This window comes from Pseudoduganella sp. GW821-FHT11H04 (genome assembly GCF_058807935.1).
Window position 1 is genome coordinate 1 of the sequence record NZ_JBXARE010000004.1, and the last position, 55,340, is coordinate 55,340.

Here is a 55,340-nt window from a genome sequence, read left to right on the forward strand (position 1 = left end):
GTGTAGAAGAGACAGGACACGGGCTCTGCCGCAAGCGGCAGAGCCCGTGTCCGTTTGCTCGACCTGACCCCGACTTTCAAAAAACTGGTTGACTCGGTTGTATATACAACTTAAGCTGTGAATATGCGCGGGCCTGTGCAGGCCCGTTCTCACCAACTTGAGGAGATGACATGAGCACCCAGCACCTGGATAACGATCCCCGCTACGACGCTTCCCGCGATATCCGCGCCCCGCGCGGTCCGGAAATGGTCTGCAAGACCTGGGGCGCCGAAGCCGCCTACCGCATGATCCAGAACAACCTGGATAAGGAAGTGGCGGAGAATCCGAAACACTTGGTGGTGTACGGTGGCATCGGCCGTGCGGCCCGCAACTGGGAGTGCTTCGACCAGATCCTCGCTTCCCTGAAAAAGCTGGAAGCCAATGAAACACTGCTGATCCAGTCCGGCAAGCCGGTCGGCGTGTTCCAGACCCATGAAGATGCTCCGCGCGTGCTGCTGGCGAACTCGAACCTGGTGCCGAAATGGGCGAACTGGGAGCATTTCAATGAACTGGACCGCCAGGGCCTGTTCATGTACGGCCAGATGACGGCCGGTTCCTGGATCTACATAGGTACCCAGGGCATCGTGCAGGGCACTTACGAGACCTTCGCCGAAGCGGGCCGCCAGCATTTCGGCGGCGACCTGAAAGGCCGCTGGGTGCTGACCGCGGGCTTGGGCGGCATGGGCGGCGCGCAGCCGCTGGCCGCTACCTTCGCCGGCGCCGTGTCGCTGAACATCGAGTGCCAGCAATCGTCGATCGACTTCCGCCTGCGCACCCGCTACCTGGATAAGCAAGCCGCTTCCATCGACGAGGCGTTGGAAATGATCAAGCTGCATACGGCTAATGGCGACGCGATCTCCATCGGCCTGCTGGGCAACGCTGCCGACATCTTGCCGGAGCTGGTCAAGCGCGCCAAGGCCGGCGGCATTGTGCCGGACGTGGTGACCGACCAGACTTCGGCGCACGACCTGGTTAACGGCTACCTGCCGCAGGGCTGGACCGTGCAGCAGTGGAAGGCGGCGCAGGCCGACGCTGCGCAACACGCCAAGCTGACCGACGCCGCCGCGGCATCCTGCGCGGTGCACGTGCAAGCCATGCTGGATTTCCAGGCGCTGGGCGCCAAGGTGGTCGACTACGGCAACAACATCCGCCAGGTGGCGTTCGACAAGGGCGTGAAGAACGCCTTCGATTTCCCTGGCTTCGTGCCGGCTTATATCCGTCCGCAGTTCTGCGAAGGCCGTGGTCCGTTCCGCTGGGTGGCGCTGTCCGGCGATCCGGAAGATATCTACAAGACCGACGCCAAGATCAAGGAATTGTTCCCGCACCACGCCAACGTGCACCGCTGGCTGGACATGGCGCGCGAGCGCATTGCCTTCCAGGGCCTGCCGGCGCGTATATGCTGGCTGGGCCTGGGCGAGCGTCATATCGCTGGCCTGGCCTTCAACGAGATGGTGAAGAATGGTGAGCTGAAGGCGCCGATCGTGATTGGCCGTGACCACCTGGATACTGGCTCGGTTGCTTCGCCTAACCGCGAAACCGAAGGCATGCGCGATGGTACCGATGCGGTGTCGGACTGGCCGCTGCTGAACGCGATGCTGAATACTGCCGGCGGCGCGACCTGGGTGTCGCTGCACCATGGCGGCGGCGTGGGCATGGGTTATTCGCAGCACTCCGGTGTGGTGATTGTGGCTGATGGTACCGAGGCTGCTGCCAAGCGCTTGGGCCGAGTGCTGGTCAACGACTGCGGCTCGGGCGTGATGCGCCATGCCGACGCGGGCTACGAGTCCGCCATCGAATGCGCCAAGCGTAATAAACTGAACCTGCCGATGATCAAGTAAAACCCGATAAACCAGGGTCAGACCCAAGGGTCAGACCCTGTCAGCTCCGCAGTCTGCGGCTCCGGCATGCCTGGGGTCCGACCCTTGGGTCGTACCCCGCCGTACCGGGTTGAAAGCAAACGAACACGAGACACAAAACATGACCCAACTGACCCTCACCCCCGGCAAACTGACCCTGTCCGACCTGCGCGCCGTTTGGTCCGCCCACACCCCGATCGTTCTGGCCAAGGAAGCCTACTCCGCCATCGAAGCCTCCTGCAAAGCCGTGCAGGACATCGTCGCAAAAGGCGACGCCGCCTACGGCATCAACACCGGTTTCGGCCTGCTTGCCAAGACCCGCATCCCGGACGACAAGCTGGAACAGCTGCAGCGCAACCTGATCCTGTCGCACTCGGTCGGCACCGGCGACCTGATGTCCGACGAAGTCGTGCGCCTGCTGATGCTGACCAAAATCAGCAGCCTGTCGCGCGGTTTCTCCGGCATCCGCCCAGTGGTGATCGACACCCTGATCGCCCTGTACAACAAAGGCATCATGCCTGCCATCCCGGCCAAGGGTTCGGTCGGCGCTTCCGGCGACCTGGCCCCGCTGTCGCACATGACCCTTGCCATCCTGGGCGTTGGCGAAGTGCGCGTGAAGGGCGAGCTGGTACAAGCTGCCGATGCGCTGAAAGCCGCCGGCATCACCCCGGTGGTACTGGCCGCGAAAGAAGGCCTGGCCCTGATCAACGGCACCCAGGCTTCCACCGCCCTGTGCCTGCACGGCCTGTTCATGGCTGAACGCCTGCTGGAAGCGGGTATGGTGACGGGCTCCATGTCGCTGGACGCGGCCAAGGGTTCCGATTCGCCGTTCGACGCGCGTATCCACGAAGTGCGCGGCCAGCCTGGCCAGATCGCAGCCGCCGGCATTTACCGTGAACTGGTGACCGGCAGCGCGATTCGCGCTTCCCACCTGGTCGGCGACGAGCGCGTACAGGACCCGTACTGCCTGCGCTGCCAGCCCCAAGTCATGGGCGCCTGCTGGGACATCATCGCCAACGCCGGCCGCACCTTGCTGATCGAAGCCAATGCTGTTACCGACAACCCGCTGATCTTCCAGAACGATGACGGTCCGGTCGTGGTCTCGGGCGGTAACTTCCACGCCGAGCCGGTGGCCTTCGCCGCCGATACCCTGGCGCTGGCAATCGCGGAAATCGGCTCGATCTCCGAGCGCCGCGTGTCGCTGCTGATCGACGCTACCCTGTCCGGCCTGCCGCCATTCCTGGTGCGCGACCCGGGCGTGAACTCCGGCTTCATGATCGCCCACGTTACCGCCGCCGCCCTGGCGTCGGAGAACAAATCGATCGCGCATCCGGCTTCCGTGGACACCATCCCGACTTCCGCCAACCAGGAAGACCACGTGTCGATGGCCACCTACGGCGCGCGCCGCCTGCATGATATGGCGCAAAATACCGCCGTGATCCTTGGCATCGAGCTGCTGGCCGCGGCGCAGGGCATTGACTTCCACCGTCCGCTGAAAACCTCGGCGCAACTGGAACATGTGCACGCCCAGCTGCGTTCCAAGGTACCATTCTTTGATACCGACCGTTTCTTCGCGCCGGACATCGAGGCAGCCAAGCAGATGGTGGTCAATGGTGACCTGAGCGCGACTTGCAAGAACCTGTTCAGCGCCCTGCATCCGTAAGGAGAGGTTTATGGATTACCGCTTCCACGCAGGCAGTATTCCCTTGCTGGTGTCGATGCCCCACGTGGGCACCGACATCCCGGACGATGTCGCCGCCAGCATGACGTCGGCGGCGACCGAGAAGGCTGATACCGACTGGCACCTGGTCAAGCTATACGACTTCCTGGGCGCGCTCGGCGCGTCCACGTTGTCGGCACGCTGGTCGCGCTATGTGATCGACTTGAATCGCCCGCAGGAAAACACCAACCTGTATCCCGGCCAGGACACCACGGGCCTGTGCCCTGTCGACACTTTCCACCGCGAGCCGCTGTACCTGGAAGGCCAGCAGCCTTCGCAAGCGGAAGTGGAACGCCGCCTGGCCGCCTACTGGCAGCCCTACCACACCCAGTTGCGGGAAGAACTCGATCGCTTGCTGTCCATCCACGGCAAAGTGGTGCTGTGGGACGCCCACTCCATCGCTTCCGTGGTGCCGCGCTTCTTCGAAGGCAAACTGCCCGACCTGAACTTCGGCACCGCCGACGGCGCCAGTTGCGACCAGGCCATGACGGACGCCATCGCAGGCGTGGCGCGCGCCGACGAGCGCTTCACGGTGGCCGTCAATGGCCGCTTCAAAGGCGGTCACATCACCCGTTTCTACGGCCAGCCGGCGCAAGGCGTGCACGCCATCCAGCTGGAAATGTGCCAGTCCACTTATATGGACGAAACGGCGCCCTTCGGCTACCGCGAAGACCGCGCCGCCGAAGTCCAGCCTTTGCTGCGCCAGCTGGTGCAGGCAGCCTCCGACTGGGTGCGCAAATGAAGGCCCTGTTCGCGCAACACGCGTTGCTGGCTGACGGCTGGCACAAGAACGTCCTGCTGCAATGGGACGACCGCGGCAACTTCACCGCCGTCCAGCCCGGCGCCGTGGCGGCATCGGGCATCCCGAGCGCACGCCTGGTCATGCCGGGCATGGTCAACCTGCATTCTCACGCCTTCCAGCGAGCGCTTGGCGGCCTGACCGAGGTCGCCGGCGATTCGAAGGACAGTTTCTGGACCTGGCGCGACCTGATGTACCGCTTTGCGCGCAATATCACGCCGGAGCAGATGGAAGCCATCGCGGCCCAGCTGTACTCCGAGTGCCTGCGTCATGGCTACACCTCGATGTGTGAATTCCATTACGTGCAGCGCGCAGCCGATGGCGCCATGTATCCGCAAGCGTCGGAAACGGCGCAGCGCGTGATCGCCGCCGCACTCCATACCGGCATCGGCATCACCATGCTGCCGGTGCTGTATTCCTATGCCGGTTTCGGCGAACAGCCTTTGAAGCCGGAGCAGGCGCGCTTCCGCACCGACGCACGCGACGTGCTGAAAATTATCGGCGAGCTGGAACCTTTGCGCGACGCGCAGGTGGAAATCGGCGTGGCGCCGCATTCGCTGCGCGCCGCCTCGGTGGCCCAGATTCGCGAAGTGCTGGAGCACCTGCCGAAGGCCCGTCCGGTGCACATCCACATCGCCGAGCAGCAGGGCGAGGTGCAGCAGTCGCTTGATTACAGCGGCAAGCGCCCGGTGCAGTACCTGTATGAACAACTTCCGGTTGACTCACGCTGGTGCCTGGTGCACGCCACCCACCTGACCGAGGACGAAGTCACTGCCATCGCGAAAAGCGGCGCCGTCGCGGGCCTGTGCCCGACGACGGAAGCCAACCTGGGCGACGGCCTGTTCCCGCTCGAAAGCTTCCTGGAGCAGGGTGGCCGTATCGGCGTGGGCAGCGACAGCCACGTTTCGCAAAGTGCGGTGGAAGAATTGCGTTGGCTGGAATACGGCCAGCGCCTGCAGCAGCAGCGCCGCAATATCGCCATCTCCGGCAAAGAGCGCCGCGTGGGCGACTTCCTGTGGCAAGCCGCCTTGCAGGGCGGGGCGCAGGCGGCGGGCCGTCCGGTGGGCGCACTGGCCGTCGGCAAGCGCGCCGACCTGATAGTGTTGGATGAGGACCACCCGAATCTGGACGGAATCGACGCCGCCGACGTATTGGGATGCTTCGTTTTCAGCGGAAATGATAATCTAGTCAGGGATGTCATGGTTGGCGGCCACTGGGTGGTGCGCAACCAGAAGCACGTGGCGCAACCGGCCATCACCGCGCGCTTCAAAAAGACGCTGGCCGAATTGCGCGAGCTACGAGCATGACTACCATCATTCAGTATGCAAGCCTTCATTCCACGCCCTGGAAAAACGGCGGCGGCAGCACCACGGAATTGTGCGTGATGCCGCCGGGCGCCGGCTTCGACGAATTCGAATGGCGCCTGTCCCTGGCGACCATCGCGCAGAGCGGGCCGTTTTCCGTCTTCCCCGGCATCGACCGTACCCTCACCTTGGTGGAGGGCGGCGGCGTGGTGCTGGACGTGGGCAACGAGCGGCGCGTGGCCTTGTCCGAGCGCGAGCCGGTGATCGCCTTCCCGGGCGAGAACGCGGTGAGCGCCACGGTGGAAGGCGCGCCGACCACCGATTTCAACGTCATGACGCGCCGCGCCCTCTGCAACCACCAGCTGGAACGCCGCACCATCCGCGACTTTTCCACACTCGAGCGGCGCAGCCCGACCACGGTGGTGTTCCTGGCCGAAGGCGAAAGCCTGAACCTGGCCAGCGCGAGCGAGCGCATTTCACTGGTGCGCTATGATGCGGCGGTGCTGGACAAGGATGATGAGTGGACTCTGGAGGCGGGCCACGCCACCGTGTTCATTGTCGATATTTTCCCCAACGAAGAATAAAAGAGTCAGACATGGCAGTAGAGTGGGACCTGTTGATCACCAATGTGCACCTGGCCACGATGGCAGGCGAGGGCTATGGCGAAATCCGCGACGCGGCAATCGCTGTCGATAACGGCCGCATTGCCTGGATCGGCCGCCGCGAAGATGCTGCAGCGGCGGGCAGCGCGGAGCTGGAGCACGATGGCGGCGGCTGCTGGCTGACGCCGGGCCTGATCGACTGCCACACCCACATCGTCCACGCCGGCAACCGCAGCGATGAATTCGAGGCGCGCCTGAATGGCGCTAGCTACGAAGATATCGCCCGCGCCGGCGGCGGCATTATGTCGACTGTGCGGGCTACCCGCGCCGCTTCCGACGAAGAACTGCTGCGCCAGTCGCTGCCGCGCATCGCCGCACTGCTGGCCGAAGGCGTCACGACGCTGGAAATCAAGTCCGGCTATGGCTTGTCGCTCGAAGCCGAGACCAAAATGCTGCGTGTTGCTCGCCGCGTGGCCGACGTCATGCCGGTCTCCGTCGCCACCACCTTCCTCGGCGCCCACGCATTGCCGCCTGAGTTCAAGGATCGCGCCGACGATTACGTTGACGCCGTCATCGCGATGTTGCCCGCACTGAAAGCCGCCGGCCTGGCCGATGCGGTGGATGCCTTCTGCGAGCGCATCGGTTTCTCCGCTGCCCAAACGGAACGAATTTTTGCCGCCGCCCGCGAGCATGGCTTGCCGGTCAAGCTGCACGCCGAGCAGCTGTCGGACCAGGGCGGCGCTGCTTTGGTGGCGCGCTTCGGCGGGCTGTCGGCCGACCACTTGGAGCACTTGTCCGCCGAGGGCATCGCCGCCATGGAGAAAGCCGGCACAGTGGCCGTGCTGCTGCCTGGCGCCTACTACTTCCTGCGCGATACCACGCCGCCGCCGGTCGCCGCACTGCGCGCAGCTGGCGTGCCGATGGCTGTCGCCACCGACAATAATCCCGGCACTTCGCCGATGACGTCCCTGCTGCTGGCGATGAATATGGTGTGTACGTTGTGGCGCCTGACTCCGCTGGAAGCGCTGGCCGGATGCACCATCAACGCCGCCCGCGCACTCGGCCTGGACGGCGAGGTTGGCACGCTGGAAGTGGGCAAGCGAGCCGACTTCGCGCTGTGGCAGATTGCCCGCCCGGCGGACCTGTCCTACGCCTTCGGTTTCAATCCTTGCGTCGCCGTGGTCAACCGCGGCGTCTGGCGCGACCCGATCGTCGGCATTCCTGCTCTGTCGGCAGGCGCCTGAGTTGCTGCGCCGCGCCGCCACCGTCCTTTTGGTCCTGGCGGCCGGCCTCGTGCAGGCCGCAGCGCCGGACGGCGTGCTGCGCATCGGCTCCAAGCGCTTCACCGAGTCTTACATCCTGGGCGAGGTACTGTCACAAATCGCCACCCCGCATGCCCGCGTGGAGCACAAGCAAGGCCTCGGCAACACCGCCATCGTACTGGCCGCGCTGAAGTCGGGCAGCATCGACGTCTATCCCGAATACACCGGCACCATCAGCCAGGAAATCCTCAAACACGCGCAGCCGGCCACGCTGGAAGAAATGCAGCGCGAGCTGGCTTCGCAAGGCCTGGGCATTGCGATTCCGCTAGGCTTCAACAACACCTACGCGCTCGCTGTGCGTGGAGACGCCGGTGGCCCGCGCAAGCTGGGCGAACTGGCTGCCCAGGGCGAGCTGCGTTACGGCTTGTCGCATGAATTCATCGGCCGCGCGGATGGCTGGCCGGGCCTCACGCAGCGCTACGGCATCCACGCCACGCCGCGCGGCCTTGACCACGGCATCGCCTACGAAGCTCTCGCGCAAAAGCAGGTCGACGTGATCGACATTTACTCCACCGACGCCAAAATCGGCCAGTACGGCTTGCGCGTGCTGGAAGACGACCAGGCCTACTTCCCCCGTTACGATGCCGTGCTGCTATACCGCCTCGACGCCGCACAACGCTTCCCCGCAGCATGGCAGGCCTTGCGCGGGCTGGAAGGCCGCATCAGCGCCGCCGACATGATTGCCATGAACGCCGCCGCCGAATTGCACGGCCAAGCCTTCGCCGCTATCGCCCGCGACTGGCTGACGCGCCATCCCGCCACCGCCACCCTCGTAGCCGCCGTGCCTCGCGCGGCTTCCTCCCCCGGCAGCCCCACGCTCTGGCAGCGTCTTTTTGCAGACGACTTCTGGCAGCTAAGCCGCCAACACATCCTCCTGGTCGCGCTCTCGGTGGCGATGGCGAGCGCCCTTGGCATCCCCCTCGGCATCATCGCCGCCTACCGCCCGAGATTACGTGAACCAGTGATGGCCGCCGCCGGCATCCTGCAAACCATTCCCTCGCTCGCGCTGCTCGCCATGCTGATCCCCTTGCTAGGTACGATCGGCACCATGCCGGCCTTGTGTGCGCTCTTCGTCTACGCGCTGCTGCCGATCATCCGCAACACCTGCACCGGCATCAGCGGCATCCCGCAGGGATTGAAACAGGCCGCGCAAGCGCTCGGCCTGCGTCCCATGCAACGTCTGAAAGAAATTGAATTGCCGCTGGCCGCTCCAGTCATCCTGGCAGGTGTGAAAACGGCAGCCGTGATGAGCGTCGGCACCGCCACGATTGCAGCCTTCATCGGCGCCGGCGGCTATGGCGAACGCATCACCACCGGCCTGGCCCTGAACGACAACACGCTGATGCTGGCCGGCGCACTGCCGGCAGCTGTCCTCGCCCTGCTCACGCAAGGCCTGTTCGAGTGGATGGAAAGGGGATTCAAAGCATCAGCAGCCGCTCGCGCACCCGCTCAGCCTCGCGCGTAAGGACTTCCTCAACCAGGGCGTCATGCGCCCGCTGCACGACCAGCGCCTGCAAATCCCGCATGCAACGGTTGAGCTGGACGCGCAAGTAGACCCGATAGATGGCTTTGAACATTTTCAGTCTCCAGCGGAGGGTGGGACTATCCATTCTGCGAATTTCCGTGAGGAATGTATTGCGCAAAATCAAATGTAAGCAAGGATCACAGTCAGGTAAAAATTTGTAAGTGACCCGGCAAGGCCAGGGGAGGGCGACTATATTGAAACCGTCGATTCATCTCCCCTCCCAACTGACACCTGGGTTTACCATCCCTCGCCCGACCACACACGAGCCGCGAGGGATTTTTTTTGCTCAAGCGGGAACTTCCCTATCTGCGCCAGGTCAAAGTGTTCACAGCCAAAAGGCGAACAATGGCAAGACACATCGGGAGCCTTCCATGGACGCGACTAAACAAGAATCTCAGGACGAGCGCTTGAGGAAACTGGAATTAAGAGTAGAAGCAATGGCAAAGGAACCAGAAAACTTGAGAGCAGAGTTTCGCGCGGCAATCCTCGAATCCGAAATGCGACTGAAGGAATACGTTGACCAACATTTCGATCGATTCACCGAATATGTTGATCAACGATTTTCCAGGCTTGAGTCGCGAGTAGACTTTCAGTTCAAGATTGTTATGAGTACTCTTGCAGCCGTTATCGCCGGACTCATTGGTATCGCTGTTCGGCTCTTTATGGTCTAGGCACTTGCCAGCGACAGCAGCGCCGGACCAGTCACGCGGCATACGCGCCAGTCTGGCAGTACGTCGGCGCCCATCTGTTCGTAGAATTTGATCGCATTGACGTTCCAGTCCAGCACCGACCACTCGAAGCGGCCGCACTGGCGCTCCACGGCAATCTTCGCCAGCGCCGCCAGCATCTGCTTGCCGTAGCCGCCGCCGCGGCGGTCCTGCTTCACATACAGGTCTTCCAGGTACAGGCCCTTCTTGCACAGGAAGGTGGAGAAGTTGTGGAAGAACAGCGCATACGAAACAACTTCGCCGGCAGCTTCGCCGACGATGCCTTCAACACCTGGCTTCACACCGAACAGCTCCTCACGCAGCATGGCTTCATCTGCCACCACCAGGTGTTCCAGTTTCTCGAATACAGCCAGTTCACGGATCATGGCCATGATGGCGGCCACGTCGTCCGGACAGGCAGGGCGGATAGTCAGGTTGCTCATACTGCTTTCTTCAAAGGTTTAAGGTCAACAGGGGTACGGCTGGCCGGCATCGACGGCGCCTTGAGCGCCCAGGCCACGCTGGCGATACTCACCACCATGCCCACGATTTCCATCCAGCCCGGCCGATAATTTTCAAGGCGAATACTGAGCAGCACGGAGATCACCGGCGTCACCACGCCGATATACACCGCCTTTTGCGTACCGATACGGTCGATCAGCGTGAAATAGCAGGCAAACGCAATCAGCGAACCCGCCAGCGACAGATAGAGCAGACCGCCCCAATAGGAAGCGGTGGTCGGCATCACGAAGGAATCGCCGCGCGCCAGCGCGCACAGCGCCACCAGCACAGTGCCCCACAACATGCCCCAGGCCATGGTGAGCAGCACGTTAGATTCATGCTGGCGCACCTTGACCACCAGGGTATTGCCCACCGAGCTGGCGATGGTCGCACCCAGCGCCAGGCCCAGGCCAAGGATGAAATGCCCTTGGCCGCCCGCCATCACATCACGCAGCGAGTCAGCAATCGAGTGATAGAACAGCAGCACAACGCCGCCCACCGCCACGCAACCGCCGGCCCAGGTACGCCAGGTGATCGGCGTGCCGAAAGCGATCCGGTTCAAAATCGGGTTCCAGAACACCATCAGTGCAAACAGCACGGCCACCAGGGCCGAAACCACATACTGCTCCGCGTTATAGGTGCCGATATAACTCAGGCCAAAAGTGCAGCATCCCTGCAGGATAGTCCAGCGCTGCGCCTTCCACGATAGCTTGAGCTTATCCCCACGCAGCAGGCACCAGGCAAACAGCACGGCGGAAGCCAGCGCAAAGCGGTAGACGATGGAAACGGCCGGCGCAATTTCACCCAGTTGCAGGGTGATGGCGAAGAAGGTGGAACCCCAGATAAGGCAGGCGGCAATGAAGAGAATCGAAGAAGGCATCCCGCCAGTATAAGTGTTTCTGCAACATGGCGCAGAGCGACAAAGCGTGACAATTCACGCTGTAAAAATCGGTATGATTCAACTAGTTAAAGTCAGGAGGCAGGCATGAACATGGAAACGCGCATTTGGGTCGCGTCGGTGCTCGGCTACGTAGCCGCGACCGTGGTGATCTTGCTGGCCGGGGAAGCATTGGCCCCCGACCCGCTCAACGTTTTGTTGTTCTAGTAGGCCAGGTTCAGGCGGCGATACAGCACGCCCAGCACGAACAAAGGCCCGATCAGCAGGAAGCGCAGGTCGTCGAAGAAGGACGGCTTTTTGCCCTCGATCTTGTGGCCGATGAACTGGCCAATCCAGGCCAGCACAAAAATCACCACACTAAGCGGCAGCACCGCCGCCGGCGGCAGGGCAGCCAGCACGGCCAGGAAGAAGGCCGCCATCACCATCATCCCCAGCGCGAAATTGCGCGACAGTTTGAAATAATAGATCAACGACGCGATCACGCCGGCGATCGCCAGCAGCGGGTGGATGGCCCAGATCAGGCCCAGGAGGCTGAAAACGATCAGCGGCACGCACACGCAATGGATCGCTTCATTGGTAGGGTTCAGGTGACTCTCACTGTACTTCAACAGCAGGGAAACGATGGCACGCTGCTCTGACATGGTTGCGGTCTCCGTTGTGATGTTTTGTTTAGCACTACCGTTCGATTCTACACCTGAACTACCGCTAAAATGCACGAATGGAATTGAAACGATGCTTTGACCCCGTGGTCGATCAAAACACCCGCCTGCTGGTGCTGGGCAGCCTGCCGGGCGACAAATCGCTGGCGGTGCAGGAGTATTACGGCAACCGCCAGAACAAGTTCTGGCTCCTGATGTCAGAAGTGATTGGCGTGGAGCTCGTGCCACTTGATTATTCTTCCAGGCTGAAGGCGTTGCTGGAGCACGGAGTAGGACTTTGGGATGTGGTGGCTGAAGCTCATCGCCCCGGAAGCCTGGATAGCAGGATCAGGTCGCGCAATGACAATGACTTGTGCGCTTTGCTTGCGCGCCATCCCAACATCAAGGCAATCGCCTTTAATGGCGGAACCGCAGCGAAGTTAGGGATCAAGGTGCTCGGAGCGTATGTCGCCGACTACCAGATCGAGGAACTGCCTTCGAGCAGCCCAGCATATACATTGGGCTATGCGGAAAAGGCAGTGCGGTGGCGGGCTTTGCGCGTTTTCTTGCCGGCGACATGGCGGCCCGTTGCGTTGCATCGGAGCGATATGTGAATGAGGCTAGAAGTCGGCGCCGAAGTGACCGCGTACAATCGGCCAAATGCAGTCCCAGAGCCGAGCTCCGGGGCCCTTCGTCTTGCAGTGTGAAAATGCGGTACTTGCGTAATGGGAGGGGCGGTTTTGACAAGAGGCTGGAAAAATTTTGTTCTCTTAATTGGGTTGGGCTGCCTAATAGGGGCTGTTCACGGCGCTGACTCGTTGTGTGCAGCTAAAGAAAAGATCTACTTCAGTTGCAAGGTTCAACGCAGCGAAAAGATCATTTCGGTCTGTGGTAATGACCAATATGTGCAATACCGGTTTGGTAAGCCAGGCCATATGGAACTTGAATATCCGCAGTCGCGCGAAGACTCGCGCGCTCAATTCAAGGCCGGGCAAGACATTCGCAATTCCGCCGGTACCAGCGAATACTACGTTCGATTCCGGTCGGGAAATTTTGATTACCGTATCTATAGCTTTGATTTCCCCCTTAGCCAAGGGAGAAGCGTGGACATGGCTAATGAAGCTGGGGTGGAGGTAAGCAGCAACGGCAAGCAAAAGGTTAACGTCTTGTGCGGTGCAAAGCCAAACATGCATCTGCAAGAGCTGGGCTTGGACATCTACTGATGAGCTGGCTCGTTGTCGCTGGAGTATGAAATTTCGAGATGGGGCGACGGCAGCGTACGGTCGACTCTAGGACTTAGCTCGCCTTGAGGTGCTGCCCGCCTGTGGCATCGAGCTGCTCGTGCGTTCAGCTCCGATTGTTCATCGCGCGACTTTATAAAACTGCACATCACTGGCGCGGCTTTCGGTCACGGTGAAACCGGTGCATCCTTTGGGCGCCGCGCAGGTAAATTTGACTAGCCCGAATGGCCATGGGCCGACAAAGCTATCCTGTTCGAATGGGGCGAGTTCCACGTCGCCGCGCGAATAACTGAGGACCGCCTTACCGTCCTTTACGCTGACTGCGTAAAGCACATGCAGCTCGTCGCTGTAATACTCTCCTTCGAGGGCCTTCATGTTTGCGTCCTGCAGTGGCGCGATACGCTTGCCGTGCGTTGAACGCGTGTTACGCGACCATGTGCCGCCTTCGATGATTCCATCTGCATTTGGCGGATCGAAGCGGAAGCTGGCGTTGACCAATTTGGCGAAGTACTCGCGTTCACCCATGGGATAGAACAGCATCTTGTCATCGCCCGCGGTCCAGCCGACCAGGCGCCCTTGTTCTTTCGTGAAGGTGACGGCCGAACCGTTATCCAGTTTGAATGTGCCGGTCAGGAGATCAAGCTGTTTGGCATCGCTGCCGACTTCAGCGCTTCCGGAATAGTAGGGCACGGGTTTCTGCAATGGTTCCAGCTGGCCATTGAGGTAGATGTCCGCAATACGGAACCCCAAGCGCGGGGCTTGCACGTCCGCGCCATTGCCGATGACGATGATCGTCAGGTTCTGGTCTGGGAAACGCCCCAGATAGCTCCTGAAGCCCGCATCCGACCCACTATGATCGATCTTGCGCAGTCCGCGGTAGCGGCTTATGCCAAGGCCGGCGCCATATTCGATCGCGCTTCCGTCATTGAGCGTTCCTGCGGTCTGCATCTGGGCGAGAACCTGCTTGCCGCCGACGCGGGCATCGTCGAAATTCCTGGCCCACAGGACAAGGTCGTCGAGCGTCGTGGCCAGGCTGGTCGCGCCAACGGTCGAATAGGACAGGGCGACGCCCTCGTAGGCGCCGCCCGCCGCGGGCTGGTAAGACTGGGCGCGCCCGGTGACCAATTGGCTGTAGTTCTCGCGGAAGGACGTGTGCTTCATGCCGAGCGGTTCGAAAATGCGTTCCTTCGAAAATTGGGCCAGTGACTTTCCGGATACCTTTTGAACGATGGCGCCCAGGAGCGTGTAGCCGGTATTGCAGTAGGAGTGGTCGCTGCCTGGCGTGAAGTTCAGGGCCCGCTGGCGGCGGACCAGGCGCATGACGTCATCGTCAGTGATGACATCCTCCATGCGCCATCCAGCCATGGACAGCAAATTCCACTGGTCGCGCAGCCCGCTTGTATGGGCAAGCAAGTGGCGGATGCGGATGGTCTGGCCGAAGTCCGGCAGGTCCGGCATGTATTGGCGCACATCGTCATCCAAAGAAAGCTTGCCTTCTTGCGCAAGCAAGAGGATCGCGAATGCCGTGAACTGTTTTGAGAGCGAGGCGACATGGAAGCTTGTGGACGGCGTGATCGCGCGTCCTTGTTCGATGTCGGCCATACCGAAGCTGCGGCGATAGACAACCTTGCCGTCCTTGATTACCTCCACCGCAGCGCCAGGTGTATCCGGCCGGTTCCATTGGGCGAACAGTGCATCGACCTGCGCCTGTTGGCTTGGGGCGGCCCAAGCGGAAGCCGAGGCAAGTATCAGGGCGGAGACCAGCGCGAGGTGAGGTGCAGGCATGTGTTGTCATCTTTCTAAGGGTCGATCGGAAGTCGAATATTAATATACTAATGATATAAAAATGGAAATTTTCGTGGCATGATGGTTTCCCAGCCAATCCTCAGGAAGATGAACATGTCCCGAAACCTGCTTACCCGTTGCAGCATCGTTGGCATTGCTTGGTTGCTTCCGCTGGCAGTTTGGGCCGCACCAGTCGAACAGGGCAAATTCATCCTGCACAAATTTGCCCAGCCGATTGGACTGGAGAACTGGGAAATCACTCGGCGGCCGGCCGGCTTCCAGCTGAACTCCAAGTTTGAGTTCAAGGACCGCGGATCACCGGTGCCGCTAACCATGCAGTTCGCCTACGATAAGTCAGGCGCACCGCAGTCATTCAGCATCAAGGGGAAGAATTCCCGTCTGTCGGAGATCAACCAGTCGGTGGTCGTTGGCGACAAGGCCATCCGCATGCAGGTGGATGGTGCGGACAAATCGATTGAGAAGCCTAAGGCATTCTTCCCGATTGCCGGGTATGCGCCGACCGCGCAGCAGCTGATGCTCATGAGGTATTGGCTGAAGCACGGAATGCCGGCGTCGCTGCGCACTTTGCCGTCGGGGACTGTGCAGATTTCCAAACGCGGTCAGGACCGCTTCACGCTGGATGGCAAGCCGGTCGTGCTGGATCGCTACCTGGTGAATGGATTGATATGGGGACGAGAGACCATCTGGCTGGACCAGGCACATAACCTGGTCGCCTTGGTTTCCATCGACGCCGAATTCGATCACTTCGAATCGATCCGCGATGGCTATCAGTCGCTGCTTCCTTCGTTCCTGACCAAGGCGGGTGAGGACGAGATGGCCAGCATGAAGGAGTTTGCCGGCAAGGCCTACAGCGACCCGTCCAAAACGCTGGCGCTGGTCGGTGGCACCCTGATCGATGCTACCGGCAAGCCCGCCATTCCAGACGCGGTGGTGGTCATCGCCAACCATCGCATCGTCGCGGCCGGACCGCGCGCGCAAGTCGTCATTCCCGAGGGCGCCACCCGTGTCGACACTTCGGGAAAAACCATCATGCCGGGCCTGTGGGATATGCACGCCCACTTCGAACAGGTTGAATGGGGGCCGATTTACCTGGCTGCCGGCGTGACCACGGTGCGCGACTGTGGCAACGAATTCGAATTCATCACCGCGGTGCGCGACGGCTTGGCGCGCGGGCAGGGCATTGGACCGCAGTTGCTTCCAGCCGGCCTGGTGGACGGCACCAGCGAGCGCGCGCTCGGCGTGCAACGCGTGGACAGCGACGCGGATGCGCAAAAATGGGTGAAGACTTATCACGACGCTGGATTCAAGCAAATGAAAGTCTACAGCTCGATGACCCGCGACAATGTCGCATCAGTCGCCCGTTATGCCCACCAGTTGGGCATGAGCGTCACCGGCCATATTCCAAGCACCATGGGCCTGGTGGAGGGAGTGGAGGCAGGCATGGACCAGGTGAACCACATCGTCTATCTCTACGACGCGATGCAAGCCGCAGACAAGAGCCCTATGTCCAAAGGCATGCGGAAGATGAAGCTGGAAGACCTGAAGTCGTTCTCCGTCACCAGCGTCGAAGCACAAAAGCTGATCGAATTTATGAAAGCCCGCCATATCGTCGTTGATCCAACCTTGGCGCTTTGGGAAGTCGTCACGCGAAACCGGCCATCCACACCGATCGCCAGTTTCGAGCCGGGCGTCAGCAAACTACCGCAGGAGCTGGCCGTGTCACTCGGCACGCCATCTGAAGAAAACGCCGAGGAAAAAGAAAAACTGGAGCTGGCATTCAAGCGCATGATGGAAATCGTTGGAGCCCTGCACAAGGCTGGAATAGATATTGTCGCCGGCACCGACCAGGCGGTTCCTGGCCACTCAATCTATCGTGAACTGGAACTGTATGTGCAGGCCGGCTTCACTCCGCTGGAGGCGTTGCAGTCAGCCACCCTGGTTCCCGCACGTGTGATGGGGATGGACAAAGAGGCTGGCACCATCGAGGCAGGCAAACGTGCCGACATCATCATCCTGAATGCTAATCCGTTGGACGGCATCCGCAACATCCGCAGCGTGGAAAAGGTCATCGCCAACGGCGCGCTGTATGATGCGGCCCCGCTTTGGAAGAGCGTAGGATTCAAACCATGATGAAACAACTCCACGAACTGATTAACCTGCACGAACCGGCCTGGCCGCTCGTCCAACAATGGCTCGCCGAAGCCGCAAACCACGTAGAAGTGCTGCCGCCGATTGACGACGCCACCCGCGAACGCGCTTTGCTCGACACCCAGGTCACGACTCGCTCGCCGATGGGAGCCGTGATCTATGAAAGTGGCGGCATCCTCGTGGACCATGGATGGCTCCGTATTTTGGGCTCAGGCCATCCCCGCCTGCCTCGATCGCTGCCAGAATGGAATATGACGCGCTCCATATCTGAGGCAGGCCAGATGCCGCCATTTCTCCTGATCGCAGACGACGCGATTGGCGGCTTCTTTGCCATTGACGGCGGTGGCCTTGGGCTGGACTCTGGCCAAGTGTGCTATTTCGCACCCGACACGCTCGAGTGGGAATCCTTGGATGTAGGCTATTCGGAATTCCTGGAGTGGTGCTTTACCCGCGACTTGGAGCAATTCTATGAGAACGTTCGATGGCTTGGTTGGCAAGAAGAGGTGCGCGAAGTTCGCGGCGACCAGGCGATCAGTGTTTATCCCTACCTCTCTGCCGAAGGACCATCTATCGGCGAACGGTCACGGCGTCCAATCAGTGTCGCCGAAATCTACGCACTCTATGTGGGAGAACTGCGGTAATGGTGGCACTCGACCTGTGAGATCTATCGAAAATTGGAGCGCCTCGGAGATTGCTGATGGCGTCAAAGGGCGTCGGGATACGGATGAATTAATTCCGGTAAGTCTCAAAGCTGCGCTGCGCGTCGCTCGTAACATTCATCACTCCTGGTACCGGTGCCAAGCTATCAGTGCGGTTGCTGAGTTTGAATCGAGGTTGGACGTACGTAATGCCTTGCTCGACGAATCGCTGTCCGCAGCTTACGAACTATCTGAGCCGAACCGAGTTGTGACTGTCGCCATATGGCCTTTGGCACATCTTATTCATTCCGATCCTGCGAAGGCATCAGGAGTTGTTCTGCGCCTGCTCGAAATCATCTCTCAAGAACCTCACGGATTGCGAAGGCTGGACGGACTTGCCTGCATATTGCGTAGGGTAAGCAGCAAATCAGACTTGCGCGAACAAGTGCTACCACCATTTCTTGCAGCAGCCTCCACCAGCGCAGGGTGGCGTACCGAAAGAATTGTTGCATTATGCACTGAGTCGCTCGCAGATTTCGATCCTGAATCGGCAGTTTCCCTCCTTAACTCGCGGTCCCCAAATCGCTTTAGTCGAAACGCGTTGTTCAAATTGACCCAGAGGCAGGGCGCTGGCCGCTAAGAACGGGTCTCGACCGGCGCAGGCAACCATTCATCCATCCTGTGGCGCAGTTCGTCGGCTGGTGCTCGCCGGGGTGGGCAAGGCATTCTAGAGTCCTGGAATGGCTACTCCACTCAATTTCCAGTCCGGCGAGTTCTATGGCGATGTCGACCAGGGCAGACGCGGGAGCGTATTCGATATCCGTCGGCTGCGCGCCACGCGGTCTGAGGATGAAGTTGAGACACATCGCCATGACGATGCCCACTTCGTTCTAGTTCTCTCTGGCGTATATATCTCAAGCGCCCTGCACGCGCCGCTGCGTGCGCCTTCGCCAGCGCTCGTCTTCAATCCCGCCGGGACCATTCACCGCGACCGCTTTGTTGATGGCAAGGGGAGCTTCATGACAGTTTCGCTTGATCCGAGCTTGCTTTCGGGGGCGGAGGAACTGCTTGCGGCCCAGGAATGCGCTGCAATGTTGAGCAACTCGGCAAGCGTGGCGGCTGCGTTCAGGATCGCGCGCGAGATCGGTCGCGGTGGTGACGGCGCATTGCTGGAAGCCGGCGCCTGGGAAATGCTCGCCGGTTTGCACCAGTCAGCCCCTAAACCACGGCCTATGCTGCCCGCCTGGGCCTATCAAGCCTATGAGGCGGTGATGGACATGGCTACCGACACGCATCTGCGCATTGCCGACGTAGCGGCAGCATTGGACGTGCACCCCGTGCACTTGGCCCGCGTCTTCCGCCAAGCCTGGGGATGGTCGCCGGGCGACCTTCTGCGCTGGCGCCGTGTTGAACAGGCCGGCGGCCTCCTGCGCCGCGAACAACTGAGCATGGCCGAAGTGGCGTTGACCGTGGGCTTTGCCGATCAAAGTCATATGAACCGCGCTTTCCAGGCCCAATACGGCATGACCCCAAGTAGCTACCGGCGCCAAATGTTTCAAACGTCCAAGACGAGAACAATTTTGCAGGACTAGACTGACCTTTCCCAATTTCGGAGATCAACATGTTGCGATGCATACCTTTTCTTTTGGCCTTCTGCAGCGCGGTCCACGCAGGAGAGCTGGATGCCGTCACCACCGCTATCGAAGCTGGTGAATTCAAGCAGATCACCAGTGTCGTAGTGGCCCAGCATGGAAAGCCAGTCTATGAGCACTACTTCGACAAGGCCGGTCCAGAAGGCCTGCGCAATACACGTTCGGTGACGAAAACGGTAGCGGGCATGCTGGTTGGCCTGGCTGTAGACCGCAAGCTCCTGCGTACCGATACACCCGTGCTGCCGTACTTCAAGGAGCTGCGCCCGGTGGCTTACGCCGACCCGCGCAAGGACCAAATCACGGTCGAGGATTTCCTCACCATGAGCTCCGTGCTCGAATGCGACGACGACAACCAGAATTCGCGTGGCAATGAAGAACGCATGTATCTGATTGAGGATTGGAGCCGCTTTGCAGCCGACTTGCCGATCCGGGGCTTTCCCGAATGGCAGCCGCGCCCGGAGCAATCGCCCTATGGCCGGGCCTGGAGTTACTGCACCGCGGGAGTGACGCTGCTCGGACCACTGCTGGAAAAAGTGAGCGGCCAAAGCGTGCAGGACTTCGCCGCTGCCAATCTCTTTAAGCCGCTGGGCATCGATAAGGTGAAGTGGCAGTTCCAGCCTAAGGGAACTGCCATGACGGGCGGCGGGCTGCAATTGCGCAGTATGGACTTGATGAAGCTTGGCCAGCTCTATCTGGACGGCGGACGCTGGGATGGCAAGCAGGTGATTCCGGCGGATTGGGTCAAACGTTCTATTGCGCCCCATGCCAATGCGCGGGAGGGGATCGACTATGGCTACCTGTGGTGGTTGCAGCAGTTCAAAGCCAATGGCCGTACCGTGCAGTCCTACGGAATGGCGGGATCGGGCGGCAACAAGGTCTTCGTGCTGCCCGAGTTGGACGCTGTGGTCGTGATCACCACAAACAACTTCCAGGTTCGCGACGCTCACCCGCTGAGTGAGAAGCTGCTGACAAACCTGATCATGCCCGCACTTATGCGGTAGCCGGTTTCACGTAGCCGTTGAATACGGGACGCACCTGCGAGCTGTTCATCACGCTGGCAGGCGTCACCGTTTCGCGCTTCCAGGGGATGCTGCCGAAATACCAGACGCGCCAGAAGCCTAGTTTGGTGTCGGGGTTACGTGCCAGCACGGCGCTGAAGGTTTCGACCTCTCCGACCTGGATCCCGGTCGCCTCCCTCACGACTTCGTGGACGAAGCGGGAGCAGAACTGGCGGCTCGAGTGCAGGTCAAATCCGGTGTCGTAGAAGATGCCCAGGCGTTTTTGGGCGGCGTGCGCCATGGCTTGCTGCTGGGCGGTGGTCAGCGGTGCGTTGAGACGGCTGATCTCTACGCGGCCATTCTCGGACCGATCAAGAAATTTCGACAGTCCCCCGCGCTTCGAGAGCGGGAAAGTACTTTCGGCGATCACCGGTTCGTCGCCGCCTGTCGCGACGATGATGCCCACGTGGTTGGTCCAGCTCTGCGTAGTTTCGGAAACCTTGCGGAAGGGTAGGGCCGTCACCCGTATGAATACGAGGTCCCCGACCTGAAGCTGGCTGGCCAGGGCAGCCTTGGATATCTCCGGCAGGGACTCCTCAGCAAATGCGCTCTGCGCGAGCAGGGCGCTAAAAAGCGTGAATAGGGCCGGTAACAGGCGCAATCTGAACCACATGGTCTTTTCCTTTGGTGGGGGTGTCTGCATTTCAGATTGACCAGGGCGTGCTGACAGGTGAAGCAATATGGCGGAGAGGTCTGAATTTATATTCGGAAAGTATTGGCATGCGATACCCGATTTGCCGTGCTATGGCATCATGCTGGCTTACGGAGGAATTCATGCAAGAGTATGTCCGCATCAAGAATGTGCAATTGCTTTCAGACGATTGGTACGTCCTCAAGAAAACCACGTTTGATTTGAAGCGCCGCGATGGCCGCTGGCAAACGATGTCGCGCGAAACCTATGACCGAGGCAACGGCGCCGTGGCCCTGCTGTACAACCGCGCGCAGCGCACGGTGCTGCTGACGCGCCAGTTCCGTTTTCCCGCCTACGTCAACAAGCACGATGGCTACCTGATCGAGGCGCCTGCCGGCATGCTGGACGAGGCCCATCCCGAAGAGCGCATGCACGCCGAGCTGGAAGAGGAGACGGGGCACAAGGTGGCCGAGCTGCACCAGGTGTTCGACGTCTTTATGAGCCCAGGCTCGGTGACCGAGCGCCTGCATTTCTTCGTCGGCGAGTACGACTCGGAGTCGCAGGTAGGGAGCGGTGGCGGGTTGGAGCATGAGGGCGAAGACATCGAGGTGATCGAGCTCGATGCGGACAATGCGATGGCCATGGTGGAGAGCGGCGAGATCATGGATGGCAAGACCATCATGCTGCTGCAATACCTGCACCTTCACCTGCTGCCTCCGCGCAGCATGATGATCCTGGTCGCGGGACCTTACCGCTCCGGTACCGGCGACGATCCGGCGCGCATGGTCGCCAATGTGGCGGCGATGGAGGCCTTTGTGCTGCCTTTGTATGAACGCGGGCATACCCCGGTGCTGGGCGAGTGGCTTGCATTGCCCGTGCTGCACGCCGCCGGTTCGAAAGCCGTGGGCGACGCCGTGTACGAGGAGATTTTCCACCCGCATTGCGAGCGGCTTCTGGGACATTGCGATGCGGTGCTGCGGGTGGGTGGTCCGTCCGCTGGGGCAGACGCCATGGTGGCGGCGGCCCGCAAGCGCGGCCTGCTGGTCTATCGCGACCTCTCCGAGATTCCTGCAGCATGAGCGGCCCGATCTTGCCTCCTATCGCCGCCTGGCTGGCGGCGCGTTCGATTGCGCGCGACTTGCCGGCGCCGGTCATGGACTGCGGCGGTTACCGCGTGGACGTCAATTCTGCGGCCGAAATGCAGCGCTGGGTTTATCCCACGGTGACCGAAGAACTGGCTGCGCTGGCGCGTAGCATCAGCCGTCCTGCCTACTTCGTGAAGGCTTGCGTGGAGCCCGAGGAGCTGCGCGCCGCCTTGCCGGCGGGATGGCAGATTCACGATCCCGGTTACTTTATGGGCGGCCCCGATCAGCAGAAGGCGAGGCCCGCCTGCCCGCCGTCATACACGGTCGACACCATACGTCTTGGCGCAGTCACCGAGGTGCGGATCTTGTCCGCATCGGGCGAGCTGGCTGCCAGCGGCTACGCGGCGGAAACGGAACAGATTTTCATCTACGACCGCATCGTCACCGCTCCCGAGCACCAGCGGCGCGGGCTTGGCCGGCTGGTCATGGCGACGCTGCGCGAGGCCAAGCAGGTCGCCTCCACGCCGGAACGCCTGATCGCTACGGAAGAGGGGCGTGCGCTCTACGAATCCTTGGGATGGTGCACGCTCTCGCCTTTTTCGACGGGATCGTTCGCCGGATGAAGATCGGAATGCTGACCTGGGGGAGTCACGGAGACATCCGCCCCTTCCTCGCCCTTGCCGATGGGCTGCAAAGCGCTGGCCATGAGGTTCACCTGGTCGTTTTCAGCCTGGAGGCGGGCACCTACGACAATGTGCAATCGGCGGCAGGCGCAAAGATCACTGTCCTCACGCCATACACCTTCAGCGCCGAGCAGGCGAGGGCCGTGGGGCAGACCGCCTACAAGATCCGCGATCCGATGAAGCAGATGGCGGCAATCCTGCGCCTGGCTTTCGAGCCGGTCGAAGACGCGATGTTCGAGGCGGCGCAGCGACTGTGCGCCGAGTCGGACCTGCTGGTCGGCCATTACTTTGTGCACCCGCTACAGGTGGCGGCGGAATATGCTGGCAAGCCCTATGCAAGCGTGCTGTTGTCGCATGCGGGGGTGCCGAGCGATTACGTCAATCCTACCGGGCTGTCGGTGTTCGGCAAGACTGGCAACAGGCTCCTTTGGTGGCTGACGCGCACCTTGCTGAACCGCACCTTGCGGCATTACCCCGACCGGCTGCGCCGCCAGCTCGGCATGCCGCCCATGCGCGATATCGTCTCCGAGGTATGGGTGTCGCCTTACCTTGCGCTGGTGGCGGTCAGTCCGCAGATCTGCGCGCGCCAGCCCGATTGGCCGGAAACGATCCAGGTCTGCGGGTTCCTGGATCGGCCAAACTGCAAATTGGAGGGCGTGCTGCCGCCTGCGTTGTCGGACTTCCTGGCGGCAGGCGAGGCGCCGGTCTATATGACGTTCGGCAGCTGGATGCCGAAGGATGTGGAGGGCCAGACGGCCGCGCTGCGCCTGCTGGTCGATACCGCGCGCAAGGCGGACTGCCGCGTGATCATTCAGTGCTCCGATTGGGAGGCTTGCGGTTTCAGCCCGGATGATCGGATCTTGTTCGTATCGGCGGCGCCGCATCACCTGATTTTCCCGCATTGCCTGGCGATCCTGCATCACGGCGGCGCGGGGACGACGCAATCGGCCACGCTGGCAGGCAAGCCTTCCATCGTGGTCGCCAACTTGAGCGAGCAGGAACATTGGGGGCGCGAGCTGCAGCGGCTCGGTATCGCCGGCAAGCCGGCCAAGCGGCGCAACGCCACGGCGGCCAGCCTGGCGGCGCAAATCCGCCGCGTACGCGAAAAGCCGGCCATGATTGACCGGGCGCGCAGCATTGGGGAATCCATGCGGCGGGAAGATGGTGTCGCCGAGGCGGTGCGGCAGATCGGGCTGCGAAGCGCCCAGACATGAAAAAGGCCAGCGAAAGCTGGCCCCTGTAGCGATTAGCAGCGCTTTGCAGCGATTAACGGTAGAAGGCGTCTACCTTGCCTTTCAGCTTGATCAGCATCGGCGTGCCGCGGCGGTCTTTGGCCGTCGCGTGCTGGACCTTGATCCAGCCTTCGCTGATGCAGTATTCCTCAACGTCAAAGCGCTCTTTGTCGTTGAATTTAATGCCAATGTCGTGCTCGAACACGGCAGCCACGTGGTGTGGGCTGCGCGGATCGATCGACAGATGGTCCGGGAGTTCTGGGCGGGTAGTATCGTTCATGGGGCGAGATTATACCGGAACCTGCGAGGGCCCTGACGTGGCGTATGGTGTTGTTCAATTAACAATAATGGAGATGGGTATGGCGAGCAGGAGGCAGGTATTGGGTTTTGCGGCGGCGGCGATGGCGGCTGCGGTGGCGCGAGCGGGGGAGTCGGCGGCGAGTGCACCGGCAGTGATCGGAGCATCGGCGGCGGCGCCGCTGGCGATCGGCGAGACCTTCACCATGGAATCGAAGATCATGGGCGAGACGCGCCGCATCAACGTCTACACTGCGCGCGCTTGGGATGTGAAGCCGGACGCGCCGTTGCCTGTGCTGTTCATGCTGGACGGCGGGGTTGCGGAAGACTTCGTGCATACCGCCGGCCTGCTGCAAATCTCGGTGGCCAGCCTGACTATGCGCTCCTTCATGCTGGTGGGGATCGAAAACACCCAGCGCCGCCGCGACATGACGCCGCCGACTGAAAATCCGGAAGACAAGAAGATCGCGCCCATCGTCGGCGAGTCGGCCACCTTCCGCCGCTTTATCCGCGAAGAACTGATGCCGCTGGTGAAAGCACGTTACAACACCACCGGCGAGACAGCCCTGATCGGCGAATCGCTGGCGGGTTTGTTCGTGCTGGAGACCTTCCTGCAAGCGCCCGAAATGTTCGACACCTTCATCTCCATCGACCCTTCAGTGTGGTGGAACAACCGCCAACTCCTCAAGACAGCAGGCGACACGTTGCGCACCCGCAAGCGCCTGGAAAAGACGCTGTTCATCGCCACCAGCGGCGAGAAGGGCCAGCCGGAGTTGGCGAAGCAGCTGGAAGGCGCTTTATCAAGCGTCAAGGTCGAAGGCCTGCGCTGGCAGATGGTGCCGATGCTCGATGAGTCGCATATGACGATCGGCCACCCCGCCGCCATGCGCGCCTTCCGTACGGTGTTCAAGCCAGCGGTGTGAACTGCGCCTGAAGGAAGCTGGCGATTTTCTGTTGCGTCGCCGGCAGGTAGGGAATATTCAGGTGGTCGGAATCAGGAATGATTTCGTCGTGGTGCAGGCAAGTCAGTTTGCTCACCAGTTCATTGGTGTGCGAATGCGGCACGATATCGTCGCTGGCGGCGCGCAGCACATAGGTCGGCGACGACAGCTGCGTGGCGTGTTTGACCGACTCAAAGCGGTGCTGTAGCAGCATGGCCACCGGCAGCGCAGGGAATTTGCGCTGCGCCAGCGCCAGGATGGAGTCGTAAGGAGTGATCAGCACCGTGGCCATCACCCGGCGCAGCATGGCCGCCTGCACCGCCACGCCGGAACCCAGGCTGCGGCCCACCACGGCGATGCGGGTTGGGTCGACCTTCTGGTGCTTGCATAGCCAATCGAGCTGCATGCAGGCGTCGGCCACCATCATTTCCTCGCCCGGCTCGCCGTGCGAATCCCCGTAGCCGCGGTAATTCAGGGTCAGCACCGTCATGCCGGGGAACAGGTTGCCGGCATCGCGCACCAGCCAGGACACTTCTTCCGAGCGCCCGCCGAAATACACCACCGCAGGACGCACGCCCGGCTCGCGGGGCGTCATCAGCCAACCCGCCAGCCTTGTGCCGTCGGCGCCGCGCAGCACGATGGCGCGCGTGCGGTGGCCGCTGCTGCGCGGGTTCTCCACCTCGCGCTTGACGTTTGGGTTGAACAGCAGCTTGCGCTGGCCGGCCATGAGGAGGGCCGTCATCCCAGCCCAGGCCAATCCCATGACGCCGGCCGCGGCGGCCATTTTGCGTGAATTGCTCATGAGGTTTAGTATGCTCCTAATGCTGAGCAAACAGCGTTAAGCAACGCACCAATGTCAGATTGCGGCAACACAGTTCAAAGGAAAACCATGCCAACCATAGATCCGCGCGTCGACGAGTACATCGCCAAATCGGCAGAATTCGCCCGGCCCATCCTGACGCACCTGCGTGAAGTGATCCACGCGGCTTGTCCGGAAGTAAAGGAAACCATCAAGTGGAGCATGCCCAACTTTGACTACCACGGCATCATATGCAATTTCGCCGCCTTCAAGCAGCATTGCGCCTTCGGCTTCTGGAAAGCGGAATTGCTGCTGGCCGATGAGGATGACAAGGGCAAGGAAGCGATGGGCCAGTTCGGCCGCATTACATCGGTGAAGGAATTGCCTTCAAAGAAAGTGCTGACGGCTTATGTGAAAAAGGCGATGAAGCTGAACGAGGCCGGGGTAAAGGTGGCGAAGCCCAAGGCGGCGCCGCGCGAACTGGTGGTGCCTGACTATTTCATCGCGGCGCTGGAAGAGAATCCGGCCGCGTATGAGGTGTTCAATAAATTCTCCACCAGCGCCAAGCGCGAATACTGCGACTGGCTGACCGAGGCCAAGACCGAGGCCACGCGCGACAAGCGCATGGCCCAGGCGGTCGAGTGGATTGCCGAGGGCAAGAAGCGGAACTGGAAGTACGAGAACTGCTGAACCTTCCGCTTAAGGCATCACCATCAGCTGCAGGCCGGAGGCGGTGCCCGGTGCGTGGTAGACGCGCTGGGTGGCCTTCACAAAGTCTTCCGGCTTGGCCTGCGGGATGTTGGTGAAGGTCTGCGGGTTCAGGTCAACGAGCGGGAACCAGCTGCTCTGTACCTGCACCATGATGCGGTGGCCGCGGCGGAAGGTATGCTGCACGTCGCCCAGCTGGTAGCTTAAGGGCTCCACTTTTCCAGGTACGAAAGGCTCCGGCTTCTCGAAGCTGTTGCGGAACTTGCCGCGCAGCGGATTACCGCGCACCAGCTGCTGGTAGCCGCCCATTTTCACGGTCGGCACGTCCGCGTCCTTGTGTTCCTCCTTATCCTGCGGGAAGTCGGCCGGGTAGACGTCGATCAGCTTGACCACGAAGTCGCTGTCGGTGCCGCTGGTGGAGACGAACAGCTTGGGCGTCACCGGGCCGGCAATCGTTACGTCATCCTCCAGCACCTCGCTCTGGTACACCAGCACGTCCGGGCGGGACGAGGCAAAGCGCTGGTCGGACACCATATATTCACGCGGCACGCCGGTGGCCGGGTAGCCGATGTAGGGCACCGGCTTGCGCGGGTCGCTCACGTATTCGTCAAAGGCGTTGCCGGCGGCTGGCTGGCTCCAGACCAGGGTGCCGTTTGGTCCCAGGTAAAGCATCCTGGCCCTGGCCTGTACCGGCGGCCATGCCGTGTACTGGCGCCAGACATTGGTGCCGGTTTCGAACGTGTTGACGGCGGCAATCGCCTGCGCCGGTTTCACACCCTTCAGCTGTTCCTCGAAGAAGGGGAACAGCAGCTTCTTGTTGAAATGCTCGCTGGTCTTGCTGTCGAATTTCACATGGCCGAGGCGCTTGCCTTCGCCGCCAGCCCAGCCGCCGTGCGACCATGGGCCGATCACCAGGCCGTTGAAATTGCCCTGGTTGTTCTTGCCGATGGAGTGGTAGATGGAAAACGGCCCGGCAGGGTCTTCCGCATCGAACCATCCGCCCACGGTGAGCACCGCGGCCTTCACGTTCTTCATATGCGGCGCCAGGTTGCGCGTTTTCCAGAACTCGTCGTAGGTGTCGTGCACGATGGTCGGCTTGAGGTAGGCCTGCTGCTTGGGCTCCAGTTCGGCCATCATGTTCGACAGCGTCAGGCGCTTGAGGAAGTAGTCGTAGCCGCTGGTGGTGCCGTAGTCGAATTCGCCCCAGGTTTTCGGCAGCGGGGTCGGGTTCTTTTCTTCCGTGAAGGAGGAGTAGAAGTCGAAGTTCGCCGCGAGCATGAAGGCGCCGCCATGGTAGGAATCGTCGCCCATGAACAGGTCGGTGACCGGCGCCTGCGGCGAGGCGGCCTTGATCGCCGGGTGCGAGTCGATGATGCTGGCTGCGGTGTAGAAGCCGGGGTAGCTGATGCCGTAGATGCCGACCTTGCCGTTGTTGTTGGCCACGTGCTTGAGCAGCCAGTCGACGGTGTCGTGCATGTCGCGGCTTTCGTTGCCTTCGCCCGGCTCCAGCGCGGTCTTGGCGTGCGGGGTCATCTCCTGCCATTTGCCTTCGGACATATAGCGGCCGCGCACGTCCTGCTTGACGAAGATGTAGCCGGCTTCGCTGAATTCCGCCGATGGGCCGAGGCGGCGCGGGAAGAAGTCGACGCCGTATTGCAGCTTGCCGTCGGTGGTCACGCCGGCGCTGTAGGGTGTGCGTTCGATCAGGAAGGGGTAGGCCTTGTTGCCATCCTTGGGCACATAGACGGCCGTGAACAGGCGCACGCCATCGCGCATGGGGATGCGGAATTCGTACTTGGTGTAGGAGGAGCGCAGGTCCGGTTTCTCATCAGGCGCCGCGTGGGCGGCGCCTGCAAAGGCCAGTGCGAGGGAAAGGGTGAGTGGGGTCAGTCGCTTAATCATTTTTCCTTACTTTTTAGATCTTTCCTGGTCGAAGGCGTGCTTTCGCTTCGTACAGCCGCAGGTTGGCCAGCTTGCTCGCATAGATGGCGGTTTCGCCGCGCGTGGTGCTGCTCAGCATGGCCAGGCCCATATGCTTGTCGGCCTCTTTCAGGTCGCCCAGTTCAAAGGCGGCCTTGGCCAGCCAGAAGTGGAACTCGTGGTAGTAGGGCGCCCGCTGCACTTCGCGTACGAACATCGAACGCGCCTTGCGGTAGTCGCCGACAGACATGGCCTGCTGGCCAATATTGAAGAAGTAGAACGGTGGGTAGGGCTCCAGGCGCGCCAGCTCGGATTTGAGCTTGTCCGCTTCTTCCTTGTGTCCTAACGAACCGGCCACTTCGGACATATTGAACAGGATGACGGTGTTGAGCGGGTCATACTGGTTTGCAAAGCGCAGCGTGCGGTAGGCCAGGTCCATGTCGCCATGGTGCTGGTAGATCGTGGCGAGCGTGTTGTAGGCCAGCAGGTAGGCGGGGTCCTGGTCGATGGCGGCGCGCGCCCACCAGTAAGCCTCGTCCAGTTTGCCCTCGACCATGGTTTCCGCCGCGCGATTGTTCATATACATAGCAACGATGCGGCGTTCCGAAATGACTTCGGTCGGCATTTTCTCGGCATCGGGCGGCGGCAGGAAGTCGATGGTCACCGCTTGCGCGCGGTCGAATATATTCAGGGCGTCGAAATTGCTCTTGCCCAGCACCAGGTTGACGTGGCCGCTGCTGAAGTACAGCGAACCTGAACGGCTCCAGGTGTCCTGGCTGGTGATGCGCTGGTATTGGACTTCGAGCCCAAGTTCGTGCGCGAAGGCGGCGGTCATGAGCACCAGCGACATGCAGTTGCCGGAGCGGGCGGCGAAAGCTTCCGAGGCCGTGCGCGTCATTTCGGCATCGTAGTCAAGGCGCAGCTGGCCGCTTTTGTACAGGGCGTCATACAGCGCGTCGTAACGCGCCTTGTGATTGCTGTTGGTGTCCTGCCGCATTTTGGCGGCAAAGGCCAGCATCTCCGGCGTCATCGCAAACACCTGATTCGCTGTCAGGATATTGCCCGGTTTGACGAAGCTCGTATCGGTAAACAGCGTGCGTTCCGGAGCCATAAGCGCCGGCGGCGTGCTGGCGCAACCGGCCAGCAGGACCGAAAAAATCAATATTGACAGTAGTTTCATGGTGGTGTCTCCTACCCTTATGAAACTAGTATGTGCGTGTACTAGGGGGCTGTCAATTCGACCGCAATATCCTCGATCCCCAGGGTCGCCAGGGCATCGCGCAAGTCGTTGATCTCCACTTCCACATCGTCGCCCACGTCGAGGCGGCGGTCGGCATGGGCCAGCTCGCCGGCGGCGCCAAACAGCTGCACGCCGAGGGCCATATCTTCTTCGGTCTCCACCAGGGTGATGACGGCGCGGGCAGCGCTTTCAGTGTCCAGGGCGGCGCCGAATTCGGCCATCATGGCCAGCATCCAGTGCTCGGACTTGCCTTGCTGCAGGGCGCCGTAGAACAGGTCTTGGTACTGGAAGTTCAGGCGCAGCGAAGCGGCGCGGTCGGCGTTGGCCAGGCAGCGCTGCACCAGCGGCGCGGCGGACACGGTCCAGTCCTGGTAGCGCTGCATGCGCGCTTCGAACCAGGCGTCTTGTTTTTTGCCGGCGGGCGGCATGGTGTAGAAGGGATCTTCCACGCGCTTGAGGGCGAAACCGAGCAGGAAACGCAGCTCGACCGCTTCATCGCCGGCGCCAAAGGCGGACGGCTGCCAGCCGGCGATGCTGCGCAGCAGGGCAGGGGCTTCGACGACTTTCTTGTCCATCATCGCGGCTGCCGCTTCGTGCACCATGGCGTTCAGCTGGCTGGCGCTGATGCGCTCCATTTCGGCCAGGTCGTAGGCGTGCTGCACCAGCACCACCTTGGCTTTCGGGCCTTCCAGGCCGGCGCTGGTGAAGCTGTCGAGCAGGGCGGCATACGCTTCTTCGTCCAGGAAGCCTTCCGCCTCGCGCAGGCCGCCCTTGCTTTGCACGAACACGGGGATGGCGAAGGCGTTGATTTCCATTTCCGGACCTTCGCCCTTGCGCAGCACGACGGTGCCGGCATCTTCTTCAACGGCTTCCTTCAGCAGGCGGTAGGCGTCGACGTCCTCGCCGCGCGCCAGTTCAATGGCTCCGTACAGCACGGCGTCCTTGCCCTGGCGCAGGTAGCGGCGCACGGCGTGGCGCAGCTCATCGTCCTGCGACAGCGCGAGGCTGCACAGTTGCTGGCTCAGGACTTCTTCTTTGTCGGCGGGGGGAGTATTCGGCTTGCGTGGTGCTGGGCGCTTGTTGTTAGTCTTTGGCATGCGGCTCAGTGTTCAATGTGGAAGGTTTCGTGAAGTTCGTCCAGCAGGTCGGCGGATTCGTCCTCGTTCATGCCGAGGTGGCGGCAGGCAGCCTCGCCGCCTTTTTTCCATTCCAGCGATGCGCTGTTGCCGTGGTAGCGTTGGATGGCGCGTTCGGCCAGCACGGCGCCGGCCACCAGGGAACGGATCGCGTCGTCGGTGGCGTCGTCGCCCAGCACTGCGTAATCGTGGTGGTGCAGGATAGCCCAGGATACGTCCGGCGACAGGCCCCAGTTGCGCGCCAGCAGGCAGCCGATGGCGGCGTGGTTGGTGGTGTGGCGGGCGTCTTCGATCTCGGTGAACTTGCGGGTGGCGGCGCCGTTGCAGATTTCCAGCGTCTGGCCGTAGTCCTCAAAGCGCGCCATCAGGATAGGGATGCCGATGTCGCAGAACAGGCCGAAGGTGTGGGCGATATCGGGCGGGGCCAGGCGCAGCTTGCGCGAAATGAAGACCAGGGCCTGGGCGCGACAGGACGACACTTCCCAAAACTGGTTCAGGGCCGGGTTGTTGGCGCCCACGGCTTCGCGCGCCAGGATGCCGGTCAGCATGGCGGCGCACTGGTTAATGCCGAGGAAATTGATCGCCTGTTCGACCGATTTGGCCTTGCGCGTCGCCCCGTAGAAGGGCGAATTGGCCAGTTTCAGCAGGGCGCCCGACATGCCGACGTCGTTGCCGATGATGCGCGCGATGGCGCGCGGCGACGGGTCGTCCTGCGCCAATTCGCGCTGCAGGTCGACCAGCAGGCTGGGACGCGGCGGGATGCGGATAGAGCGCAACAGTGCGTCTTCTGCGGTCGTGTTTTGGGCCGGGAGCCGGGCTGCTGCTGTTGTCATTTTGCTTCGGGATTGTTCTGCTGGGAGTGCCCCGACATTATCGCCTGTTTTCGGGGCCCGGCCGGGGGCACGAATGAGTTTTTTTTCATGCTTAAATGGCAGCATTGCTACAATCCGTAGCATGTCTTCCCACATTTTGGCCGATATCGATTTCAGCGCCCCTTCGCCGCAAGTGGCGCGCCGCCTGATTGGCGCCACGGTGCTCGTCAATGGCGTAGGCGGGCGCATTGTCGAGGTGGAGGCATACGACCGCGAAGATCCGGCTTCGCACAGCTTTTCCGGCAAGACAGCGCGCAATTTCGCCATGTTCGGGCCGCCCGCCCATGTCTATGTTTACCTGTCGCACGGCATCCACTGGTGCATGAACTTTGTCTGCCGCGAGGAGGGGCATGGGGCCGGGGTGCTGATCCGCGCCATCGAGCCGCTGGCCGGGATTGAGGAAATGCAGGCGCGGCGCGGCATGGAGGATGTGCGCCTGCTGTGCTCCGGGCCGGGAAGGCTGGCGCAGGCGCTGGGCGTCACCCGCGAAAATAATGCGATGGCGCTTGATGCGCCGCCGTTCGAACTATTGCCGCGCAAGGGGCGGGTACAGGTTGTCGTCGGGCCGCGCATCGGGATTTCAAAGGCGGTGGACGTGCCCTGGCGTTTCGGCCTGGCGGGCTCGCCGTTTGTTAGCCGCCCATTCCGTTAAACCCATAGGCGCGCGCATCGGGCTGTCGGGTGAGCGCCGGTCGCCCGCACCGTCGTCAATTGCGCCTTCCTCGCCAAGTTCAAACACCGCCACCGCTTGCGCCAGTTCGCCCGCCTGATCCTGCAGGCTGGCCGCCGCCGCTGCGGCTTGCTCGACCAGCGCGGCATTCTGCTGCGTGACATCGTCAATCTGCCCGACTGCCTGGTTCACTTCCGTAATCCCGCGCGCCTGCTCCGCGCTGGCATCGCTGATACGCTTGATGATGCTCCCCACCTGCCGCACCGAGGCCAGGATATCGCCCATGCTGCCGCCCGCCACGCCAACCGAGGCCGCGCCGCTGTCGATCGTTGTCACCGAAGCATTGATCAAGGCCTTGATCTCATGCGCCGCCGTGCCGCTGCGCTGCGCCAAAGTCCGCACCTCCGCTGCGACCACGGCGAACCCGCGCCCCTGCTCGCCGGCGCGCGCCGCCTCCACCGCCGCATTCAAAGCCAGGATATTGGTCTGGAACGCAATCCCGTCGATTACCCCGATAATCTCGACGATCTTGCGCGAGGAAGAACGGATCGCTTCCATGGTCTGCACCGCGTCGGATACCGCTGCCCCGCCGCGCGCCGCAAGCTCGTTGGCATTGGCCGCCAGTTCGCAAGCTTCGCGCGCATGTTCCGCATTGCTGCGCACCGCCGCGGCGAGACCGTCCACTGCGCTCGCCGTTTCTTCCAGCGAACTGGCCTGCAACTCGGTACGCGCCGATAGATCCAGATTCCCCGTTGCGATCTCGCGTGAAGCCAGGTCGATCTGCTGCACCGCGCCGCGGATCGAACGAATGGTGCCGTTCAGCTGCGCCACGCTGCCATCCAGCGCCCGCGCCGTATCGGCAATTTCGTCGCGCCCGCGCGGGGCAGGGCGGGGCGCCAACCGGCCCGCCGCCAGGCTGCGCACCCCATCGCCGATGGATTGGATATCGCGCACCAGCGCACGCCGCACCAGCATCGACACCGCCAGCGAGCACGCGACCGACAGCAACAGCAATCCCGCCATTGCCATCTCCAGCAGGCGGAACTCCTGGTGTGCCGCTGCATATGCAGCTTCGCTGAGCGACTTCTCCAGCGCCGCAAGCTGCGTCAACTGCACATCCAGCGCCGCAAACTGGCGCTCCGCCTTGGCCATGGCATTGGTCGCGATGGACTGGTCCACCTGCGCCAGCTCGATGGTCTCCTGCACCGCCTTCTGGTAAGTGGCCATGGCCTGCTGCGAGCCCGCCAGCAAACCGCGTTCATCTGTCTCCGCCGCGCCGGCCAGCTGCAGCAAGCGCGAGCCGACGGCGCCATGCCGGTTGCGGATCTGCGCCGTCAGCGCATCGAGCCGCGCCTGCGCAAAGCTGCCGTTGATCCAGGCCAGCAGCTGGTAGATATTGGCGTGCGCCATGCGCGCCTCGCCCGCCACATCGGCCACAGCCTGCAGCCGCGCCGCGCGCAGCTGCACCAGGTTTTCCATTGAAGCGTTCTGCCGCACCATGCCGAACCAGGCGCATGCCGCTGTCGCCAGCAGCAGCGCCAATACCACGCCCGGCGCCAGCAAAAGCTTGGGTCCAATCCGCAGTCGGTTCAGCATGGCGGCCTCCTACTTTTTGTAGATGCCTGCTTCCAGCACCGCGTCGCCGACGCGCTGGATGTAGGTGGTTTTCGGTTCGATCTTGCCGTTGGTCGGATTCTTGTACATGTAGTCGACCCAGCCCTTGCCCTTCTTGGCCGCCAGTTCGATGATCTCGCGGCGGTACTTCTTGCCGCTGGCGTCCGGCACGTCGGTCAGGTCCTTGCCGACGATGGTGGGGTTGACCGGATGCGCCAGCACGATGCCGCTTTGCAGATCGCGGATGTCGACATACAGGGAACCCTGTAGGAATTCAGGATCCCTGGCCGAGATCTTTTCTATGAACTTGTCCTTGCCATGCTGCTTGATGAAGGCGGCGCCTTTTTCCACCATAGCGATAGCGTCTTTTTCGGTCGGCTCATTGGCGTGGGCTGCCGCCATGGCAAGGACGATGATTGGTGCGGACAGGATGCGTTTCATGCCGGGCTCCTTGGGTGAGGTGAAGCCCAACTTTACGTCTGCACACCTGGTCGGGAATTGCGCAAACGCAAGCTCGTAGGATTTTTCCGGCAAAGTATTGAGGTACGGCAATAGGCGCTTTCTTAAGCGGGCCATCATGAAGTCTTAGCCCACCCACAGGAGTACGCCATGACCGCCGACGCCCTGCCCAAGTTCAAGCCCTACACCCGCCAGACCATCCGCCAGGCGCCCCAGTGGGCGCTGCTGACGCCGGAACAGCAGGAGACGGTACAGGTGATTTCGCATGTGCTGCCTTTCCGCACCAACCAGTACGTGCTGGAGCAGCTGATCGAATGGAACAATATTCCGGACGATCCGATTTACCGGCTGGTATTCCCGCATCGCGACATGCTGCCGGCGCACGAATACTGGCAGCTGCGCGACCTGGTGCTGGTGAAGCAGGACGAGGCTGCGGCGCAGCAGCTGGTGCGCCAGATCCGCCAGCGCATGAATCCGCATCCGGCTGGGCAGATGACGCACAACGTGCCGCGCGTGAACGATGCTCCCCTGAAGGGCTTACAGCACAAATACAAAGAGACAGTTCTGTTTTTCCCCAGCGCGGGCCAGACTTGCCACGCTTACTGCACCTTCTGCTTCCGCTGGCCGCAGTTTGTAGGCATGGACGATATGAAATTCGATGCGCGAGAAACGACGGAGCTGGTGGAGTACCTGAAAACCCACAAGGACGTGACGGACGTGCTGATCACCGGCGGCGATCCGATGATCATGAATACGCGCTCGATGGAGGAGATCATCACGCCCTTGCTGGCGCCGGAGCTGGAACATATCCAGAACATCCGCATCGGCACCAAGTCGGTGTCTTACTGGCCGCAACGCTATGTGAGCGATCGCGACGCCGACGAATTGCTGCGCCTCTTCGAGCGCGTAGTCGCTTCGGGCAAGAATATGGCGATCATGGGGCATTACAACCATGCGGTGGAACTACGGCAGGAGGTGGCGCAGCAGGCCGTCAAGCGGATCGTCGGCACGGGGGCGACCTTGCGCATGCAGGGACCTTTGATCCGGCATATCAACGAGGACCCGGCCAGCTGGGCGGAGCTGTGGCGCACCGGGGTGCGGTTGGGAGCTATTCCGTACTACATGTTTGTGGAGCGCGATACGGGCCCGCGCGAGTACTTCCAGTTGCCGCTGGCGCGTGCGCATGAAGTGTTCCAGCAGGCCTACCAGATGGTATCCGGCCTGGCGCGCACGGTGCGCGGGCCTTCCATGAGCGCCTTCCCAGGCAAAGTAGTCATCGATGGCGTGGCGCAGATCGGCGGGGAGAAGGTGTTTGCGCTGCAGTTTCTCCAGGCGCGCAATGCGGATTGGGTGCGCAAGCCGTTTTATGCGAAGTACGATCCAGCGGCGACCTGGTTTGACCAGTTGCGGCCGGCGTTTGGGCGGGAGAAGTTCTTCTTCGAAGAGGACGAGCCGCACGAATCGCCGGTGCCGCTGCCGGTGCTTTCGCGCCGCGTGATCCCGCTGGTGGCGTGAAGGGCATGCGATGCGCTCGCCCGCCATCGTTGCTGCGCCCGCGTGCTGGTGGCGCGGGCGGGAGCGGGTGCCCGGCACCTTGTCCGGACCCGCCACGCTGTTCCTGGTCTTCATCCCTTATGCGCTGGGGCACTATGTCTCCTGGCTGCTGCGCAGCGTGAACGCCATGCTTGCGCCGCAGCTTGTGGCGCAAGCGAACCTGACGCCGGCGCAACTGGGCATGTTGACGAGCACTTACTTCCTCGCCTTTGCCGCAGCCCAGCTTCCGGTTGGCATCGCGCTCGATCGCTATGGGCCGCGGCGCGTGCAGTTCGTGCTGCTGCTGGTGGCTGCATTGGGCACACTGGCCTTCGCGGGAAGCGGCGATTTCACAGGCCTGGCGATCGCGCGGGCGCTGATGGGGTTCGGGCTGGCGGCCTCCTTCATGTCCGCCATCAAGGCCCTGACCACCTGGCTGCCGCCGCACAAGGCGCCGTCCGTGCAGGGCTATCTGATCGCAGCGGGCGGCCTGGGCGCCGCCACTTCCACCTTGCCCGTGCGGCTGGCGCTGCACCATATGAGCTGGCAATGGCTGATGATCTGGCTCGCCTGCGCGTGTGTCGCCGTCGCGCTGTTGATCCTCCTGCTCGCCCCGACGCCGCCAGCCGCGCCCCCGCGCCCATTTTCGCGCAGCGTCCTGGTAGAAACCTTCACCCATCCCGTGTTCCGCGAAACGGCAATGCTGGTGCTGGTCCCGCACACCGTCTTCTTTGGGGTGCAAGGGCTGTGGATCGCGCGCTGGCTGGCCGACGTGCCAGGCTACGGCGAGCAAGCAATCGCCTGGCTGCTTTACCTCGGCATGGCCGCCGTGATATTCGGCTCGATCGGTGTCGGCATGCTGACCGAATGGGCGGCGAAGCGCGGCTGGCGTACGCTGGACGTCGCAGCAGCCGGCGTGCTGCTGTTCGTGCTTCTGCAATGCGTTTTCGTCTCGGGCTGGCGGCCGGCGCAGCAAATGATTCCGGTGCTTTTCATGCTGGTGGGCTGCGTCACCGGCATGGAATATTCCATCGTTGTGCAAGCCATGCCGCCAGCATTGACGGGGCGCGCTTCGACTTGCCTGAATCTCCTCATCTTCGTCGGCGCGTTCGCGGTGCAGGCTGGATTCGGGCAGGTGATCGGTTTGTGGAATCCATCGCCGCTTGGCCTTTACCCTGCCATCGCCTACCAATGCGCCTTCGCTTTGCTGGTGCTGATTCAGTTGCCGGGCCTGTGCCGCTACCTGCTCCGACGCTTCCGGTAAAATATCGCCTTCAACAAGAAGGAAGATGAAATGAAACTGGTTCGTTACGGCCGCATAGGCAAAGAAAAACCTGGCCTGGTCGATGAATTTGGCAAGTTGCGCGACCTGTCCGCGCATGTGAGCGACTTTTCGGGCGCCAACCTGTCCGATAAGGTGCTGCGCAAACTGGCGAAAATCGATCCCGAAACGCTGCCTGTGGTGCGCGGCAATCCTCGCATGGGCGTGCCGGTTGCCAAAGTGGGCAAGTTCATTGGCATTGGCTTGAATTACGCCGACCATGCCAAGGAAGCCGGACTGCCGATTCCGAAAGAGCCGATCATCTTCATGAAGGCCATCACCTGCCTGTCCGGCGCGGACGATCCGATCATGCTGCCGAAGGGCTCCAAGAAGACCGATTGGGAAGTGGAGCTGGGCGTGGTGATCGGCACCCGTGCTCGCAATGTCAGCGAGGAAGACGCTGAAAAGTACATCGCCGGCTACTGCGTGGTGAACGACGTGTCCGAGCGCGAGTTCCAGCTGGAGAACGGCGGCACCTGGGATAAGGGCAAGGGTTGCGATACCTTCGGCCCGGTCGGCCCGTGGCTGGTGACGCGCGATGAGGTGTGGGATCTGGATAAGCTGGATCTTTATCTGGAGGTGAATGACAAGCGCATGCAGACTGGCTGCACCGAGACCATGATTTTCAAGGTGCCGCAGCTGGTGGCTTATATTTCACGCTTCATGACGCTGGAGCCGGGGGATATCATCGCCACCGGCACGCCGCCGGGTGTGGGGCTGGCCAGGAAGCGTTTCCTGAAGAAGGGCGATTTTGTACGCCTTGGTATTGCTGGCCTGGGCGAACAGCAGCAGGATGTGATCGGGTACCAGGAATTCTAAACCCGGTAAACCTGGGTCGGACCCTTGGGTCTGACCCAGATTTACCGGGGTTAGGCAGGCCGTACGCGCAGCAACGCCCGCTCCAACCCATCCGCCAACCTCCCCACAATCTGCTGCAAATCCGCCTCCGTCGCAATAAACGGCGGCGCAAGCAGCACATGATCCCCCCGCCGGCCATCGATAGTTCCCCCCATCGGGTACACCATCAGCCCGCACTCCATGCAGGCCTCCTTCACCACCGCATGTAGCCGTAGATCCGGATCAAACGGCCGCTTCCCCTCGCGCTCCTGCACTAGCTCCAACGCTAGCAGCATGCCGCGCCCCCGAATATCCCCCACATGTGGATGCATGGCAAACGCCTCCCGCAGCATGCGCTTGAACGCCGCACCGCGCACGGTGACCGCTCCGAGCAAGGAATCACGCCGTATCACCTTCTGCACCGCCAGCGCCGCCGCAGCAGCCACCGGATGCCCAACATACGTGTGCCCATGCTGGAAAACCCCGCTGCCCGAGCGCAGCCGCTGCACGATATGGTCGCGCGCCATCACGGCGCCAATCGGCTGATAGCCAGCGCCCAAGCCCTTGCCCAGCGCGACGATGTCCGGCACCACCCCCTCTTGCTCAATCGCATACAGCGTACCGGTGCGTCCCATGCCGCACATCACTTCGTCGGCGATCATCAGGATGCCGTACTTGTCGCACAGCGCCCGAACGCCTTTGAAATAGCCTGGAGTGGGCGGCACCGCGCCACTGGTCGCACCCACCACCGTCTCCGCGCAAAAGCCGATCACATGCTGCGGTCCCAGGTCGATGATCTTTGCTTCCAGTTCCTGCAGCAGGTTGTCGGTGTATTCGTGTACGTCCTGGCCGGGACGGCGCTCGCGGTACTCAAAGCAAGGCGACACTCGCGCCACGTCCATCAGCATCGGCTCGAAGTGGCGGCGCCGGTATTCGTTGCCACCCAAGGCCAGCGCGCCAAGCGTATTGCCATGGTAGCTTTGGCGGCGAGCGATGAACACGCGCCGCTCGGTTTCCCCTCCTTCGACGAAATACTGGCGCGCCAGCTTGAGCGCCGCCTCGACAGCTTCCGAACCGCCGGACACCAGGTAGGCAAAATTCAGGTCGCCCGGCGCATCATGCGCCAGCCGCTCGCCCAGCTCCTCGGCTACCTCGGTTGTGAAAAAGGAGGTGTGCGCATAGGCCGCCACTTTGAGCTGCGATTGCATCGCCGCCAGCACGTCCGGATGGCTATGCCCGAGCGAAGAAACGGCGGCACCGCCGCTGGCATCGAGATAGGTGTTGCCATCCTTGTCACGCACATGCATGCCGAAAGCGCAGACGGCGACTGGCGGCGTGCGGCGCAGGTCGCGGTGGATCAGGTGGGTCATGGCGGCTCCTCGCAGGGTTGGTCGTCCAAGGACATTAGCGCGCGCACCGCTGCGGCGTTTTGATTTTTGTCCTGTACTGTGCGACCATTTGTGGCTATGAATGAACGCTTAGGACCAATCCCTTCAGCCGACATGACAGCCGAGCAGCGCGCCGCCGCGCAGGCCGTCATCGATGGCCCGCGCGGCGCCCTGTATGGCCCCTTCGTGCCGTTGCTGCACAGCCCTGAATTGATGGCCTGCACGCAGCGCCTCGGCGAATACCTGCGCTACCGCAGCGCCATTGGCACACGCTTGACTGAACTGGCCATCCTGGTCACGGCGCGCCATTGGGACCAGCAAGTCGAATGGGCCATCCACGCACCCATCGCGGCCGAAGCCGGGGTGCCGCAGCAAGTGATCGATGCGATCGCCGCACGCATGGCGCCGAGCGGCATGGCGCCTGACGAGCAGGCAGTCTACGACTTCTGCCACGAACTGCACACAACGAAGCAGGTGAGTGACGCCACCTGGGCCGCAGCCGCGCTGCAGTTCGGCGACAAGGGCGTGACGGACCTGATGGGCATCAATGGCTACTACACCTTGCTCGCCATGGTCATGAACGGCGCGCGCTCGGCGGTGCCGCCCTCGACCGTGCCGCCCTTGCCTGCCTAGTGTTCCCTGGCAGCAGGTGGTCTTCTTCCGGATAAGTCCAACGCTCGTCTTGGTTCGCATGGTCATGCGCCGTGCGCTGCGCACCTGAAATCTTTGTGGCGGAAATGGCACAGCCTGATGACGAATCGACACTGGTTGAATAATGGCTTTGAAATTGTTATCGATAACTGCTATCTTTATGGTTATCGATAACACGGCCCCATCCGGGGACCGAAAACCAGGTGGAGACAATGAAGAAACTTGATCTGAATCGGGGGCGGTTCGCCATCCCGGCACCGCAGTTCGCTTTGGCCGTCGTGGCCAGCGCCGGATTACTTACCGTTAGTGCAGCCCTTGCGCAGGAGGCCGTCCCGCCGGCCCAAACCAAACCGGCCCCAAAAGAAGATTCGCCAACCGTGATTGTTACCGGCACCGTTGGCAAGGCTGAAGCGCGGGCCGCCAACGTCGCCTATTCTGTGATCGACGCCAAGGACATGGGCAAGTTCACCCCGCTGAGTGCCGACGATATGCTGCGCGACATGCCAGGCGTGATGGTAGAAACCAATGAAGGCGTGGTCCGCAACGAAGCCTATACCCGCGGCATGTCGGTCGGTACCGGCAGCCCCACGACGGCCAATTTCTGGGCCAGCTACCTGGAAGACGGCCTACCGATCATTCCCGTTAAATGGAACAATTTCCAGGACGGGAATTTCCTGCGCAACGACCTTACCGTCAGCCGCGTTGAAGCGATCCGCGGCGGCTCCTCCGGCACCTCGGTGGGCTCCTCGGCAGGCGCCGTCTTCAACTTCCTGCCTGGGGCGATCAAGAATGGATCGAGTATCCAGACCAGGCTTGGCGTGGAAGGCGAAGACCCGCACCTGTCCTGGAAAGAAGTGGACTTCCTGCACGGCTGGCGCAACGAAACGGGCGACCTGCGTGCCAACATCGGCGGTTTCTACCGGCGCTCGACTGGCGCAGTCGATCCCGGCTATCCACTCAACAAGGGCGGGCAAGTCAAGGCTCGCCTGGAAAAGAGCTACGAAACGGACAGCGGCGGCAGCGGCACCCTCGCCCTGACCGTCAAGCACCTGGATGACATGAACTCGTGGAATGGCCAGTTCACTATGCCATCCCACGGCTACGGCAACCCTGACCCTGCGCCGGGCTTCGTGCGTGGCGGGAATATGTACATGCAAGGCGGCCAGCACACGGTACGCACCGACGTCGTCGATGGCCCGGGTAGCACAAAGTATCACGACCCTACCAAAGGCGCCAACTACAAGCAGGATGCCATCTGGGCGAAATGGGACCATGAGACCGGCGGCCCATGGAGCTTCAATTCGGCGGTCAAATATGCGAAGAGCCAGTCCTTCCTGCAGCAGGCCTTCTACAACGCCGGCCCGGCTTCGCTGTGGAACGTCAGTGCCTTCCAGGATCCGTATCTCGTCAACCAGGGCGTCGGCGCCGGAGTGACGTCCAACCTGAACCGCCGCGCCGGCTATTACGAACTGTATGACATGAAGACGGGCGCGGTCCGTGCGCGCATTTCCAATAACGTCGGCAAGTCCAACGGCATCAATTACCGAACCGGTTTGCCTTGCGCTGCTGGTAGCGCAACCAGTCCGGCGCAATGCGTGACCTACACCAACCTGCCGAATGCGAATTTCGACCTGGGGGGCGGCCTGGTGAACGGCATCCAGGTGCCGGCATCGACCAACCCCGCCAACCAGGACCTGGTCTACATCACCAACTCGAACCTGGGCAACCGCGTCTCGCGCGACCTCATGCTCAACTTCATGGCCACCTACACGGGTTCCAATTACAAGTTGCAGGCCGGCCTCTTTGCCTCGCAGTCCGACCAGCACCAGGACACCTGGTTCAATGGCCGCGGCCTGTCGGCTTTCGAAAGCGGCAACGTCAGCAACCTGGGCGCGCGCTATGTGACGGGCGGGAATATCTACCAGCTGACCGACGAAGGCGGCTGGGGCCGCGAGGGCGGCGGCTATGTCGACGGCGGCTTCACGGCGTTCAGCTATCGCGACCGCCAGCGCGACATCCAGCCGATCCTGGGCGCTTCCTGGTCGCCAGGCAAGTGGGACCTGAATGCTTCCTACAAGGGCACGCTGACCAAGGCGTCCACCTACACCGTCCCTTACACAACGACGCCACAGGCAACCGGCGCCAACTCGCTGAGCTATGGCGGCCTCGATGGCGACCCGCTGACCTGGTACGACAACCAGAATTATGTGCGTGCCACGCCGGTGGAAGCGCACAAGCGCGTGTACCTGAAGAACTACAGCGCTTCGCTGGGTTACAACGTCACGCCGTTGGACAAGGTCTATTACCGCCACAGTATGGCCGGTAATAACATCACCGGCATTCTCAACCGCTACCAGACGCAGTTCAATGCGGATAACAAGCCCCTGTTCCCGCAGGTCGACTTGAAGCAGGATGAAATGTCGTATGTGTTCGACCACGGTTCGATCAGCGGCCAGGTCACCGCCTTCCGTACCGAGATGCTGGAATGGATCCAGCAAACCCCGCTGAATACTGATGGCACGACCTACGTGGTGGAATACCTGAACCATTATCTGACCAAGGGCCTGGAAGCCGGAATCAAGTGGCGCCCAATCCGCAGCTTCACCTGGAACAGCAACGCCCTGTACTCGAAAGGTAAGGCGCTCGCGGTTGGCAGTTTCTCGGCCGGCAGCCCCGGCCCGCAGGATGATGTGTTGACCACCGTAGCCGGCCTGATGGCACGGACGCCGAAGTGGGTGTTGTCGAATACCTTCTCCTACGAGTTCGGTGATTTCCAGTTCAATTTGCGCCATCGTTATACCCATGTCCGCAAGCTGGACAGCAATCCGGCCAACACGAACTACCTGCCGAAACAGCGCAACCTGGACATGTCGGTGATGTGGGCCGGCATCAAGAACCTGCGCATCTCGCTCGATGTCCGCAATGTGCTGAACAATAAGTACATCAGCTCCTACGACACGATGGTGCCAACCGTTACTGGCGTCAGCAAGAGCGACATCATGGCGCAGTTGCCGAATTCGGCGTCGTGGGTGGTGATGAATCCGCCGCGTTCCTACTGGCTGACCGCGCGTTACGACTTCTGATGTGAGGTGCAATATGCCTAAAGCCCGACACCTTTGGTTGGCAGCCTGGCTGGCATTGTTGCTGCCATTCCAGGTGTCGGGCGCGGAATATCAATGGTCGGCCACCGTCGATGAAATAGTCTCCAGCGAGACCGGGGATCATCCGCGTGCATTTCTTTGGATTCCGCCAGCCTGCCAGCGCGTGCGGGCGGTGGTGATCGGCCAGCACAATATGCAGGAGGAGCCAATCCTTGAGCACCCCCTCTTCCGCAAGACAATGGCGCAGCTGTGTTTTGCGGAAGTTTGGGTGACGCCAGCGATGGGATCCAACCATTTCCGCTTTGATCGCGACGCGGGAGCGATGCTTGACCGCTTGCTGCAAGAACTCGCAGGCAAGTCAGGCTACGCTGAACTGGCGCAAGCACCCCTGGCGCCAATCGGTCATTCTGCGATGGCATCGTTTGGATGGGATATGGCAGCGTGGGCGCCTGCGCGCGTACTGGCCGTGATATCGACCAGCGGAATGTGGCCCTATTTCATCGACAATAACGCCGACCGCAGTCCGGATTGGGGGGAGCGCACCGTTGACGGCGTACCAGGCCTGGTGGTGAAGGGGGAGTATGAAGTAGCGGGCAATATGCGGGACGGATGGTATGCAAACCAGAAGGGCGATCAGCTGGAAGCGCATCCCGGGACCGCGCTCACGCACGTGATCGAGCCTGGGGGCGGGCATTTCGAAGTATCCGACGAGCGCGTGGCATTGATGGCCCTTTTCCTTCGTAAAGCCGCACAATATCGCTTGTCACGCAGCGCAACGGCAGACGGCAAAACAACCTTGCGGCCAATCGATCCCCGGCGCAGCGGCTGGCTCTACGACGGCTGGCAGCTTGATACTGCGCCTGCCGCCCGAGCGGCGGCCGTCGCGTCATATCGTGGGCCGCGCAAAGATGCCTACTGGGCATTCGATGGCGAAATGGCCCACGCCGTTGAAGTCCTGCAGGCGCGCTTCCGGCACCAACCGACTGTCCTGGTCGGCTATCGGCAGCGGGACGGTCTTACCGCTCCCCGTCCGGATCATGCGATGGTTCACCTCAAGTTCGAACCCCAGGACGATGGCCTGAGCTTCAGGTTGGCGGGTGGTTTCTGGGACCGGGTGCCAGGCGACGGCAAGTTTGACCCATCCACAGGGACGGAAGGCGTTGGCGGCTGGGGTAATATGCTGGCCGAAGGCAAGCGCGCGGTGCAGGCGGGCGAAGCAATCGCACACCCCGATGAGGCGCAAGCGGCGCGCCTGCGTATCGCCCGCATATGCGGGCCGGTGATCCAGGCCGGCCCCGATACCTACTCGATCCGCTTTTACCGGATGGGCATGAACAACAAAAAACGTTCAAACGACATCTGGTTTTCCCTGACCTGGCCGGGTGACGGAACCTACAAGCAGATGGTCCAGCAGGCGCAGCTCCGCTTCCCCATGAATAACACTGAAGGGCAAGCGCAGGAAATCAGCTTCGACCCCATCGCGCCCCAGCGAGCTGGTAAGGCAATGGCGCCGATCCTCCTGAAGGCGAAATCCAGCGCCGATGCTCCTGTCCACTTCTACGTGCGCGAAGGCCCGGCTGAGGTGGACGATGACGGCGTGTTGCACTTCACCGAGCTGCCGAGGCGCAGCAAATTCCCGATCACGGTGACGGTCGTCGCCTGGCAATGGGGGCGCTCGCTTGAACCCCGGCTGCAATCGGCGGTGCCGGTCGAGCGCCAGTTCCTGATCAATGGGCCTTGAAGTTTCAGACGCCTATCCATGCGCTGCGGCGCCGCTTCCCGATTGAAGCTTGTGTGCGCGGGCTAACGGAAGCCCGGCACTTCGCGCGGCACACTGCTTGGCGGACCCCTTTCGGGAGCAAACCATGCCTGACCGCCGAAGTTTCCTGCAGTCTGCGTTGGCCGCCGTAGGCGCCACGCAAGTTCCCGCCGCCATGGCAGCCAAGCCGCAAGCCGCACCAGGCCATTTCGCGCCTGCCGCGCCGGCCCAGCCGGTGCGCCTCAATATCAATGGCCGCGATTACAACCTGTCGCTGGAGCCGCGTGTCACCTTGCTCGATGCCTTGCGTGAGCATATCGGCCTGCCAGGGACGAAGAAAGGCTGCGACCGGGGCCAGTGCGGCGCCTGCACCGTGCTGGTGGACGGCCGTCGCATCAATTCCTGCCTGACGCTGGCCGTCATGCACGAGGGCGAGCACATAACTACTATCGAAGGCCTGGCGCAGGGCGAGACCTTATCGCCGATGCAGCAAGCCTTCCTCGATCATGACGCTTTCCAGTGTGGCTATTGCACGCCGGGCCAGATTTGCTCGGCCACGGCGCTGCTGGAAGAAGTGCGGGCCGACGGCGCCGGTTTCACCGACGACGAAATCCGCGAGCGCATGAGCGGCAATATCTGTCGCTGCGGCGCCTATCCCAACATCGTCGCCGCCATCCGCGAAGTGGCGCTGCGGCGCGGCTAAGGGGACGCCATGCAATCCATTTACTACCAACGTGCCCGCGACGCGGCGGACGCACTGCGCCTGGCGCAGCAGGATGGCGCGCGCTTCATTGGCGGCGGCACCAACCTGCTGGACTTGATGAAGGGCGATATCGAGCACCCGCTGCGATTGGTCGACATCACCCATGCGGGCCTGGACCGCATCGACGAACTGCCCGGTGGCGGCTTGCGTATCGGCGCCGGCGTGCGGAATGCCGATGCGGCGCGCCATGCCCTCGTACGCGAGCGTTATCCCTTGCTGTCGCAGGCCATGCTGTCCGGCGCCTCGGCCCAGTTGCGCAATATGGCGACCATGGGCGGAAACCTGATGCAGAGAACCCGCTGCCCTTACTTCACCGATACAGCCTTCAGCCATTGCAACAAGCGCGAACCAGGTTCGGGCTGCGATGCGCGGCAGGGCCACCAGCGCATGCACGCCATCCTTGGCGCCAGCCAAACCTGTGTGGCGGTTAATCCATCGGACATGAGCGTAGCGCTGGCGGCGCTGGACGCCGTGGTCCTGCTGCGCGGACCGCAGGGCGGGCGCGAAGTGGCGCTGGCTGATTTCCACCGCCTGCCGGGCGATACACCGCAGCACGACACGATGTTGCAGCCGGGTGAACTGATCGTCGCGATCGATTTGCCGCCATCCGTTATGGCGCGCCACAGCCATTACCTCAAGCTGCGCGACCGAGCCAGCTATGCCTTTGCGCTGGTTTCGGTTGCCGCCGCGCTGGACATGGATGGCCACACCGTGCGCGACGCGCGCCTTGCCCTTGGCGGCGTGGCGCACAAGCCGTGGCGGCGCCGTGAAGCGGAAACCCTGCTGCAAGGGCGTCCGCTCGATGAAGCGCAATGCCGCGCCGCCGCGCAACGATTGCTGGATGGTGCGCAGCCGCTGGAAGGAAACCGCTTCAAGGTAGAACTGGCGCAGCGCGCCATCGTGCGCGCGCTTCAGATCGCAGGGGAGGGTGCATGAACCAGATCGGACAAGCAGTCGTTCGCACCGATGGCCGCCAGAAGGTCACCGGAACAGCCACCTTCTCGGCCGAACACGCCCTGCCGCGCATGGCGCACGCCGTGATGGTGCAGAGCACGATCGCCCGGGGGCATATCGCAAGCATCGACACGGCGCGCGCCACCGCCATGCGCGGCGTGCTGGCCGTGATCACCCACAAGAACGCGCAACGCCTGCCGCGCGAAAAGCCCGGCGGCGAAGAACAGAAACCGCCGCCGCCCAGGCTGAACCTGCTGCAAGACGACGAGGTCAAATACAACGGCCAGCCGATTGCCGTCGTTGTCGCCGAAACACTGGAGCAGGCACAGGATGCTGCCCGCGCCATCAAGGTGCGCTATGCGCCGCAGCCGGCGCGATTGGACTTCCACGCGGCCAAGCTGCGCAAGCCGAAAGAACAGCCGGACCGTCCCATGCAGACTTCGCGCGGCGACGTGCAGGCCGGCCTGGCCCAGGCTAGCCAGCGCGTCGATGCGCTCTACACCACGCCGGTCGAGAACCACAATCCGATGGAGCCGCACGCCACTATCGCCGCCTGGGAAGGTGACCAGCTCACGCTGTATGACGCTACGCAGAACATCTCCGGTGTGAAAAAAAATTCGGCTCGGGCGCTCGGCATCGCACCGGAAAAGGTAAGGGTGGTTTCGCCTTTTGTCGGCGGCGGTTTTGGCTGCAAAGGCAATATGTGGTCGCACGTTGTGCTGGCCGCGATGGCGGCGCGCGTTGCGGGCCGCCTGGTCAAGCTGGTGCTGGAGCGTACACAGATGTTTGCGCCGGTTGGCGCCAGGCCGATGACAGAGCAGCGCTTCCGCGTTGGCGCCAATGCGCAAGGCCGCTTGACGGCCGTGGTGCACGACACCATTTCGCACACCGCAACGCAGGACGACTTCACGGAGCCATGCAGCTCTCCCACGCGTATCCTGTATTCCAGCGACAGCCTGCAAACGACCCAGCAGCTGGCGACCCTCGACGTGGGCGTGCCGACCTATATGCGGGCGCCGGGCGAGGCAAGCGGCAGCTTCGCCCTGGAATGCGCCATCGACGAAATGGCGTACGCGTTGAACATGGACCCGGTCGCGCTGCGCTTGCAGAACTATGCGGAGCAAGACCCGGAAAAGAACATTCCCTTCTCGGCCAAGCAGCTGCGCGAGTGCTACAAGGTGGCTGCAGAACGCTTTGGCTGGGCCAAGCGCACTGCGGCGCCGCGCTCGATGCGCGCCGGCCGCTCGCTGGTGGGCTGGGGCATGGCTACCGCGACCTACCCGGCCAACCGCATGCCGGCCAAAGCCTCGGCCAGCATCGCGCCGGATGGTACGGCCCTGGTACGAAGCGGCTCGCACGATATCGGCACCGGCACTTACACCGTCATGACCCAGGTGGCGGCCGATGCACTGGGGCTGACGCTGGCAAAAGTGCGCTTTGAATTAGGCGATACGACGATGCCGGAGGCGCCCGTCTCCGGCGGCTCGATGACGGCAGCCAGCGTCGGTCCCGCCGTGCACCGTGCCTGCACGGCTGCGCGTGACAAACTCGTAGCGATGGCCGTGGCCGACCAGGCTTCGCCTCTGCACGGTTTCAACGTCTCGGAAGTTGAGGCGGCAGGCGGCTGGCTGCGCCTGCGGACCAGGCCTGAACGCGGCGAGCCGATGGCGGCAGTAATCGCCCGTTACGGCGGCCAGGCGGTAAGCGCCGACGGCGAGGCCAAACCCGGCGAAGAGAAGAAGCAGTTCTCCATGCATTCCTTCGGTGCCGTGTTCGTTGAAGTGCACGTTGACCCGGACCTTTGCACGGTGCGCGTGCCGCGCATAGTCGCCTGCTACGACGTAGGTACGGTGCTGAACGCGAAGACCGCGCGCAGCCAGTTCATGGGCGGCATTGTCTGGGGCCTCGGCATGGCGCTGATGGAGAAGACGGAGATGGACTGGCGCTACGGCCGTGCGGCCAACGCCAACTTGGCCGACTATCACGTGCCGGTGAATGCCGATATCGGCGATATCGACATCGTGGCGCTTCCGGGCAACGACACTCATTTCAACGAGCTGGGTGCGCGGGGCATCGGCGAGATCGGCATCGTCGGCGTGGCCGCCGCGGTGGCCAACGCGGTCTATCACGCCACAGGCAAACGGGTGCGCGACCTGCCGCTTACTTTGGATAAGATTGTTTAAATGTTCCCTTGAAAAATAGTCGCGGACACTCCTCATAGGCGAAAACCTTGATTCTCGAAAGATGTGTGATGACTAAAGTCGCGGAAAGAACTTCCCGTCGCACGCAATTCCAGCTGAATTGGCGATTCGCGTCCTTGGTGACGCCAGTTGTCTGCATGTCCGTCAAAGTATTGCGCAGACGTTCAACTGCGGTGAAGTTAAGTTGACACTCCCGCGCCAAGACCTTCTTTAATGCCTGAACCTTGCGTACGTCAGCTGCATTGCGGCGTCGAATTTCGAGGAGCTCCTTCGCCACGAAAATCAGAATCGCGATGTACGCAGTTGCCGGGAAAAATTGAGAGAGACTGGGAAGCCCAGATAGAACATCGCTAAAAAATTTCATCATGGCACGAGTATACGCAACAATCTCGCGAACTGCAGCGCTGAGTTGACCGATCGGAACTTCGAAAAATTGCTGTCACCAGATCAGAAGTTGATGTCTTTAGCGTTCATTTTTCCGTAGTCATCGATCGAAGCCTTGGCTTTGCCGAACCTTGTCTGCGAGTATTGCGCAGCAACCGCGGACAAGATGCGCGCTACCCGTTCGCTATTTGCCGCTTAGGCCGAACTACGTATTGAATAAGCGTTCTTCGACGATGGCGGCGCAATGATCCACAAATTTCTTTTTCTCTTCACGCGCATTCTCGAAAATATTCTGGAGCGCCTGGTTCATCCTGCGGTGATGGTCGCCGCGACTTAACATTTGCGCTGAGATAAATCTCAACTTCGAGTCACGGAACTGACCAATCGTCATGACGGTAACTACTCCTGTCGCGCCAGGAAACGGGAACCTCAGGTTTTCGCCATTGGTGCCAGCATCCACGTTGGTAAAGAGCACATGTCGCTCACCGTCGGTGACGTTGGGGCATGGGACCGACAATGCGCCGAAATCTGTTTGATAGCTATATACCTCACCGAAGCTGAAACCATGCTTGATGATGTTTTGACCGTTCTTCGGCGGGTCGTATTCGTACAGCTCGCCAGTCGAGTATGCATGGTGACCGAAATTGAGGCTTTTGTAGACCTCAGGGAAAAATGCTTTCAAGGCGAATCGCTGGATATCTATCTTGTCATGAGCGTCCAGTTCGGACTCACCTCGGATCACATCAAGGAGAAGTTGCCGACGGCGCTCGTTGATACTAAGCGATTTGAGTTTCTGGTTGAACTGCTCCGTTTCAATCGTCTGTAGAAGTTCCATCGGATCGGTCCAGATTTTCGGCGGAGTGCGTTCGCTGCTCGAGTTGTCCATTGCGCCTCGCATGTTTGGAAGATACTCAGTATAGTAATTCTTTTATGCAACTTGTTGCTAGGCGCTCAGTCCTTGTGAATTTGTAACTTTATATTTGAAAGGGAGTTCTTCTGGGTACTATTATCAATCGACTGCTGATAATCCTGCTTGCTTTCACGTCTCAGTGTTTGCCTGCCGTCAGCTTTGCAGCTGAGTTTTCAGATGGTTACGGAGGCGTTCCTGCTCTGCGTGTGATCTCAGCAACGGGCCGTCAAAACATCCTTGTTGGCTCACTGCACGTGGGGCATGAGAGATTGATACAGCCGGACCCAGGCAAAATCAAAGGCATGCGGCGTTTGGTATTTGAGCATTTTATTTCAGCTCCCCGCCACAAGGATGAGCCAAATGAGAATGGAAAACTGTCGCCATGGGCTTTGAACCTGAGGCCGGATCAGCTTACGGTTTTGCGAGACCGAGCTCGCTGCATCACCTCTGCGGAGGGTTTCAAAAAGGCGTTGTATTCGCAAAGTGCGGAAAGCATGTCCATGTTCGCCTCTGTTCGTTGTCCACCTGTTGCTCTCATGTCGCGGGAGATGATTTTTGCTGCTTCTTCAGTCAAATCGGGATGGAAAATTGATTTCCTGGAGTCTCCACAAGAAATTGCAAGAGCAAGGGATGCTGTGCCCGAACGTCTTTACGAAGTTGCTCTGCGCAGAGCCTTGGGCACTGATTTAGACAGAATTTACGATCATATTGTGTCGGCACTGAACGTCGGTGATTACGATTCAGTACTCAAAGCGATCGATGCGGCGTTTGATAGTGAAGCAGAGGTCAGGCTCCACAATGAGATTAAGATTTTCCAGCGTAACCGTTTGTGGTTACCACGACTCCAGAAAGTTCTGGATGAAGGCGGAGCCGTTATCGTAGTTGGAGCCGCACACCTTCCAGGGGATGCTGGGCTGATTGCCCAGTTGCGAAAAGCTGGCTACACAGTGACGCCCATCAAATTGCCGCCGCGGTCCAGCTAATTTAATCTAGGCTGAAAAGCCCAATCGACTTAAACGACTCGAGGTGACTAAAGCCGGCATACCTATGGCAGCTAATTTTTCGTTGCGGTCATTTCGATAAGCGTAGTGCGTAGCGTTTCAATCGCTTCGTCAAAGTCTGGATTGAAGTTCAGAGTATCGACCGCTTCGAATTGCACTTTTAAGGGCGCATAACGGGTCTCTAAATGCGTGAGCAAGATCTCCGCATGTCTTACCATCAGCGATGCATGTTGCATCAGTTCCTCTCGCTCATGCCGAACGACGAGCGCGAAGTCAAAAATATCTCTCCCAGTAATTCGATCGCCTCGATGCCACATCTTCTTCGCAATAATTTCAGCCGAAGTTTCGACCCTGACATCTCTGCCGAGAAGCGTGATCCATTCAAAACCAGGTGTTGTTAAGTTCGGTGCTGCGACGAAGTCGATTTCCCCTTCGGGCAAGTAGAGCTTGACGTAGCCGGCAGCCTCGACATACTCGGTGGTCAGCGATTCTACGACCTCGCTTAGCCTTGGATTAACGAAACCCAAGGACTGTGGGTCCGGCACAAATATATCGATGTCTTTACTGAAGCGGTGGCCGTAACGAAGCATAAGGACTGTACCGCCCCCGAAGGTCCAAAACGGATTGTCGCGACCGTGCTTCGCAATCTCATCGATCGCTATTAGTGCACTCTTGAATAGCGTTTCCCAGGTGGTGGGGAGCGTGCCTTCAGTCAGTGCTGCCAAACTTCCCGACATATGTGCCATTCTTTCGCAAGGCGCTGTAGGTTTTTCATGATCTTGCTTGAAGGGACCTCATTGCTCGCTGCCTCAGATACCGCTTTGACGAGCACTGGCAGAGGCGTTTCTTCTAGCAGCGCCATGACGTGAGGTTGGAATTCTGTCGGTATATCGCCAGTTCGTAGCAGGTCGGACAGGGTGTCAGGAGTCAGAATGACGCGATAGCTTGTACTAGCACTCTTAGCCGCTGTGGCCAACCCACTCTTTATGCTGGACGCTTCATTTGCCTGGAGGTTGATCCCGAGGACATCCAAAATTACATTGAGCTTGGCATATCCCATGTCGTTTAGCGTGCCGTTCTCAAGTCTATTGACAGTGGCGCGTGACAGCCCGACCAACTTTGCAACTTGCTCCTGAAGCAGGCCCAGTTGGGTCCGGTGCTGCTTCACTTTGGCGCCGATCTGCCGCAGGTTCACGTTTGGCCCTCATTAGTTCGTGTAAAGTATAAGTTACATATTAGCACAAGCTACCTATCTAGTTTCATAACCACGTTTGTTTAAGGGCAAGGCGGAGTTGCGAAAAGCGTCCGCGCCTATATTTCGGTGTCCGTGACTTTATTTCGTACTCCGCGACTTCTTTTCTATTGATCATTTAAAAGTCAACTCCAGGCATCCGCACGATTTTAAAAATAATTTGCACGCTAACGATTAGTGCGCTATATTTCGACTCAAGCGCTTAGTGCGCTAATCATTAACGAGCTAATCAAAGGAGAAATACCATGACCAAGACCATCAAATCCGCCCTGATCGCTGCCTCCCTGCTGGCTGGCGCCGCCCAAGTCCACGCTGCCGAAGACACCACCGTCGTGCTGGTGCACGGCGCTTTCGCCGACGGCTCCGGCTGGAACAAGGTGATCCCGATCCTGCAAAAGCAGGGCGTGAAAGTGGTGTCGGTGCAGAACCCGCTGACTTCCCTGGCGGACGACGCGGCCTTCGCCCAGCGCGTGATCGATGCACAGAGCGGCAAGGTGGTGCTGGTGGGCCATTCCTGGGGCGGCGCCGTGATTACCCAGGCCGGCGCCAGCGACAAGGTGAAGGCACTGGTCTACGTGGCCGCTTTCGCTCCATCGGAAGGCGAGGCAATTGGTGAACTGGGCAAGGACTTCCCACTGCCACCGGGCATTGCGACCCTGAAGCCTGACAATAATGGCTTCATCTACCTGTCGGCCGAGTCGATGGCCGTCAACTTCGCGCAGGACCTGACCCCGGCCGAGCATCGCCTGATGACCGCGACCCAGGGCCCAATCAAGGCCAGCGCCTTTGGCGACAAGGTCGACGTGGCTGCATGGAAGACCAAGCCAAGCTACTACATCGTCGCTTCCAAAGACCGCATGATCGATCCGGGCCTGCAAAAAACTTTCGCCGCCAAGATCAACGCCACCATCACCACGCTGCCGACCAGCCACGTGCCAATGGCGTCGCAACCGGATGCTGTGGCCAAGGTGATCCTGGCTGCGGTCAAGCGTTAATGGCCAGAGGGGGCTGTGCTAAAGTACGCGCCATGGAAAAACGCACGCCCCCAACGCTGGACCAGCATCTCTGCTTCAAGCTGTATTCGACTTCGCTGAAGATGACGCAGCTGTACAAGCCGATCCTGGCTCCGCTCAACCTGACCTATCCGCAATACTTGGTAATGGTCGTGCTGTGGGAAGAGGAAGGGCTGGGCATCAAGGGCCTGGCCGAGCGCCTGCAGCAAGATCCTGGTTCGATCACGCCCCTGGTCAAACGGTTGGAAGCGGAGGGCTATCTGGTGCGCGACCGCGATCCGAACGATGAACGCAACCGCGTGCTGACGCTGACCGACCAGGGCCGCAAGCTGCGCGTCGAAGGCTGGAAGGTGAGCCAGCAGATTGCCGAAGCATGCGCCATCACGGCGGGCGACGTGGAGCGCTTGGCGGCGGGCCTCGATAAATTAAGCGGCAACCTCAGTTAAGGTTGGTGCGTATCCATTCCAGCATATCGAGCCAGATGCGCTGGACTTCCGCGTCCGACGGCATGGCCTGGGCGTGCGGCAGTTCGATGGTGATCACGGGCACCTGCTTGTGCTGGCCGCTGTAGTTGCCTAGCGAGCCTGGGTAGACTCCCACTTTCCGATAACTCAGGCGGCCGAATTTGCGCGGCGGTTCGGCGTCGCCGTCGAAATCCAGCACGCCGAACGGCGCATGCACCGACACGATCAGGTCGGGGCGGAAATTCTCAATGGTTTGATGTACCCAGCGGCTTTCCGGCTCCGATAGCGGGCTTTTGCCGGGGAAGCGGCGCGGGTCGCTGCGGGTGACCTTGGCCCAATAGCGCGGGGCTTCGCGCTGCCAGTCAGGCGTCGGGAAGTTGCGGTTCAGGTCTACGCCGTGGGCGTTGACGCGCTGGGGCTTGGCGGCAAGCAGGCCGTCGGGGTTGAGCAGCGGCGCCACTTTCCAGTGCAGGCCTTGCGCGGCCGGCGTGTCCATCGTTTGCAGCCAGCGGAAGACCAGGGCCGAGGCGCTGGGTTCGTCGCCGTGGATGCCGCCTAGCAGCAGTACGCGCGGCGCGCTTGGTGCGGCAGCGATGTCGCGCTCCAGGATTGGGAAACCGTTATTGGATTTGGCGCCGCTCGGCGTCACCGCGCTTTGGCGGCAGGCCGATGCCGAAACGGTCGGCAGGCGGGCGGCGAGGCGGTCGCACCACGGCGCCGCCACCGGCTGCGTTGCAGCGTGGACTGTTGCGCAGGACAGCAGGCAGGCCGCCAGGCCCGCCAGGCGCAAACTTAAGCGAACACTTTCTTCAGCCATGCCGAGATATGCTGCACTTCTTCGGCACATGCCGAGTGCTGCATTGGGTAGTCATGCCATTCGATCTGGTAGCCCAGTTGCTTGAGCAGGTCGCGCGAGGCAGTGGCGCGGCCGATCGGGATTACCGGGTCCATCGTGCCGTGCACCATGAAGATCGGGGTTTCCTGGTTGGCGGCGTGGCGCTCCGCAGCGGCCTTGTCGGCCAACGGCAGGTAGCCGGAAAGGCACATCAGGCCAGCCAGCTTTTGCG

52 protein-coding genes and 1 pseudogene (1 of these 53 running past the window's edge) are annotated in these 55,340 nt (G+C 61.3%); 32 read left to right on the forward strand and 21 right to left on the reverse strand.

Translation table 11 applies throughout. The features are described 5' to 3' along the window. Positions 1–170: 170 nt before the first annotated feature. The 7 genes from hutU (at position 171) to AC1RTP_RS10230 (ending at position 9,107) form a co-directional block, all read left to right on the forward strand. Positions 171–1,877, forward strand: coding sequence for a urocanate hydratase (hutU, locus tag AC1RTP_RS10200; RefSeq protein ID WP_498607173.1), 1,707 nt, complete (start codon positions 171–173; stop codon positions 1,875–1,877). A gap of 139 nt (positions 1,878–2,016) precedes the next feature. Then, positions 2,017–3,558 (forward strand): histidine ammonia-lyase, encoded by a 1,542-nt coding sequence (gene hutH / locus AC1RTP_RS10205; protein WP_498607174.1) that lies wholly within the window; start codon positions 2,017–2,019, stop codon positions 3,556–3,558. Positions 3,559–3,568: 10 nt separating this feature from the next. Continuing rightward, positions 3,569–4,357 carry an N-formylglutamate deformylase gene (hutG, locus tag AC1RTP_RS10210; protein WP_498607176.1) on the forward strand — a complete coding sequence of 263 codons (789 nt, stop codon included), beginning with the start codon at positions 3,569–3,571 and terminating at the stop codon, positions 4,355–4,357. Then, a complete protein-coding gene (locus AC1RTP_RS10215) occupies positions 4,354–5,721 on the forward strand; it encodes a formimidoylglutamate deiminase (RefSeq protein WP_498607177.1) in 1,368 nt (455 codons plus the stop codon). Before hutG ends, AC1RTP_RS10215 begins: the two co-directional genes overlap by 4 nt. Further along, a complete protein-coding gene (locus AC1RTP_RS10220; RefSeq protein ID WP_498607179.1) occupies positions 5,718–6,302 on the forward strand; it encodes a HutD/Ves family protein in 585 nt (194 codons plus the stop codon). Before AC1RTP_RS10215 ends, AC1RTP_RS10220 begins: the two co-directional genes overlap by 4 nt. An 11-nt stretch (positions 6,303–6,313) precedes the next feature. Next, on the forward strand, positions 6,314–7,564 hold the full coding sequence (gene hutI, locus AC1RTP_RS10225) for an imidazolonepropionase (protein ID WP_498607181.1): 1,251 nt from the start codon (positions 6,314–6,316) through the stop codon (positions 7,562–7,564). A gap of 1 nt (position 7,565) precedes the next feature. Further along, on the forward strand, positions 7,566–9,107 hold the full coding sequence (locus AC1RTP_RS10230) for a glycine betaine ABC transporter substrate-binding protein (RefSeq protein ID WP_498607183.1): 1,542 nt from the start codon (positions 7,566–7,568) through the stop codon (positions 9,105–9,107). Here AC1RTP_RS10230 and AC1RTP_RS10235 read toward each other — a convergent pair. Continuing rightward, positions 9,061–9,219, reverse strand: a complete 159-nt coding sequence (locus tag AC1RTP_RS10235; protein WP_498607184.1) for a hypothetical protein — start codon at positions 9,217–9,219, stop codon at positions 9,061–9,063. The genes AC1RTP_RS10230 and AC1RTP_RS10235 overlap by 47 nt on opposite strands. Positions 9,220–9,538: 319 nt before the next feature. On the opposite strand from AC1RTP_RS10235, the gene AC1RTP_RS10240 reads away from it, so the two are divergent. Next, positions 9,539–9,838, forward strand: a complete 300-nt coding sequence (locus AC1RTP_RS10240; protein ID WP_498607186.1) for a hypothetical protein — start codon at positions 9,539–9,541, stop codon at positions 9,836–9,838. On the opposite strand, the gene AC1RTP_RS10245 is transcribed toward AC1RTP_RS10240, so the two are convergent. The 3 genes from AC1RTP_RS10245 to AC1RTP_RS10255 all read right to left on the reverse strand — a co-directional run bounded on the left by AC1RTP_RS10245 (position 9,835) and on the right by AC1RTP_RS10255 (position 11,914). Continuing rightward, a complete protein-coding gene (locus AC1RTP_RS10245; protein ID WP_498607188.1) occupies positions 9,835–10,317 on the reverse strand; it encodes a GNAT family N-acetyltransferase in 483 nt (160 codons plus the stop codon). The two genes, AC1RTP_RS10240 and AC1RTP_RS10245, sit on opposite strands and share 4 nt — an antisense overlap. Beyond that, complete coding sequence (locus tag AC1RTP_RS10250) at positions 10,314–11,255, reverse strand: DMT family transporter (protein WP_498607190.1); 942 nt, start codon at positions 11,253–11,255, stop codon at positions 10,314–10,316. The genes AC1RTP_RS10245 and AC1RTP_RS10250 overlap by 4 nt, the downstream gene beginning before the upstream one ends. Before the next feature lie 221 nt (positions 11,256–11,476). Next, on the reverse strand, positions 11,477–11,914 hold the full coding sequence (locus tag AC1RTP_RS10255; RefSeq protein WP_498607191.1) for an Mpo1 family 2-hydroxy fatty acid dioxygenase: 438 nt from the start codon (positions 11,912–11,914) through the stop codon (positions 11,477–11,479). Between the two features lie 77 nt (positions 11,915–11,991). Between AC1RTP_RS10255 and AC1RTP_RS10260 the strand changes: the two genes are divergently transcribed. Together AC1RTP_RS10260 and AC1RTP_RS10265 are read left to right on the forward strand one after the other, a co-directional pair. After that, positions 11,992–12,525 (forward strand): DNA-deoxyinosine glycosylase, encoded by a 534-nt coding sequence (locus tag AC1RTP_RS10260; protein WP_498607192.1) that lies wholly within the window; start codon positions 11,992–11,994, stop codon positions 12,523–12,525. A 126-nt stretch (positions 12,526–12,651) separates the two neighbouring features. Then, positions 12,652–13,134 carry a hypothetical protein gene (locus AC1RTP_RS10265; protein ID WP_498607193.1) on the forward strand — a complete coding sequence of 161 codons (483 nt, stop codon included), beginning with the start codon at positions 12,652–12,654 and terminating at the stop codon, positions 13,132–13,134. A 138-nt stretch (positions 13,135–13,272) separates the two neighbouring features. On the opposite strand, the gene AC1RTP_RS10270 is transcribed toward AC1RTP_RS10265, so the two are convergent. Then, the gene (locus AC1RTP_RS10270; RefSeq protein WP_498607195.1) at positions 13,273–14,937 is read right to left on the reverse strand and encodes a serine hydrolase domain-containing protein; all 1,665 of its coding nucleotides are present in this window, start codon (positions 14,935–14,937) and stop codon (positions 13,273–13,275) included. A gap of 114 nt (positions 14,938–15,051) precedes the next feature. On the opposite strand from AC1RTP_RS10270, the gene AC1RTP_RS10275 reads away from it, so the two are divergent. The 4 genes from AC1RTP_RS10275 to AC1RTP_RS10290 all read left to right on the forward strand — a co-directional run bounded on the left by AC1RTP_RS10275 (position 15,052) and on the right by AC1RTP_RS10290 (position 20,397). Beyond that, positions 15,052–17,088, forward strand: coding sequence for an amidohydrolase family protein (locus tag AC1RTP_RS10275; protein WP_498607196.1), 2,037 nt, complete (start codon positions 15,052–15,054; stop codon positions 17,086–17,088). Then, complete coding sequence (locus AC1RTP_RS10280; RefSeq protein WP_498607198.1) at positions 17,085–17,747, forward strand: DUF2625 domain-containing protein; 663 nt, start codon at positions 17,085–17,087, stop codon at positions 17,745–17,747. The genes AC1RTP_RS10275 and AC1RTP_RS10280 overlap by 4 nt, the downstream gene beginning before the upstream one ends. 737 nt (positions 17,748–18,484) lie before the next feature. Then, positions 18,485–19,336: a helix-turn-helix transcriptional regulator gene (locus AC1RTP_RS10285; RefSeq protein ID WP_498607200.1), complete on the forward strand. Its 852-nt coding sequence runs from the start codon at positions 18,485–18,487 to the stop codon at positions 19,334–19,336. Between the two features lie 29 nt (positions 19,337–19,365). Next, positions 19,366–20,397: a serine hydrolase domain-containing protein gene (locus AC1RTP_RS10290; protein WP_498607202.1), complete on the forward strand. Its 1,032-nt coding sequence runs from the start codon at positions 19,366–19,368 to the stop codon at positions 20,395–20,397. Here AC1RTP_RS10290 and AC1RTP_RS10295 read toward each other — a convergent pair. Beyond that, positions 20,387–21,067, reverse strand: coding sequence for a YebB family permuted papain-like enzyme (locus tag AC1RTP_RS10295; protein WP_498607204.1), 681 nt, complete (start codon positions 21,065–21,067; stop codon positions 20,387–20,389). The two genes, AC1RTP_RS10290 and AC1RTP_RS10295, sit on opposite strands and share 11 nt — an antisense overlap. A 161-nt stretch (positions 21,068–21,228) precedes the next feature. Here AC1RTP_RS10295 and AC1RTP_RS10300 point away from each other — a divergent pair. From AC1RTP_RS10300 to AC1RTP_RS10310, 3 genes and pseudogenes are all read left to right on the forward strand, one after another. Further along, positions 21,229–21,795 (forward strand): annotated as a pseudogene (locus AC1RTP_RS10300) (NUDIX domain-containing protein); the annotation flags it as partial. A 365-nt stretch (positions 21,796–22,160) separates the two neighbouring features. Beyond that, complete coding sequence (locus AC1RTP_RS10305; RefSeq protein WP_498607206.1) at positions 22,161–22,793, forward strand: GNAT family N-acetyltransferase; 633 nt, start codon at positions 22,161–22,163, stop codon at positions 22,791–22,793. Positions 22,794–22,801: 8 nt separating this feature from the next. Then, the gene (locus AC1RTP_RS10310; protein ID WP_498607208.1) at positions 22,802–24,067 is read left to right on the forward strand and encodes a glycosyltransferase; all 1,266 of its coding nucleotides are present in this window, start codon (positions 22,802–22,804) and stop codon (positions 24,065–24,067) included. A 52-nt stretch (positions 24,068–24,119) separates the two neighbouring features. Here AC1RTP_RS10310 and AC1RTP_RS10315 read toward each other — a convergent pair whose 3' ends face one another. Then, positions 24,120–24,365 (reverse strand): DUF3297 family protein, encoded by a 246-nt coding sequence (locus AC1RTP_RS10315; protein ID WP_498607210.1) that lies wholly within the window; start codon positions 24,363–24,365, stop codon positions 24,120–24,122. 79 nt (positions 24,366–24,444) lie between these two features. On the opposite strand from AC1RTP_RS10315, the gene AC1RTP_RS10320 reads away from it, so the two are divergent. Beyond that, positions 24,445–25,305: an alpha/beta hydrolase gene (locus AC1RTP_RS10320; protein ID WP_498607212.1), complete on the forward strand. Its 861-nt coding sequence runs from the start codon at positions 24,445–24,447 to the stop codon at positions 25,303–25,305. On the opposite strand, the gene AC1RTP_RS10325 is transcribed toward AC1RTP_RS10320, so the two are convergent. Continuing rightward, positions 25,289–26,125 carry an alpha/beta hydrolase gene (locus AC1RTP_RS10325; RefSeq protein WP_498607214.1) on the reverse strand — a complete coding sequence of 279 codons (837 nt, stop codon included), beginning with the start codon at positions 26,123–26,125 and terminating at the stop codon, positions 25,289–25,291. The genes AC1RTP_RS10320 and AC1RTP_RS10325 overlap by 17 nt on opposite strands. An 87-nt stretch (positions 26,126–26,212) precedes the next feature. On the opposite strand from AC1RTP_RS10325, the gene AC1RTP_RS10330 reads away from it, so the two are divergent. Next, a complete protein-coding gene (locus AC1RTP_RS10330) occupies positions 26,213–26,812 on the forward strand; it encodes a YdeI/OmpD-associated family protein (RefSeq protein ID WP_498607216.1) in 600 nt (199 codons plus the stop codon). A gap of 9 nt (positions 26,813–26,821) precedes the next feature. Here the strand turns inward: AC1RTP_RS10330 and AC1RTP_RS10335 are convergent, their stop codons facing one another. From AC1RTP_RS10335 to AC1RTP_RS10350, 4 genes are read right to left on the reverse strand one after another with little or no spacing between them, the layout of a single operon-like run. Then, positions 26,822–28,732, reverse strand: a complete 1,911-nt coding sequence (locus AC1RTP_RS10335) for a CocE/NonD family hydrolase (RefSeq protein ID WP_498607218.1) — start codon at positions 28,730–28,732, stop codon at positions 26,822–26,824. Positions 28,733–28,745: 13 nt separating this feature from the next. Beyond that, positions 28,746–29,930, reverse strand: coding sequence for a tetratricopeptide repeat protein (locus AC1RTP_RS10340; RefSeq protein ID WP_498607220.1), 1,185 nt, complete (start codon positions 29,928–29,930; stop codon positions 28,746–28,748). A gap of 41 nt (positions 29,931–29,971) precedes the next feature. After that, a complete protein-coding gene (locus AC1RTP_RS10345) occupies positions 29,972–31,087 on the reverse strand; it encodes a hypothetical protein (RefSeq protein WP_498607222.1) in 1,116 nt (371 codons plus the stop codon). 5 nt (positions 31,088–31,092) lie between these two features. Further along, a complete protein-coding gene (locus tag AC1RTP_RS10350; protein WP_498607223.1) occupies positions 31,093–31,959 on the reverse strand; it encodes an HDOD domain-containing protein in 867 nt (288 codons plus the stop codon). Positions 31,960–32,080: 121 nt separating this feature from the next. Between AC1RTP_RS10350 and AC1RTP_RS10355 the strand changes: the two genes are divergently transcribed. Continuing rightward, the gene (locus tag AC1RTP_RS10355; RefSeq protein ID WP_498607225.1) at positions 32,081–32,650 is read left to right on the forward strand and encodes a DNA-3-methyladenine glycosylase; all 570 of its coding nucleotides are present in this window, start codon (positions 32,081–32,083) and stop codon (positions 32,648–32,650) included. Here AC1RTP_RS10355 and AC1RTP_RS10360 read toward each other — a convergent pair. Further along, positions 32,579–34,264: a methyl-accepting chemotaxis protein gene (locus AC1RTP_RS10360; protein ID WP_498607227.1), complete on the reverse strand. Its 1,686-nt coding sequence runs from the start codon at positions 34,262–34,264 to the stop codon at positions 32,579–32,581. The genes AC1RTP_RS10355 and AC1RTP_RS10360 overlap by 72 nt on opposite strands. 9 nt (positions 34,265–34,273) lie before the next feature. Next, entirely contained in the window at positions 34,274–34,723 is a 450-nt protein-coding gene (locus AC1RTP_RS10365; protein ID WP_498607229.1) for a cache domain-containing protein, read from the reverse strand. A gap of 168 nt (positions 34,724–34,891) precedes the next feature. Here AC1RTP_RS10365 and AC1RTP_RS10370 point away from each other — a divergent pair, with 168 nt between their 5' ends. The 3 genes from AC1RTP_RS10370 to AC1RTP_RS10380 are packed head-to-tail and all read left to right on the forward strand — an operon-like array spanning position 34,892 to position 38,414. Next, complete coding sequence (locus AC1RTP_RS10370) at positions 34,892–36,256, forward strand: KamA family radical SAM protein (RefSeq protein ID WP_498607231.1); 1,365 nt, start codon at positions 34,892–34,894, stop codon at positions 36,254–36,256. Positions 36,257–36,266: 10 nt separating this feature from the next. After that, the gene (locus AC1RTP_RS10375) at positions 36,267–37,538 is read left to right on the forward strand and encodes an MFS transporter (RefSeq protein WP_498607233.1); all 1,272 of its coding nucleotides are present in this window, start codon (positions 36,267–36,269) and stop codon (positions 37,536–37,538) included. 30 nt (positions 37,539–37,568) lie between these two features. After that, positions 37,569–38,414, forward strand: coding sequence for a fumarylacetoacetate hydrolase family protein (locus tag AC1RTP_RS10380; protein ID WP_498607234.1), 846 nt, complete (start codon positions 37,569–37,571; stop codon positions 38,412–38,414). A gap of 50 nt (positions 38,415–38,464) precedes the next feature. Here AC1RTP_RS10380 and AC1RTP_RS10385 read toward each other — a convergent pair whose 3' ends face one another. Beyond that, positions 38,465–39,802, reverse strand: coding sequence for an aspartate aminotransferase family protein (locus tag AC1RTP_RS10385; RefSeq protein ID WP_498607236.1), 1,338 nt, complete (start codon positions 39,800–39,802; stop codon positions 38,465–38,467). Positions 39,803–39,898: 96 nt separating this feature from the next. Here AC1RTP_RS10385 and AC1RTP_RS10390 point away from each other — a divergent pair, with 96 nt between their 5' ends. The 6 genes from AC1RTP_RS10390 (at position 39,899) to AC1RTP_RS10415 (ending at position 49,231) form a co-directional block, all read left to right on the forward strand. Next, positions 39,899–40,453 carry a carboxymuconolactone decarboxylase family protein gene (locus AC1RTP_RS10390; protein ID WP_498607238.1) on the forward strand — a complete coding sequence of 185 codons (555 nt, stop codon included), beginning with the start codon at positions 39,899–39,901 and terminating at the stop codon, positions 40,451–40,453. Positions 40,454–40,683: 230 nt separating this feature from the next. Beyond that, on the forward strand, positions 40,684–43,554 hold the full coding sequence (locus AC1RTP_RS10395) for a TonB-dependent receptor plug domain-containing protein (RefSeq protein WP_498607239.1): 2,871 nt from the start codon (positions 40,684–40,686) through the stop codon (positions 43,552–43,554). A 13-nt stretch (positions 43,555–43,567) separates the two neighbouring features. After that, positions 43,568–45,313 carry a hypothetical protein gene (locus AC1RTP_RS10400; RefSeq protein WP_498607241.1) on the forward strand — a complete coding sequence of 582 codons (1,746 nt, stop codon included), beginning with the start codon at positions 43,568–43,570 and terminating at the stop codon, positions 45,311–45,313. Positions 45,314–45,437: 124 nt separating this feature from the next. Further along, positions 45,438–46,034 (forward strand): (2Fe-2S)-binding protein, encoded by a 597-nt coding sequence (locus AC1RTP_RS10405; protein WP_498607243.1) that lies wholly within the window; start codon positions 45,438–45,440, stop codon positions 46,032–46,034. A 9-nt stretch (positions 46,035–46,043) separates the two neighbouring features. Further along, complete coding sequence (locus tag AC1RTP_RS10410; RefSeq protein ID WP_498607245.1) at positions 46,044–47,030, forward strand: FAD binding domain-containing protein; 987 nt, start codon at positions 46,044–46,046, stop codon at positions 47,028–47,030. Then, the gene (locus AC1RTP_RS10415) at positions 47,027–49,231 is read left to right on the forward strand and encodes a xanthine dehydrogenase family protein molybdopterin-binding subunit (RefSeq protein ID WP_498607247.1); all 2,205 of its coding nucleotides are present in this window, start codon (positions 47,027–47,029) and stop codon (positions 49,229–49,231) included. Before AC1RTP_RS10410 ends, AC1RTP_RS10415 begins: the two co-directional genes overlap by 4 nt. Here the strand turns inward: AC1RTP_RS10415 and AC1RTP_RS10420 are convergent. Together AC1RTP_RS10420 and AC1RTP_RS10425 are read right to left on the reverse strand one after the other, a co-directional pair. After that, positions 49,209–49,616 carry a hypothetical protein gene (locus tag AC1RTP_RS10420; protein ID WP_498607248.1) on the reverse strand — a complete coding sequence of 136 codons (408 nt, stop codon included), beginning with the start codon at positions 49,614–49,616 and terminating at the stop codon, positions 49,209–49,211. The two genes, AC1RTP_RS10415 and AC1RTP_RS10420, sit on opposite strands and share 23 nt — an antisense overlap. 222 nt (positions 49,617–49,838) lie before the next feature. Further along, positions 49,839–50,519, reverse strand: a complete 681-nt coding sequence (locus AC1RTP_RS10425) for a BrnT family toxin (RefSeq protein ID WP_498607250.1) — start codon at positions 50,517–50,519, stop codon at positions 49,839–49,841. Between the two features lie 167 nt (positions 50,520–50,686). Between AC1RTP_RS10425 and AC1RTP_RS10430 the strand changes: the two genes are divergently transcribed. Then, entirely contained in the window at positions 50,687–51,526 is an 840-nt protein-coding gene (locus AC1RTP_RS10430) for a TraB/GumN family protein (RefSeq protein ID WP_498607251.1), read from the forward strand. Between the two features lie 71 nt (positions 51,527–51,597). Here AC1RTP_RS10430 and AC1RTP_RS10435 read toward each other — a convergent pair whose 3' ends face one another. Further along, positions 51,598–52,290 carry a nucleotidyl transferase AbiEii/AbiGii toxin family protein gene (locus tag AC1RTP_RS10435; RefSeq protein ID WP_498607253.1) on the reverse strand — a complete coding sequence of 231 codons (693 nt, stop codon included), beginning with the start codon at positions 52,288–52,290 and terminating at the stop codon, positions 51,598–51,600. Continuing rightward, positions 52,257–52,739 (reverse strand): helix-turn-helix domain-containing protein, encoded by a 483-nt coding sequence (locus tag AC1RTP_RS10440; protein ID WP_498607255.1) that lies wholly within the window; start codon positions 52,737–52,739, stop codon positions 52,257–52,259. The genes AC1RTP_RS10435 and AC1RTP_RS10440 overlap by 34 nt, the downstream gene beginning before the upstream one ends. A gap of 302 nt (positions 52,740–53,041) precedes the next feature. Here AC1RTP_RS10440 and AC1RTP_RS10445 point away from each other — a divergent pair, with 302 nt between their 5' ends. Together AC1RTP_RS10445 and AC1RTP_RS10450 are read left to right on the forward strand one after the other, a co-directional pair. Then, positions 53,042–53,791 carry an alpha/beta fold hydrolase gene (locus AC1RTP_RS10445; RefSeq protein ID WP_498607257.1) on the forward strand — a complete coding sequence of 250 codons (750 nt, stop codon included), beginning with the start codon at positions 53,042–53,044 and terminating at the stop codon, positions 53,789–53,791. A gap of 32 nt (positions 53,792–53,823) precedes the next feature. Next, positions 53,824–54,255 carry a MarR family winged helix-turn-helix transcriptional regulator gene (locus AC1RTP_RS10450; RefSeq protein WP_498607259.1) on the forward strand — a complete coding sequence of 144 codons (432 nt, stop codon included), beginning with the start codon at positions 53,824–53,826 and terminating at the stop codon, positions 54,253–54,255. Here AC1RTP_RS10450 and AC1RTP_RS10455 read toward each other — a convergent pair. Both AC1RTP_RS10455 and AC1RTP_RS10460 read right to left on the reverse strand, forming a co-directional pair. Further along, positions 54,248–55,090, reverse strand: a complete 843-nt coding sequence (locus AC1RTP_RS10455) for a M14 family zinc carboxypeptidase (protein ID WP_498607261.1) — start codon at positions 55,088–55,090, stop codon at positions 54,248–54,250. The genes AC1RTP_RS10450 and AC1RTP_RS10455 overlap by 8 nt on opposite strands. After that, positions 55,066–55,340, reverse strand: partial view of an alpha/beta hydrolase gene (locus AC1RTP_RS10460; protein ID WP_498607262.1) — the 3' end only. Its footprint extends 394 nt past the window's final position; the window shows 275 of its 669 coding nt (coding positions 395–669); its start codon lies off the right edge, out of view — the gene reads right to left on this strand; it ends in the stop codon at positions 55,066–55,068. The genes AC1RTP_RS10455 and AC1RTP_RS10460 overlap by 25 nt, the downstream gene beginning before the upstream one ends.

What these genes read in the sequence shown, in the direction of transcription:
- hutU (WP_498607173.1), top strand. Translation starts at nt 171, where the DNA reads ATGAGCACCCAGCACCTGGATAACGATCCCCGCTACGACGCTTCCCGC.
- hutH (WP_498607174.1), top strand. Translation starts at nt 2,017, where the DNA reads ATGACCCAACTGACCCTCACCCCCGGCAAACTGACCCTGTCCGACCTG.
- hutG (WP_498607176.1), top strand. Translation starts at nt 3,569, where the DNA reads ATGGATTACCGCTTCCACGCAGGCAGTATTCCCTTGCTGGTGTCGATG.
- AC1RTP_RS10215 (WP_498607177.1), top strand. Translation starts at nt 4,354, where the DNA reads ATGAAGGCCCTGTTCGCGCAACACGCGTTGCTGGCTGACGGCTGGCAC.
- AC1RTP_RS10220 (WP_498607179.1), top strand. Translation starts at nt 5,718, where the DNA reads ATGACTACCATCATTCAGTATGCAAGCCTTCATTCCACGCCCTGGAAA.
- hutI (WP_498607181.1), top strand. Translation starts at nt 6,314, where the DNA reads ATGGCAGTAGAGTGGGACCTGTTGATCACCAATGTGCACCTGGCCACG.
- AC1RTP_RS10235 (WP_498607184.1), bottom strand. Translation starts at nt 9,219, where the DNA reads ATGTTCAAAGCCATCTATCGGGTCTACTTGCGCGTCCAGCTCAACCGT.
- AC1RTP_RS10240 (WP_498607186.1), top strand. Translation starts at nt 9,539, where the DNA reads ATGGACGCGACTAAACAAGAATCTCAGGACGAGCGCTTGAGGAAACTG.
- AC1RTP_RS10245 (WP_498607188.1), bottom strand. Translation starts at nt 10,317, where the DNA reads ATGAGCAACCTGACTATCCGCCCTGCCTGTCCGGACGACGTGGCCGCC.
- AC1RTP_RS10250 (WP_498607190.1), bottom strand. Translation starts at nt 11,255, where the DNA reads ATGCCTTCTTCGATTCTCTTCATTGCCGCCTGCCTTATCTGGGGTTCC.
- AC1RTP_RS10255 (WP_498607191.1), bottom strand. Translation starts at nt 11,914, where the DNA reads ATGTCAGAGCAGCGTGCCATCGTTTCCCTGCTGTTGAAGTACAGTGAG.
- AC1RTP_RS10260 (WP_498607192.1), top strand. Translation starts at nt 11,992, where the DNA reads ATGGAATTGAAACGATGCTTTGACCCCGTGGTCGATCAAAACACCCGC.
- AC1RTP_RS10270 (WP_498607195.1), bottom strand. Translation starts at nt 14,937, where the DNA reads ATGCCTGCACCTCACCTCGCGCTGGTCTCCGCCCTGATACTTGCCTCG.
- AC1RTP_RS10275 (WP_498607196.1), top strand. Translation starts at nt 15,052, where the DNA reads ATGTCCCGAAACCTGCTTACCCGTTGCAGCATCGTTGGCATTGCTTGG.
- AC1RTP_RS10280 (WP_498607198.1), top strand. Translation starts at nt 17,085, where the DNA reads ATGATGAAACAACTCCACGAACTGATTAACCTGCACGAACCGGCCTGG.
- AC1RTP_RS10285 (WP_498607200.1), top strand. Translation starts at nt 18,485, where the DNA reads ATGGCTACTCCACTCAATTTCCAGTCCGGCGAGTTCTATGGCGATGTC.
- AC1RTP_RS10290 (WP_498607202.1), top strand. Translation starts at nt 19,366, where the DNA reads ATGTTGCGATGCATACCTTTTCTTTTGGCCTTCTGCAGCGCGGTCCAC.
- AC1RTP_RS10295 (WP_498607204.1), bottom strand. Translation starts at nt 21,067, where the DNA reads ATGTGGTTCAGATTGCGCCTGTTACCGGCCCTATTCACGCTTTTTAGC.
- AC1RTP_RS10305 (WP_498607206.1), top strand. Translation starts at nt 22,161, where the DNA reads ATGAGCGGCCCGATCTTGCCTCCTATCGCCGCCTGGCTGGCGGCGCGT.
- AC1RTP_RS10310 (WP_498607208.1), top strand. Translation starts at nt 22,802, where the DNA reads ATGCTGACCTGGGGGAGTCACGGAGACATCCGCCCCTTCCTCGCCCTT.
- AC1RTP_RS10315 (WP_498607210.1), bottom strand. Translation starts at nt 24,365, where the DNA reads ATGAACGATACTACCCGCCCAGAACTCCCGGACCATCTGTCGATCGAT.
- AC1RTP_RS10320 (WP_498607212.1), top strand. Translation starts at nt 24,445, where the DNA reads ATGGCGAGCAGGAGGCAGGTATTGGGTTTTGCGGCGGCGGCGATGGCG.
- AC1RTP_RS10325 (WP_498607214.1), bottom strand. Translation starts at nt 26,125, where the DNA reads ATGAGCAATTCACGCAAAATGGCCGCCGCGGCCGGCGTCATGGGATTG.
- AC1RTP_RS10330 (WP_498607216.1), top strand. Translation starts at nt 26,213, where the DNA reads ATGCCAACCATAGATCCGCGCGTCGACGAGTACATCGCCAAATCGGCA.
- AC1RTP_RS10335 (WP_498607218.1), bottom strand. Translation starts at nt 28,732, where the DNA reads ATGATTAAGCGACTGACCCCACTCACCCTTTCCCTCGCACTGGCCTTT.
- AC1RTP_RS10340 (WP_498607220.1), bottom strand. Translation starts at nt 29,930, where the DNA reads ATGAAACTACTGTCAATATTGATTTTTTCGGTCCTGCTGGCCGGTTGC.
- AC1RTP_RS10345 (WP_498607222.1), bottom strand. Translation starts at nt 31,087, where the DNA reads ATGCCAAAGACTAACAACAAGCGCCCAGCACCACGCAAGCCGAATACT.
- AC1RTP_RS10350 (WP_498607223.1), bottom strand. Translation starts at nt 31,959, where the DNA reads ATGACAACAGCAGCAGCCCGGCTCCCGGCCCAAAACACGACCGCAGAA.
- AC1RTP_RS10355 (WP_498607225.1), top strand. Translation starts at nt 32,081, where the DNA reads ATGTCTTCCCACATTTTGGCCGATATCGATTTCAGCGCCCCTTCGCCG.
- AC1RTP_RS10360 (WP_498607227.1), bottom strand. Translation starts at nt 34,264, where the DNA reads ATGCTGAACCGACTGCGGATTGGACCCAAGCTTTTGCTGGCGCCGGGC.
- AC1RTP_RS10365 (WP_498607229.1), bottom strand. Translation starts at nt 34,723, where the DNA reads ATGAAACGCATCCTGTCCGCACCAATCATCGTCCTTGCCATGGCGGCA.
- AC1RTP_RS10370 (WP_498607231.1), top strand. Translation starts at nt 34,892, where the DNA reads ATGACCGCCGACGCCCTGCCCAAGTTCAAGCCCTACACCCGCCAGACC.
- AC1RTP_RS10375 (WP_498607233.1), top strand. Translation starts at nt 36,267, where the DNA reads ATGCGCTCGCCCGCCATCGTTGCTGCGCCCGCGTGCTGGTGGCGCGGG.
- AC1RTP_RS10380 (WP_498607234.1), top strand. Translation starts at nt 37,569, where the DNA reads ATGAAACTGGTTCGTTACGGCCGCATAGGCAAAGAAAAACCTGGCCTG.
- AC1RTP_RS10385 (WP_498607236.1), bottom strand. Translation starts at nt 39,802, where the DNA reads ATGACCCACCTGATCCACCGCGACCTGCGCCGCACGCCGCCAGTCGCC.
- AC1RTP_RS10390 (WP_498607238.1), top strand. Translation starts at nt 39,899, where the DNA reads ATGAATGAACGCTTAGGACCAATCCCTTCAGCCGACATGACAGCCGAG.
- AC1RTP_RS10395 (WP_498607239.1), top strand. Translation starts at nt 40,684, where the DNA reads ATGAAGAAACTTGATCTGAATCGGGGGCGGTTCGCCATCCCGGCACCG.
- AC1RTP_RS10400 (WP_498607241.1), top strand. Translation starts at nt 43,568, where the DNA reads ATGCCTAAAGCCCGACACCTTTGGTTGGCAGCCTGGCTGGCATTGTTG.
- AC1RTP_RS10405 (WP_498607243.1), top strand. Translation starts at nt 45,438, where the DNA reads ATGCCTGACCGCCGAAGTTTCCTGCAGTCTGCGTTGGCCGCCGTAGGC.
- AC1RTP_RS10410 (WP_498607245.1), top strand. Translation starts at nt 46,044, where the DNA reads ATGCAATCCATTTACTACCAACGTGCCCGCGACGCGGCGGACGCACTG.
- AC1RTP_RS10415 (WP_498607247.1), top strand. Translation starts at nt 47,027, where the DNA reads ATGAACCAGATCGGACAAGCAGTCGTTCGCACCGATGGCCGCCAGAAG.
- AC1RTP_RS10420 (WP_498607248.1), bottom strand. Translation starts at nt 49,616, where the DNA reads ATGATGAAATTTTTTAGCGATGTTCTATCTGGGCTTCCCAGTCTCTCT.
- AC1RTP_RS10425 (WP_498607250.1), bottom strand. Translation starts at nt 50,519, where the DNA reads ATGGACAACTCGAGCAGCGAACGCACTCCGCCGAAAATCTGGACCGAT.
- AC1RTP_RS10435 (WP_498607253.1), bottom strand. Translation starts at nt 52,290, where the DNA reads ATGGCACATATGTCGGGAAGTTTGGCAGCACTGACTGAAGGCACGCTC.
- AC1RTP_RS10445 (WP_498607257.1), top strand. Translation starts at nt 53,042, where the DNA reads ATGACCAAGACCATCAAATCCGCCCTGATCGCTGCCTCCCTGCTGGCT.
- AC1RTP_RS10450 (WP_498607259.1), top strand. Translation starts at nt 53,824, where the DNA reads ATGGAAAAACGCACGCCCCCAACGCTGGACCAGCATCTCTGCTTCAAG.
- AC1RTP_RS10455 (WP_498607261.1), bottom strand. Translation starts at nt 55,090, where the DNA reads ATGGCTGAAGAAAGTGTTCGCTTAAGTTTGCGCCTGGCGGGCCTGGCG.